This window comes from Bradyrhizobium sp. USDA 3364 (genome assembly GCF_054056355.1).
Genome location: NZ_JBSRYG010000002.1, coordinates 6,520,017 through 6,576,580, shown reverse-complemented (window position 1 = coordinate 6,576,580; position 56,564 = coordinate 6,520,017). Strand labels below are relative to the sequence as shown.

The window sequence follows — 56,564 nt, the reverse complement described above, 5'->3', positions numbered from 1 at the left end:
CGGCCGCACCTGGGTATCGGCGAGGAAATGGGCACCGGTGGAAGTGATCATCAGCGCAAGCGCGGCATAGTCGCTGACCCCCGGCAGGAAGCCGATGATCTCACGGACATGACGCAGATGGCTCATGTAGCGGCCCTCGACCCCGCACAGCATCGCGTCGGCCTCGCCGCGCGACACCGCTAGTGCCGCGATCACCGTGTTGTTGGTGCGGACCACGGTCCGCGCCGCCTCCGGCGTCACGCCGCGCCGGCCGGCGACGTCGATATAGGATTGCACATAGGAGCGGTAGCGCGGATCGTCCTCGGGATTGATCAGGTCGAAATCGCGGCCGGCCTTGATCGACAGGCCGAAGCGCTTGATCCGCGTCTCGACCACCGACGGACGGCCGACCAGGATCGGCCGCGCCAGCTTCTCCTCGAGCACCACCTGGGTCGCGCGCAGCACGCGCTCATCCTCGCCCTCGGCGTAGATCACACGCACCGGCTGGGTCTTCGCCTTGGCAAACACCGGCTTCATGGTGAGGCCGGAGCGGAATGCGAAGCGCTCGAGATTGGCGGTGTACTCGTCGAAATTGGTGATCGGCCGGGTCGCGACGCCGGACTCGATCGCGGCCCTGGCCACGGCCGGCGCGATGCGCAGGATCAGGCGCGGATCGAACGGGCTCGGGATCAGCGAGCCGGGGCCGAACCCCTGGGTCTCGCCGGTCTCGAAGCCATGGGCCACCGCATCCGACGGCGGATCGCGCGCGAGCTGCGCGATCGCATCCACCGCGGCATGCTTCATCGCCTCGTTGATTGCGGTGGCGCCGACGTCGAGCGCGCCGCGGAAGATGAACGGGAAGCAGAGCACGTTGTTGACCTGGTTCGGGAAGTCCGACCGTCCGGTGCAGATCATCGCATCGGGACGCGCCAGCCGCGCCTCGTCCGGCATGATCTCCGGCACCGGATTGGCGAGCGCCATCACCAACGGCTTGTCGGCCATCTGCTTGACCATCTCGGGCTTCAGCACGCCCGGCGCCGACAGCCCGATGAAGATGTCCGCGCCCGGAACGACGTCGGCCAGCACGCGGGCGTCGGTCGTCTGGGTATAGACCGCCTTCCAGCGATCCATCGTGGTGTTGCGGCCCTCGTAGACGACACCATCGATGTCGCAGACCCAGATGTTCTTGCGCTGCGCCCCCATCGAGACCAGCAAATTGAGGGTCGCGATCGCCGCGGCGCCCGCGCCGGAGCAGACGATCTTCACGTCGGACAGTTGCTTGCCGTTCAGGAGCAGCCCGTTGACGATCGCGGCGGCGACGATGATGGCGGTGCCGTGCTGGTCGTCGTGGAACACCGGGATCTTCATGCGCTCCTTGAGTTGCGCCTCGATCTCGAAGCACTCCGGCCCGCGGATGTCCTCCAGGTTGATGCCGCCGAAGGTCGGCTCCAGCGCGGCGACGGTCTCGACCACGCGCTCGATCGTGTCGGCCTTGATCTCGATGTCGAACACGTCGATGCCGGCGAATTTCTTGAACAGCACCGCCTTGCCTTCCATGACGGGCTTCGAGGCCAGCGGACCGATATTGCCGAGGCCGAGCACCGCGGTGCCGTTCGAGACCACGGCCACCAGATTGGCGCGGGCGGTGAGCGTCGCCGCCTCGGCCGGGTTCTTGGCGATCTCGGTGCAGGCGGCGGCCACGCCCGGCGAATAGGCCAGCGCCAGGTCGCGCTGGTTGGCGAGCGGCTTGATCGCCTGGATCTCGAGCTTGCCGGGCCGCGGCAGCCGGTGATAGGCGAGCGCCGCGTTATGGAGTTCTTCAGACGATGACGACATGCGTGCTCCCCGCGTTTCCGGCCCAAATTTCTTGTTTCTGTGCTATCCAGGCAAAAGACAGTTGTCCGGCAAATCGAGCTGGATGTGAAGCATGTCCAGCCGCTTGGATGCAACATCCGATAATGTCCCCGTCAACAGGCCCGGTCGGGCGCGTTCACGGATGCGGCACCGTGCGGCCGCAGATTGGCAATTTTTTTCCCTTGATGATCCGGAGTTGACCGAATGAAGAAAATTCTGCTCGGCCTGATCGCGGTCGCAATCATCGCCGCCGGCGGCTATTTCGGTTTCGACTTCTACGCCCAGCGCCGGGTTACGCGCGACGTCGAGGCCGCCTTCCAGCAGATCCGTGCCTCCGGTGCCAAGGTGAGCCACGGCAGGATCGCCTTCGACACCAAGAGCCGCACCCTGACGATTTCGGACATCGCCACCGAGTCGGGCGCGCAATCCCCGATCAGCGTCAAGATTGCCAGCCTGACGATGATGGGGCTCGGCCAGCCGGACGCGGCACGGGTCTCCGCCGATCGTATCGAGTTCAAGGATGTCGAGGTCGGCGTGGCCGGATCGGCACCCGCGATCGGCTCCCTCACCTACAAAGCGCCGCGGGTCACGGTGAAGGACTATTCCGGTCCCGCCGGCCTGCCTCAACTTCCGGCCTTTTCGTCTTCGATCTTCGATCTGTACCGGTTTGCATTCACCCAGCTTGCGCGCATCAGCGCGTCATCGGTGAGCGCGCCCACCTTGACCGGACCGATGACCTTCAGCGCTGTCGCACACGCCGGCGACGGCGCCAGCGGCGAGTTCGCTTATTCGGGCCTTGCCATCGAAAACTTGAAGGACGGGAAAATCGCGTCCGGCAAGACCGAGAAGGTGGCGTTCACGGTCAGCCAGCAGGTGGACGGCACGCCGATCAAGATGAACGGCGAGCTCGCCAATATCGTCGCGACCGACATCGACGTCGGCGCGATGGCGGCGATATTCGATCCCGCCAAGGCCAACGACGATCGGGAGTACCGGGTTCAGGGGCATGTTTCCGCCGGCCCTTATGTCATCACCGCCACGACCACGCCTCGCATTAACATGCGGATCGACGGCATTACCGTTGACGACGTCAGGATCAACCCGTCGCGGATGCAACTGCCGGCGCTGATGGCAATGATCCCGCCGCCAGGAGCACCGCCACCGTCTGCAGCCCAAACGCGCGACCTGCTGGAGAAACTCGCTGACATTTATTCAGCCGCTGGCATCGGAAATGCCGAGATGCATGGGCTCTTGCTTGAGACACCGGAAACGCCGCTAAGGCTCACTTCGATGCGCTTCAACTTCGAACACGGTAAGATCGGCGAGCTTGCGGTCGAAGGACTCGATTCAGGTGCTCCGAATGGCACCCTCAAGGTCGGACGGTTCGCGCTGAAGTCGTTCGATGTCGCCAAGTCCGTGCGGCTAACGGCACAACTCGCCGGACAGAAGCCGACACCCGAACAGGCGCTGGCGCTGTTTCCTCTGATCGAGAGCGTCGAGTTCAAAGGACTCCTTTGGCCGTACAAGAATACTGGCAAACTGGTCAAGATCGACGTCTTCAGCCTCGACTGGGGTCAGTTCATCGGATCGATCCCGAGCAGGCTGCACCTAACCGCGAAGGTGGCGACACCGCTTGATGCGACCATCCCCGGGCAGCAGGCGCTCGTCGCAGCCGGCATCGACAAGATGGCGGTCGACGCCGATCTCGGCGCCGCCTGGACCGAGGCGTCACGCGCGCTCGCGCTCGAGCCGGTCAGGCTCGACATGGCGGGCCTGTTGAACGCATCGGCGAAGCTCACGCTCGCCAACGTGCCGCGCGAGGCATTTTCGGTCAGCCCCACGGAATCCATGGGCGCGGCGGCGCAGATCGAGGCCGGCACGATCGAGCTCACCGTGCACGACCTCGGCGTCATCGATCTCGCGGTCGCCCAATACGCCCGCACCCAGAACGTCAGCCGCGACGAGGCGCGCAACGCCGTCCTCAACAGCATCAAGACCCAGGGCGATGCGATCGGCGGCGCAAATCCCGATGCCACCGCTCTCGTCACCGCGATCAGCCAGTTCATCGAGACGCCGGGGCAGACGCTGGTCATCAAGCTGACCCCGCGCGCGAAAGCGCCGGCGCTTCAGCTGATGCAGTTGCTCAAGACCGATCCGCAATCGGCGCTGGCGCAATTCAAGATCGAGGCCTCGACGGGGCTGTGATGCCCCGCTCGATCCCGTAGCCCGGATGAAGCGAAGCGCAATCCGGGACCGGTGTCGGCGTTGGAGGGCTTCCCGGATTCGCTACGCTCCATCCGGGCTACGCACCTCTCTCGTCTAGCCCTTCGCCGGCAGGTTGGTACGGATGTGCAGCTCCTTGAGCTGCTTCGGGGTCGCTTCCGACGGCGCGCCCATCAGCAGGTCCATCGCCTGCTGGTTCATCGGGAACAGCGAGATCTCGCGCAGGTTGTTGGTGCCGCAGAGCAGCATCACGATGCGGTCGAGGCCGGCCGCCATGCCGCCATGCGGCGGGGCGCCGTACTGGAACGCGCGGTACATGCCGCCGAAACGGTCGATGACCTCCTGCTCGCCATAGCCCGCGATCTCGAACGCCTTCACCATCGCTTCCGGCTTGTGGTTGCGGATGCCGCCGGAGGCGATCTCGTAGCCGTTGCAGGCGATGTCGTACTGGAACGCCTTGATGGTCAGCGGATCCTGCGACTTCAGGGCGTCGAGGCCGCCCTGCGGCATCGAGAACGGGTTGTGCGAGAAGTCGACCTTCTTGTTCTCCTCGTCATACTCGTACATCGGGAAGTCGACGATCCAGGCGAGCTCAAACCGGTCCTTGTCGATCAGGTTCAATTCCTCGCCGAGCTTGGTGCGCGCGAGACCAGCGAACTTCCAGAACTTCTCGGGATCGCCGGCGACGAAGAACGCCGCATCGCCCTCCTTGAGGCCGAGCTGGTCGCGGATCGCTGCCGTCCGTTCGGTGCCGATGTTGTTCGCAAGGGGACCTGCGCCCTCGCCGCCCTCGCGCCACATGATGTAGCCGAGGCCGGGCTGGCCTTCGCCCTGCGCCCACGAGTTCATGCGGTCGCAGAAGGCGCGCGAGCCGCCGCCGGTGCCGGGGATCGCCCAGACCTGGTTCTTCGGGTCTTCCAGCATTCGCGCGAACACCTTGAAGCCGGAGCCGCGGAAGTGCTCGGAGACCTCCTGCATCACGATCTTGTTGCGCAGGTCGGGCTTGTCGGAGCCGTATTTGCGCACGGCTTCGGCAAACGGAATCCGCGGCCAGTTTTTCGTCACCGGCTTGCCCTTGGCAAAATCCTCGAACACGCCTGTTATGACCGGCTCCATCGCCGCGAACACGTCGTCCTGGGTGACAAAGCTCATCTCGACGTCGAGCTGGTAGAATTCGCCCGGCAGGCGGTCGGCGCGCGGGTCCTCGTCGCGGAAGCACGGCGCGATCTGGAAGTAGCGGTCGAAGCCCGACATCATCAGCAGCTGCTTGTACTGCTGCGGCGCCTGCGGCAGCGCGTAGAACTTGCCGGGATGGATGCGTGACGGCACCAGGAAGTCGCGCGCGCCTTCCGGCGACGACGCCGTCAGGATCGGGGTCTGGAATTCGAAGAAGCCCTGCTCCTTCATCCGCTTGCGCATGGAATCGACCACCGCGCCGCGGGTCATGATGTTCTGATGCAGCTTCTCGCGACGCAGATCGAGGAAGCGGTACTTGAGCCTGATGTCCTCAGGATATTCCTGCTCGCCGAACACCGGCAGGGGCAGCTCGGCCGCCGGGCCCAGCACCTCGATCTCCTTGATGTAGATCTCGACCATGCCGGTCGGCAGTTCGGGATTGTCGGTGCCGGCGGGACGGCGGCGTACCCGGCCGTCGATCCGCACCACCCACTCCGAGCGGAACTTCTCGACCTCGGCGAACGCCGGCGAGTCCGGGTCGGCCACACATTGGGTGATGCCGTAATGGTCGCGCAGATCGACGAACAGCACGCCGCCATGATCGCGGACCCGGTGGACCCAACCGGAAAGCCGGACCGTCTGCTCGATATCGCCCTCTCGGAGCGCGCCGCATGTGTGTGACCGGTAGCGATGCATTTTAGTCCCAAAACTGATGTCGGAGGATCGAATCGCGACAGGGCCAAAATGCCCTATCCGAAGTTGCGGAGGGTTTAGCCGACGAGGCCCCCTGCGGCAACCAATGGAACGCCGCCTTTTCGGGCCAAACCGCAGATTTTACGGGCGGAGGCCGGCAATCGTTTGCCTATTCGGCCCGCGGGCCTATCTTCTGGTCATGACCATCCATTTCCCGTTCCAGAACACCTATTCGGCGCTGCCGGCGAACTTTTTCGCCCGCGTCGCGCCGACCCCGGTGGCCTCCCCCCGGCTGATCAAGCTGAACCGGCCGCTCGCGGTCCAGCTCGGGCTGGACCCGGACCTGCTGTCGACGCCTGAGGGCGCCGAAATCCTCGCCGGCAAGCGGCTGCCTGACGGCGCCGACCCGATCGCGATGGCCTATGCCGGCCACCAGTTCGGCCACTTTGTTCCCCAGCTCGGCGACGGCCGCGCCATCCTGCTCGGCGAGGTCATCGACAGCGACGGCGTCCGCCGCGACATCCAGCTCAAGGGCAGTGGCCCGACCCCGTTCTCCCGCCGCGGCGACGGCCGCGCCGCGCTCGGCCCGGTCTTGCGCGAATACGTCGTCAGCGAGGCGATGTTCGCGCTGGGCATCCCGACCACAAGGTCACTCGCCGCCGTCGTCACCGGCGAGGCGGTGATGCGCGAGACCGCGCTGCCGGGTGCGGTGCTGACCCGGGTCGCCTCGAGCCACATCCGCGTCGGCACCTTCCAGTTCTTCGCCGCCCGCGGCGACACCGACGGCGTGCGCGCGCTGGCCGATCATGTCATTGCCAGGCACTATCCCGAGCTGAAGGACGCCGCCCAGCCCTACCACGCCCTGCTCGCCGGCGTCGTGGCGCGGCAGGTCGCGCTGGTCGCGCGCTGGCTGCTGGTCGGCTTCATTCATGGCGTGATGAACACCGACAACACCTCGATTTCGGGCGAGACCATCGACTACGGCCCCTGCGCCTTCCTCGATGTCTACAATCCGGCGCAGGTGTTCTCCTCGATCGACGAGATGGGCCGCTACGCCTATGCCAACCAGCCGCGCATCGCATTGTGGAATCTGACCCGGCTCGCCGAATGCCTGCTGCCGCTGTTCGATGGCGAGCAGGAGAAGGCGATTGAGCAGGCGCAGACCATCCTCGGCGAATTCCCCGAGAAATTCACCGCGGCCTATAACGCTGGTCTGCGCGCCAAGGTCGGCCTGTTCACTGTACGCGACGGTGACGAAGCGCTGATCCAGGACCTGCTCGACGCGATGGCGAAGAACGCAGCCGACTTCACGCTGACCTTCCGCCATCTCGGCAACGCCGCAGCCGATGACGCCGGCGACGTCCGCGCGCAGTTCACCGATCCCGTAGCGTTCGACGAATGGGCCGACCGCTGGCGCACCCGCCTCGCGCTGGAGCCGCAGACGGCGGCCGAACGCAAGACCGCGATGCAGGCCGTCAACCCGGCCTTCATCCCGCGCAACCACCGCATCGAGGCGGTGATCCAGGCTGCCGTTAACAACGACGACTACGCGCCGTTCGAGGAGCTGCTGACGGTGCTGGCGAAGCCTTACGAGGACCAGCCGCAGTTCGCCGCCTACGCCGAGCCGCCGCTCCCCGAGCAGCTGGTGACGCAGACGTTCTGCGGGACGTAGCCACCTTCGTCATTGCGAGGAGCTCGCGACAATTTTGCGCTGAAGCGACGAAGCAATCCATCCATCCGCGCACGCGGGCCGGTGGATTGCTTCGCGGAGCCTGTCATCGGGCGCGCGTTCGCGCGACCCGCTGGCTCGCAATGACGTGTGGCACGTTCCACCCGCCTGATTTCCTTGCAACGATTTGGCGCGCCCGTCGTTGGCCGGACGTCCTGGAACGAGTGACCTCCCATCATCGAGGTTCAGTTCCCGTGATCATGGAGTGTCAACATGAACCAGCGCAATGACGACCTGAAAGCCGCGATCAAGCGCAGCAATCCGAACGGTGTCGAGCCGTCATTCTCCGAGGACGATCTGCAGCGGCAGCAACTCGGGCCGCGCGGCGTGCCCGGGCAACCGGATCCGGCGAAGATGACACCGCAACGCGCCAAGAAGACGCCAATCGATTCCGGTTCCGGCGGCCACACCGCCTGAGCTCCGAGACAGGAAAGGTTTCACGATGAAGATCACCAGCTTCAAGGACATGTATGTCGCCGAGCTTCAGGAACTCTCGAGCGTCGAGGACCAGCTCGCGGTGGCCCTGGCGCGGATGGCGGAGATCGCCTCGCATCCCTCGCTGAAGGACGCGTTCGGCCGCCACCACCGCGAGACCATCGTACAGGGCGAGCGGCTGAAATCGCTGCTGCGCATGCATGGCGCCGATCCGCTGGAGCATACCGACCAGGCGATGCAGGCGCTGATCCACGAGACCGCAAAAATGGTCTCGCTGCTGCCGGACGACAATCTTCGCGATGCCGGCCTCCTCGCCTCGGCGCAGAAGCTCGAGCACTACGAGATCGCCGCCTATGGCAGCGCGGCGGCGCTGGCCGGCCAGCTCAATCTGCGCGACGACCAGCGGCTGCTGCACGACAGTCTCGACGAAGAGCGGCACTGCGATACGTTGCTGACGGCGCTCGCCAAGGGCGAGATCAACCAGGACGCCCTCGCCGCGTAACCGTGCGAGGCGGCAGCACGATTTCGCCTGTGGCGCTTCGCGTTCGGAAAAATGCTGCTGCAAATGTCGCGTTTCGCGCGGCTGCTGTCGTCTTTATCTCGCGCCTATTGCCCTGCATGCGTCGTTCGATCAGCCTCTCGTCAACGATGCGATGGGGACGCCGAACAATGAGCTTCAGGTTCAAGCAGGTTTTCGCAGATACCCAACAGGCGCTCGGCGCCGACCCTGCACAGGCGCAGGCCGTATTCCAGGCGAGATCGCAACTCGGCGATGGCGTCAACAGCAGCGTCACGGTCCGGCAATTCAACGTCAACGTCGATGAACCACCGGCGCTGGGCGGCCAGGACACCGCGCCGAACCCGGTCGAGTACGTTCTCGCCGCGCTCGGCTCGTGCCAGGAGATCACCCATCGGCTCTATGCCGACGCGCTCGGCATTCCCGTCAACGGCGTATCCGTCAGGCTGTCCGGAGCGATCGATCTGCGCGGCTTCTTCAGCGTCGATCCAAACGTGCCGGCGGGCTTCCAACAGATCGAGGCCGAGGTCGTGATCGACAGTCCGGCCTCCGCCACCGAGATCGCGCGTTTGAAGGAAACCGTCGACCGTCACTGCCCGGTGCTCGATATCCTGCGCAACCCGACGCCGGTGGACCTCAAGCTGCGCAGCGGACCGCTGAGCGCGGCGGCCTAGCTTGCCTGCGGGCGCCTCGTGAGCGTTAACTCACCCTCCACCATGCCCTGAGCCCGCCCGCGGTAACCATAAGGCTTAACAGCGCGTCAACGCTCCCCCAACAAGTCTAAATGTTTCCGAATGGGGGAGATTGGCCCGTGGACGCATTTGCATTTGAGTTTGTGGGATTGGCAATGGTCGCGCTCTGTCTCGTCGTGCTGGCGATGCCCGCCGCGCGCCGGCCGTCGAAAAACATGCGCTACGAGTGAGCCGCCGGCTGCTTGCACCTGAAATGGTCCATACGTGACCTGAACAAATCACCGTATGCCCACCATCCGCGCGGATGGCGGTTGATGCCTTGTCTGTTTGATCGACACGCATGCGCGCACCCGCCCCTTATCGGCCCCTCGGCTGGATCGGCTGAGCAGCACGCGCCTCGGCAAGGAATGGCCGCAGCGCCGGGTTGAGATTGCCCGGCCGCCAGGCGATCACATGCTCGATCGCTGGTGCAGCCTGAAGATCCCGCTGCACCAGATTGTCGATGCCGAGCTTGCCCATCGATTCCGGCACCAGCGCGATGCCGAGATTTTCCGCGACCAGGCTGACGATGGTCTGCTGCAATTCGACTTCGAGCCGGATGGTCGGCTCAAATCCGCCGGAGCGGCAATACTGCACGATCGCCTCGCGCAGCATCGGCGCCGCCTCGATCGGCGTTGCGATCAACGGCTGGCCCTTGAGCTGCCTGGCGCTGATCACGGCGCGGCCGGCGAGCGGGTGGCTCGGATGCAGCGCGAGGCACATGCGCTCGCGATGGATGATGCGGGTCTCAAGGCCCTTGATCGGCCCGGGATTGAACATGATGGCGGCATCGAAGCGCCCGCTCAGCACGGCATCGGCCAGCGCGCCCGGCACCACCTCGCGCAGCTCGACATGCACCTCGGGATGACCGGCCATGTAGCGCCGCGCGAGACCCGGCAGGCTGGTATAGGCGGCGTGCATCATGAAGCCGATCGCAAGCTCGCCGACCTCGCCGCGTTCGGCGAGCCGCGCATTGCGGCAGGCCTGGTCGAAACTCATCAGCACGGCGCGCGCATCCTCCAGGAAGCGGCGGCCGGCCGGCGTCAGGCTCGCGCGCCGAGACTCCCGCTCGAACAGGTGAACGCCGAGCTCCTTCTCCAGCGCCGCGATCTGACGGCTGAGCGGCGGCTGGCTGATGTGCAGCCGCGCGGCGGCGCGGCCGAAATGCAGCGTCTCCGCCACGGCCACGAAATAGCGCATTTGCCTGATGTCGATCATGATACCGAAAAGGTATGAAGTGAGACGCCAATCAGTATTGGATGATATCAGAGCAGCGGCGTAGAGCAGAAGCGTTTTTCGTCACCCAGGCTTCCCCATGCTCGCGACCCTCGCCGCTGTTCTCCCGATCTTCTCCCTCATCTTCGCCGGATGGCTCGCGCGCCGGATCGGCGTGGCCGGCCCGGCCGCGTCGAGCGAGCTGAACCGCTTCGTCGTCTACCTCGCGCTTCCGGCGCTGCTGTTCGACGTCATCGCGCACGCGCAATGGAGCGATGTCTGGCAGCCCTCCTTCATCGCGGCATTCGGCATCGCCGCCGCGCTCGTGTTTGGCCTGACCATCGCGGTCGCCCTGATCCGCCGCAGACATCTGGTCGATGCCGCCATCGACGGCCTCAATGCCGGCTATGGCAATACCGGCTTCGTGGGCTTCCCGCTGGCGGTGGCCGCACTCGGCCGCGAGGCGCTGGCGCCGACGCTGGTCGCGACCATCATGACGGTGTGCATCCTGTTTGCGATCGCCATCGTGCTGATCGAGACCGGCCTGCAAACCGAGCGGCGCGGCAAGCATGTCATCGTCAAGGTCGGCCGTTCGCTGCTCTATAATCCCCTGCTGGTCGCGCCGGTGCTCGGCGCGATCATTCCGCTCGCCGGCCTGACCATTCCCGCGCCAGCCGAGAGCTTCCTGAAACTGCTGGGCGGCGCCGCCTCGCCCTGCGCGCTGGTCGCGCTGGGGCTGTTCCTCGCCGCCAAGCGCGAGGCGACCGAGCGGGACATCGGATCGGCGGCGCTGCTGGTCGGCTGCAAGCTCGTGCTGCAACCGGCGATCACCTGGGTGATGGCGACAGCCGTGTTCGGCCTCTCGCCCCTGCTGACGCACACGGCGGTGCTGCTCGCCGCGTTGCCGACCGGCACCGGCCCCTTCATGCTCGCCGAGTTCTACCGGCGCGAGGCCAACATGACGTCGAACGTCATCCTGGCGTCCACCGTGGTGTCGGTCATCACCCTCAGCGGCTATCTCGCGATGGCCAGATAATATCGCGCTCAGGCGTCATCGAATGGCGATATGCTTGCCCTGATGAGTCCTGCCAATGGGACGCAAGTCAGGGAACTGACCACGCTTGAACGACACCGACGTCCGGCAACCCAGCACATCACCCGTCACCGCGAGCGCAACGCATTCGCCGCTCGAGGTGCTGTTGATTTTCCTCAAGCTCGGCGTCAGCTGCTTCGGCGGCCCGATCGCGCATATTGGTTATTTCCGCGACGAGTTCGTCACCCGCAGGCGCTGGCTCGACGAGCAGGCCTATGCGGATCTGGTCGCGCTCTGCCAGTTCCTGCCCGGCCCCGCCAGCAGCCAGGTCGGCTTTTCGCTCGGCCTGATGCGCGCGGGATACCTGGGCGCGCTGGCGGCCTGGACCGGGTTCACGCTACCCTCGGCGATCGCGCTCGTGCTGTTCGCGTATGGCGCCAGCGGGTTGAGCGGCCCGGCCGGCACAGGGCTGGTGCACGGCCTGAAGCTGGTCGCGGTGGCGATCGTGGCCCAGGCCGTCTGGGGCATGGCGCGCTCGCTCTGTCCCGACCGTGCGCGCGCATCGATCGCGACGGTGGCGGCGCTCCTCATCCTCGCCAGTTCGTCGTCGATCGCACAGATCGGCGCCATCATTCTCGGCGCGGTCGCCGGGCTTTGGCTTTGCCGCGCGCAACAGACCAACGGCGTCACGCATATCGCGATGCCGGTGTCGCGCCGCGCAGGCGTCGCGGCGCTGATCCTGTTCGTTGCCCTGCTGGTCGGATTGCCGCTGCTGTCGCGGGCATGGCCCGGCCTCGGCGTGTTCGAGGCCTTCTACCGCTCCGGCGCGCTGGTGTTCGGCGGCGGCCATGTCGTGCTGCCGCTGCTGCGCGAAGCGGTGGTGACGCCGGGCTGGATCGGCGACGATGCGTTCCTGACCGGTTACGGCGCCGCGCAGGCCGTGCCGGGCCCGCTGTTCACCTTCGCGGCCTATCTCGGCGCCGTGATCGGCGGCGTGCCGGGCGCCGTCACAGGCCTCGTCGGCATCTTCCTGCCGGGAATCCTCATCCTGCTCGCGGCGTTGCCGTTCTGGGATCAATTCCGCAAGCGGCCAGCGGCGCAGGCGATGATGCGCGGCGTCAACGCCGCCGTGGTCGGCATCCTGGGTGCCGCGCTCTACGATCCGGTGTGGACCAGCAGCGTGCACCATCCGCTCGATTTCGGCATCGCGCTGGCCGGCTTCGTCCTGCTCACGGCATGGCGCGCGCCGCCGCTCGTGGTGGTCGTGCTCAGCGCGGCCGCCGGCATCGCCATGGCGCTCCTGCAATCGTGATCAGCGCGCCGTCGTTTCACCTGCCGGATTAAGAACGCCTTCACGGCTGGCCACCATGATACCGGGCGTATGCCGGGCGCTGCTCAACTATCGGATCCGACCCGGGTCCCCGTGCTGGACCTGCTGCGGCTCGCCGCGGTCGGGGCCGTGATCCTGTACCATTACGGCTTCTGGGGCACCGCATCGCACGGCGCGCAAGAGGTGGCGCTGCCGTACCTCGCCCCGGTCGCCCAGTACGGCTTCCTCGGCGTCCCCGTGTTTTTCGCGATCTCTGGCTTCGTCATCGCCTATTCGGCCGAGGGCCGCACGCCGGTCGGATTTGCCATCGCCCGCTTCAGCCGGATCTATCCGACCTTCGTCATCTGCATGACGCTGACCTTCCTCGCGACGCTGCTGCTCGGCCATGCCTGGTTCGATGTGACGTGGGGACAATGGCTGGCAAACCTGTTCATCGCGGCGCCGATGCTCGGTCAACCCTACATGGACGACGCCTACTGGTCGCTGGTGATCGAGGTCGTGTTCTACGTCTGGGTCACGCTATTCCTGGCCTGGGGCATCTTCCCGCGGCGGATCGACAGCATCATCCTGGCGTGGATCGCCATCACCTTCGCCAACGAACTGACGCTCGACGTTCCGCTGTTCGAAAAGCTCTTCATGGCCGACGACAGCGGCTTCTTCGCCGTTGGCCTGCTGATCTATGAACACTACCGCGGACGGCGCGACACGCGGCTCTACAGCCTGCTGACGCTGGCGATGGGTACGGCGACGTTCCAGGCCGTCCACAAGCTGGAGCGGCTCGGCGTCCACACCCATGGCAGCTTCGATCCGCGCGTCGTGACCGCGATCTGTATCGTCTCGCTCGGCATCGTGTTCGCCGCCACCCGCATCAAGTCGGTGCCGCTGCCGGTCGGCCTGGTCAGGGCCGTGGGTGGCATCACCTATCCGCTCTATCTGCTGCATCTGCAGCTCGGCTACGTGATCCTGCTGTTGATCACGCCAACCCCGGACGTGCTTTCGACCGCGCTGGTCGTGACAAGCATGGTCGCGCTGGCCTGGTTCGTCTGGCGCTTCCTCGAAGGCGCAGCGCATTACCGCGTCAAGGACTGGCTCACGATGCTGGCCTCACGGCATGGATGGCCGTCCCGCATTCGTGCGGGCGAAACGCGGATCGATCAGGGCAATATCGCCGCGCCAGTCGAAGCCGGCAGGATTGCCAATCACTGATGGCGCTGCGACCAGCGATTGTTCGCCCATCCGGCGCAGAACACCGCATCGGCGCTGTCGGGGATGGTCTGCGCGAACCACTGGTCGACCTCCGGCGAGGTTTGGGTCCGCGGCTCGTCGCGGTAGCGAAGCTGACCGTAGGCGCCTCGCATCGCCATCGTCGCCTTCTCAATGGCCTGGCGAGGGTACAGGGTCGCCGCCAGGCCGAGACAGAGGTCATCGAGATCGCCACGATGCGTCTCGTTCGGAATTGCCGGCACAACGCGTCGGCATTGCGCGCGACCCAGCACGTAGACGACGGGATTCCGCGTCCGCCAGCACAGGCAGAACTCCGCCGGCGCCGCCGGGTGATCGAACTCCGCCGTCATCGCGGCATCGAACATCCGCTTGAAAAAGCCGCTGCCGCGATACGTGTCCCTCACCGCTGTGCCCGAAAGATAGATCACGGTCGTGCCGGCAAAGGCCAGGCGTTGAATGATCAGGTAAGCCACGCATTCACCGCCGTGGTGGAGCAGGACGATGCCGTGGTCGGGTTTGAACGGAGAGTGCTGGCGGGACCAGAATCGCTCCTCAGCCAGCCAGTTCGTGTCGATGATGCTGTTGATGTCGTCGAGCACGGCATCGCGACGATGGTCCGGGACATCAGAGGCGGTTTGAAACAGTTCGCTTGTAACGGAATCGGGCTGCATCGCGGTCACTGTGACGGGTCTTCGTTGCTCGACTTAAGGTTGCCATGCAGCGTACGGCACGCGTGGCCAGCCTCGCAAGTCGGAGAGGCTCCCCCAACCATCGCTCCGGGTTTGCCCGACGGCGGAAGCCCCCCGCAGGCGGCCCTCTGCTCAGGAGAGGCGTGAAAACAGGCAAACCTCGGGTGCATTCCGCACCGCGAGACCGTCAGGGTACGCGCCGAGCCATGCAAGAATGCCTAGTTCTGCCCCATATGCAGGGCCAGAATCCCTGCAAGACCCTTGACATAGCTGCCCTTTCGGCAGAACGCGTGGGGTCAAGCCGTCATGGATACTTCATGGATCTGATTAGCACGACCTCCGACCTCGCCGCCGCCTGTGATCGGCTCGCCCAGCACAAGGTCATCACCGTCGACACCGAGTTCCTGCGGGAGACGACCTACTATCCCCTGCTCTGCGTCGTGCAGATGGCAAGCGCGGACGAAGCCGTCGTGGTCGACGCGCTGGCGCCGGGCATCGACCTCAAGCCGTTCTTCGATCTGATGTCGAACGAGGCCGTGCTCAAGGTCTTCCATGCCGCGCGGCAGGACATCGAAATCGTCTGGCACCTCTCCGGCACAATTCCGCATCCGATCTTCGACACCCAGGTCGCCGCCATGGTGCTCGGCTATGGCGACAGCATCGCCTATGACCAGCTCGTCGATCGCGTCACCGGCCACCGCCCCGACAAGACCCATCGCTTCACCGACTGGTCGCGCCGTCCGCTGACCGAGGAGCAACTGCACTACGCGGTCTCCGACGTCACCCATCTGCGCGAAGTGTTCGCAGCCCTCGACACCGACTTGAAGAAGCGCGATCGCAGCGACTGGGTCAGCGAGGAGATGGAGATCCTGACCTCGCCGAAGACCTACGACTTCCATCCCGAGCGTGCCTGGGAACGGCTCAAGACCCGCGTGCGCAAGCCGCGCGAGCTCGCGGTGCTGATCGAGGTGGCGGCCTGGCGCGAACAGGAAGCGCAGAGCCGCGACGTGCCGCGTTCGCGCGTGCTCAAGGACGATGCGGTCGGCGACATCGCAACCCATGCGCCGACCTCGCTGGAGAAGCTCGGCAATCTGCGCTCGCTGCCGAAGGGTTTTGAGCGCTCGAAATGGGGCGCCGACATCATCGCCGCCGTGCAGCGCGGGCTCGCCCGCGACCAGGCCTCGCTCCCCAAGCTGGAAAAGCCGAGAAACAATTCCAATGGTGCGGCGACCGTCGAGCTGTTGAAGGTGCTGTTGCGCATGACCTCGGAGCGCCACGGCGTCGCCAGCAAGGTGATCGCCACCGTCGACGACCTCGAACAGATCGCGGCCAGCGATCAGGCCGACGTCGGCGCCCTGCATGGCTGGCGGCGCGAATTGTTCGGCGAGGCCGCGCTCAAGCTCAAGCACGGCCAGCTCGCGCTCGCGATCGACAAGGGCCGCGTGGTACGGGTTGACCGCGGTTAGCACACGCTACGTTGCAACGCGAAGTTCCCGCGGTCGGCCACTGGCCGAACGCCTCGCGGCAGAGTTCGGCAGACACAGGCTGAGGTTGCGTCACGCGAAACCACCGCGCTTGCTAAGGCGCGATTTTCGTGTTGCAATCCCTTCACAATCGGATTGCGGCCGTTCGACTGCGCGTTTCACGACGTTGATGTCCAAAGCTTCGCTATCCGAGGCTTCGAGAGGCGAAACTTCGGACTTGAAGACTTTGGACCTGAAGACCCGGGAATTGAACAGACAGCGGAAAGCCCGCTTGTGGCGTGGCACGTGGAAAACGTGGCCGCGTCTTTTTTACGTCTAAACTGGGAGAGAGACGATGCCGAAGGGTACCGTCAAATGGTTCAACCCGACCAAAGGCTACGGGTTCATCAAGCCGGCTGCCGGCGACAAGGATGTGTTCGTCCACATCTCGGCGGTCGAACGCGCCGGCCTCAGCACATTGAACGAAAACCAGACCGTCGAGTACGAGCTGGTCGAGAACCGCGGCAAGGCGTCGGCAGAGAACCTCAAGGTTCACTGAACGTCGCCGTCATTCGTCCTGATGCCTCCCCCGGCCGCATCACCCCGGGGGATCCTTCTCGGACTTGCTTTGGCGCGAGCGCGCCCTAAGGCGCCGGCGCGATCAGCGTGCTGCCGGTTGCGGCACTGCCCTGCGTCTTGCAGAGATCGCCTTCCAGCTTGAGCCGGCCGCTCGCCAAAAGCCGCAACGCCTCCGGATAGATGCGATGCTCGATTCCGATCACGCGTGCGGCGAGCGTCTCGGCCGTGTCGTCATCAGCCACGGTGACAGCGCCCTGCATCACGATCGGTCCGGCATCGGTCTCCGGGATCACGAAATGCACCGTCGCACCGGACAGCTTGACCCCTGCTCGCAAGGCTTGGCCATGCGGATCGAGGCCGGGGAAGCAAGGCAGCAGCGAGGGGTGGATGTTGAGCATCCGGCCGTACCAGTGCCGGACGAAATCGGCGGTGAACAGCCGCATGAAGCCGCCGAGGCAGATCAGCTCGACCTTGTTGTCGTCGAGCGCTTTCTGCAGCACCGCCTCGAAACCGGCGCGATCCTTGCCGAACGGCTTGCTCTCGATCACGACGGTCGGAATGCCGCTCGCGGCGGCCTTCTCGAGCCCGGCAGCGTCGGCACGGTTCGAGATCACAGCCACGATCTCGGCGGGAAAATCGGGAGCCTTCGCAGCCTCGATCAGCGCGGCCATGTTGGAGCCGCGGCCGGAGATCAGGATGGCTGTGCGGCGCTTCATCGCGAGAGATCGAGATGACCGTGATAGACCACGCGATGCTCCCCCTCGGCTTCGATGACCTCGCCGAGCAGCGTCACGGTCTCGCCGCCGGCGGTGAAGGCCTCGGTCACCGCCTCGACCGCATCGGGTCTCACGATCGCGATCATGCCGATGCCGCAGTTGAAGGTGCGCAGCAGTTCGAGCTCGGCGATGCCGCCCTGCTCGGCCAGCCATTTGAACACCGGCAGCACCGGCAGCCGCGCCAGATCGATGCCGACGCCGAGATGCTTCGGCAGCACGCGCGGAATGTTGTCGGTGAAGCCGCCGCCGGTGATGTGGGCGAGGCCCTTCACCGCGCCGGTCTCGCGGATCGCGTGCAGGCAGGATTTCACATAGAGCCTGGTCGGGGTCAGCAGCGCGGCGCCGAGCGTCATGACCGGCGCGAACGGCGCCGGCGCGTCATAGGCAACGCCGGACTGCTCGACGATCTTGCGCACCAGCGAATAGCCGTTGGAGTGCACGCCCGAGGACGCGAGCCCGATCACGGCGTCGCCCGCCGCGATATCTGCCGTCGGCAGCAGGGTGCCGCGTTCGGCCGCGCCGACGGCAAAGCCGCCGAGGTCGTAATCGCCGTCCTTGTAGAGGCCGGGCATCTCGGCAGTCTCGCCGCCGATCAGCGCGCAGCCGGATTCGCGGCAGCCTTCGGCGATGCCGGCGACGATCTGCGCGGTGGCCTCCGGGTGCAGCTTGCCGCAGGCGAAATAGTCGAGGAAGAACAGCGGTTCCGCGCCCTGCACGACGAGGTCGTTGACCGACATCGCGACCAGGTCGATGCCGATGCCGCCATGGATGCCGGTCTCGATCGCGATCTTCAGCTTGGTGCCGACGCCATCGGTCGCCGCCACCAGGACAGGATCCTTGAAGCCCGCGGCCTTGAGGTCGAACAGCCCGCCGAATCCGCCGATCTCGGCGTCCGCGCCGGGACGTGCGGTGGCCCGCACCATCGGCTTGATCAGATCGACCAGACGATTGCCGGCGTCGATATCGACACCCGAATCCGCGTAAGTGAGCCCGTTTTTGCGCTCGGTCATGCCCAATTCCAGATGATCAGGGGCTGGTTACGAGGAATTCCGCCCCCGCGCAATGGCTCGCGGGCAGCTCGCCGCGATACTATGTAGATAACACAAGGCCGCAGCTGAAAAGAGCTGGATATCGAGTAAAATCAGGCTTCTAGCCGGGAAGCGATCCAAGTTGAGCATTCCGAATATCATTACCCTCGCCCGCATCATCCTGGTGCCGGTGATCGTCTGGGCCATCGTCTCGAGCCAGATGGAGATCGCCTTCGCGATCTTCGTGATCGCCGGCGTGTCGGATGCGGTCGACGGTTTCCTCGCCAAGCGCTTCAACATGGCAAGCGAGCTCGGCGCCCTGCTCGACCCGCTCGCCGACAAAGCGCTCCTGGTGTCGATCTATATCGCGCTCGGGATCTGGGGTGCGGTGCCGCGCTGGATCGTGATTCTCGTGGTGTCGCGCGACATCATGATCGTCTCCGCCGTGATTGTGTCATGGTTGTTCGACAAGCCGGTCGAGATGAAACCGTTGATGGTGTCGAAGCTGAACACGGTGGCGCAGGTCGCGTTCGCGGCGCTGGTGCTGGCCTCGCTCGGTTTCGGCTTTCAGCCGCACCCCTACGACCTGATCCTGATGGGGCTGGTCACGATCTTTACTTTGGGTTCGGTGTCCCTCTATCTCGTGGAGTGGGTGCGGCACATGAGCACGATCGAAGCTCGGTAGACCGGCTTTCCCGCGACAAGGCGAAGCGCTTGCGCGGAGATTCATGCTAAATCGAAGTGGTCTGGAGACTTGTGTGGCCAGTAGCGTTCAACCTCGTCAATTGGCCTTGGCCCTGCCGCACGAGGAGAAACTGACCCGCGACGATTTCCTCGAGGGGCCCGCCAACGAGGCGGCGCTGGCGCTGATCGACGGCTGGCCCGACTGGCCGAATCGAATCATGCTGCTGGTGGGCCCCGACGGCTCCGGCAAAAGCCACCTCGCCGCGATCTGGGCCGAGAGCGCCGGCGCGCGCTCGACCGCCGCGCATGCGCTGACCGCCGAGGCGGTGCCGACGGCGCTTGCCACCGGCGCGCTGGTGGTCGAGGACCTCAGGCCATCGGATTTCGACGAGCGCGCGATGTTTCACCTGCTGAATCTCGCACGCCAGGACGATGCCTTCGTCCTGATCACGGCGCGCGTGCCGCCGTCGGCGTTTGAGATCGAACTGCGCGACCTGAGGTCGCGGCTCCGCGCGGTGCCGACGGTGGCGCTGCTGCCGCCCGACGACCAGCTGTTCCGCGGCCTGATCGTCAAGTTCTGCGCCGACCGCCAGATGAGCGTGGACGAACCGCTGGTCAGCTTTCTCTGCAACCGGATCGAGCGTTCCTACGTTGCCGTCCGGCAGGTGGTCGAGCTGCTCGATACCGAGGCACTGCGGCTCGGCCGGCCGGTCACGAGGGCGCTGGCGGCGGAGCTGCTGCGCGACGCCTGAGCCGTGCCGCGGCTTGACGGCGCAGGCGGGCGGCACATCAATGTCATCGAAACGTCATCGCAATATCACATGGTCGGAACGGCCTTCGGCTAGACCGCCCCGGCCCCCTGCCCCGAATTGGACCAGCATTTGATGGACTCGGCACAAGCAACTGAAATCAAAGAGAAAGAGGCGGAACTCCCGCCCGTCCCCGCGATCGCGACAAGCCCCGAGCGCTTCATCAACCGGGAGCTCTCCTGGCTGCATTTCAATCGGCGGGTGCTCGAGGAATCGGTCAATCTCGGCCATCCCGTGCTGGAGCGGGTCCGCTTCCTGTCGATTTCGGCGAATAACCTCGACGAGTTCTTCATGGTCCGCGTCGCCGGTATCAAGGCGCAGGTCCGCGAGGGCATCGCCGAGCGCAGCCCGGACGGCCTGCTGCCGGCCGAGCAGCTCGTGATGATCAACAAGACCGTGTCGCAACTCGCCTCCGACCAGCAGGCGATCTGGAGCGACCTGCGCGACATCCTGTCCAAGGTCGGCATCCAGCTGGTCGACGGGCGCGACGTCACCAAGTCCGAGCGCGCCTGGATCGAGGATCACTTCCTCCACAGCATCTTCCCGCTGCTGACCCCGCTCGCGATCGACCCGGCGCATCCCTTCCCGTTCATCCCGAACCTCGGCTTCACGGTGGCGCTGCAATTGGCGCGGATCTCCGACGGCAAGGCGATGAACGCGCTGATTCGCATGCCCGGCAAGATCGACCGCTTCATCCGCATCCCGTCCAGCAAGGAAGGTGCGCCGGCGCGTCTGATCACGCTTGAGCAGGCCACCGGCCTGTTCATCGGCCGCCTGTTCCCCGGCTACACCGTCAAGGGCCAGGGCGCGTTCCGCATCATCCGGGACTCCGAACTGGAAATCGAGGAAGAGGCCGAAGACCTCGTTCGCCTGTTCGAGACCGCGCTCAAGCGCCGCCGTCGCGGGTCGGTGATCCGGCTCGAGATCGAGGCCACGATGCCCGAAGAGCTGCGCATCTTCGTGCAGCACGCATTGTCGGCCGCCGACGATGAAGTGATCCTGGTCGACGGCGTGCTCGCGATGAACGAGCTGTCGCAGCTCACCCGCCTCAATCGCCCCGACCTCGAATTCCCGCCCTATGTGCCGCGCCACCCCGAGCGCGTGCGCGACCATGGAGGCGATATCTTCGCCGCGATCCGGCAGAAGGACCTCGTGGTCCATCACCCCTATGAATCCTTCGACGTCGTCGTCCAGTTCCTGCAGCAGGCGGCGCGCGATCCCGACGTGGTCGCGATCAAGCAGACGCTCTATCGCACCTCGAACAATTCGCCGATCGTGCGCGCGCTGGCGGAAGCCGCCGAAGCCGGCAAGTCGGTCACCGCGCTGATCGAACTGAAGGCGCGCTTCGACGAGGAAGCCAACATCCGCTGGGCCCGCGACCTCGAACGCGCCGGCGTGCAGGTGGTCTACGGCTTCATCGAACTGAAGACGCACGCCAAGCTGTCCATGGTGGTGCGCCGCGAGGGCGGCAATCTCACCACCTATGTGCACACCGGCACCGGCAACTACCATCCGGTCACCGCGCGCATCTACACCGACCTCTCCTACTTCACCTCGGACCCGATCATCGGCCGCGACGTCGCGCGTGTGTTCAACTACATCACCGGCTATGCCGAGCCGAGCGACATCGAGAAGATGGCGGTGTCGCCGCTGACGCTGCGCAAGCGGATCATCGAGCACATCCATGACGAGATCGCCCACGTCAAGCATGGCCGCACCGGCGCGGTCTGGATGAAGATGAATGCGCTGGTCGACCCCGACATCATCGACGCGCTGTATGAAGCCTCGCAGGCCGGCGTCGCGGTCGAGCTCGTGGTGCGCGGCATCTGCTGCCTGCGGCCGGGCCTGCCGGGATTGTCGGAGAACATCCGCGTCAAATCGGTGATCGGCCGGTTCCTGGAACACGGCCGAATCTATTGCTTCGGCATGGGCCAGGGCCTGCCGAGCACAAAAGCTGCTGTGTATATCTCGTCTGCCGACATGATGCCGCGCAACCTCGACCGCCGCGTCGAGGTTCTCTGTCCGCTGCAAAATCCCACGGTGCATCAGCAGGTTCTCGAACAGATCATGGTCGCGAACCTGAAGGACACCGAGCAGAGCTGGCAATTGTTGCCGGATGGATCGTCAACGCGTATGAAGGCCGCGAAAGGCGAAGAGCCCTTCAATCTGCATGACTATTTCATGACAAATCCGAGTCTGTCCGGCCGTGGTAAGTCTCTCAAGGAATCTTCACCGCGCCGTCTCACGCGTCGCAACGAACGCCAGCAACCGTCGTCGTAAGAGGGCTTTGTCGTGAAGCGGCCGCGGAAGCGCGCTTCCAGCGTCGCTGTCATCGATATCGGCTCGAACTCGGTTCGTCTCGTGGTCTACGAGGCGATGGCGCGCAGCCTCGTCACCATCTTCAACGAGAAGGCGCTGTGCGGATTGGGACGCGAAGTGCAGAGCACCGGCCTGCTCGCAACCGATGCCGTCAACAAGGCGCTCACTGCGCTCCGGCGCTTTCGCGCATTGTGCAAGATCCAGCAGGTCGGCCGCGTCTACGCGATCGCGACCGCGGCCTGCCGCGACGCCAAGAACGGTCCGGACTTCATCGCCCAGGCCGAGCGCATCTGCGGCGCCAAGATCGAGATTCTCACCGGACCGCGTGAAGCGAAGCTTTCCGCGCTCGGCGTCGTCTCGGGCGTGCACAATCCGAACGGCATCGTCGGCGATCTCGGCGGCGGCTCGCTCGAACTGATCGACGTCAAGGGCAACCGCGTGCGCAGCGGCGTGACGCTGCCGCTCGGCAGCCTCGCATTGCAGGACCTCTCGAACAAATCGCTCAAGCGCGCCGAACGCATCGTCAAGAACGAGCTGCTCGGCGTCGCCCAGCTCAAGACCGGGCGCGGCCGCACCTTCTACGCGGTGGGCGGCACCTGGCGCGCGCTCGCGCGCATCCACATCATCCAGAGCGGCTATCCGCTCAAGGTGATGCATGGCTATTCGATTCCGGCGGCCGACGCGCTCGATTTCGCGCAGCGGCTGCGGCGGCTGGCGGCCACCAACATGCTGGCCAATATCGAAGCGATCGCCGATGCGCGGCGGCCGCTATTGGCCTACGCCGCGCTCGTGCTCGAATACATCATCCGCGTCGCCCAGCCGAAGACCATCGTGTTCTCGACCTTCGGCGTGCGCGAGGGCCTGCTCTACGAGATGCTGCCGCAGGCCGAGCGCGCCAAGGACGGCTTGCTCTGCGCCGCGCAGAACCTCAACGAATTGCTGTCGCGCTCGGCCCGCCACGCCCAGGAGCTGACCTCCTGGACCGACCGGCTGGTGCGCGTCGTCAGGCTGCGCGAGACCGAGGAAGACCGCAGGCTGCGTCACGTCGCCTGCCTGCTCTCCGACATCGGCTGGCGGGTGCATCCCGATCATCGCGGCGAGGAAACCCTCAGCCTGATCATGAACGGCAATTTCGGCTCGATCACGCATCAGGGCCGCGCCTTCGTCGCGCTGTCGGTGTTCTATCGCTACGCCGGTCTCAGCGAGGAGAACGAACCGCCGCCGCAGATTCGCGCCCTGGTGACGCCGGCGATGGACGAGCGCGCCCGCGTGCTCGGCGCCGCGTTCCGTGTCGCGCATCTGATCACCGCGGCGCGCACCGGCGTGCTGCCGGCGACGCACTTCCGCACCCAGGGCCGCAAGTTGATGCTGGTGTTCGAGCACCGGATGGTGGACCTGGTCGCCGATCGCGTCGGCAGCCGCTTCAGGCAATTGGCGCGGCTGGTCGGGCGCGCCGGCTCGATCGTGCGGCGCTAAAGCATGATCCGGAAAAGTGCGAAGCGGTTTTCCGAAAAGATCATGCTTAAACAAGGCGCTAGATCGTAATGCGTTTCCACGGAAACGCATCACGGTCTCATCTCTTTGTTTGAGCATGATCTTTTCGGAAAACCGGTTTCCACTTTTCCGGATCATGCTCTAAAGCGCGATGACGATTCAACCGAGCCTCGTCGCGCGTTAAGCCTCACGCCGCCTTGGCGGCGTGCTTGGCCTTGCGGAGCGCGTGGCGGCGCCAGATCGATCCCGCGACCAGCACCACGATGATGCCGAGCACCGCGAGCGCGATCTCGCCGCCGCTGCCGCCATGCGCGAATTGCGGCGACATCCCGATCGACGCCAGCCAGGAATCGAGCTTGGCACCGAGCGGTCCGGCGAACAGCGCATCGAGCCTCGGATGCACCGCTGGGTCGGTCGCGATGACGTCGCCCGCGATCCAGCCGAGCAGCGCGGCACCGGCCCAGACCAGGATCGGCAACTTGGTGAGCAGCGCCATGATCAGCGCCGCGCCGGCAACGATCAAGGGAACGCTGATCGCAAGCCCGAGCACCAGCAGCGGCACGCTGCCATTGGCGGCGGCGGCGACCGCAATCACGTTGTCGAGGCTCATCACGATGTCGGCGACGACGACGATCTGAACCGCGGCCCACAGATGCGAGGCCGCGTGCACGCTGTCCTCGTCCTCCTGCTCCGGCACCAGGAGCTTGGCGGCGATCACGATCAGCGCCAGTCCGCCGACCAGCTTCAGATAGGGAAGCTCCATCAGGCTGGCGACGATGCCGGTGAAGATCACCCGCAGCAGCACCGCCGCGGCGGCGCCGAGAATCATGCCCCACAGGCGCTGGCGCGGCGCGAGCCCGCGGCAGGCGAGCGCGATCACGAGCGCGTTGTCGCCCGACAGCAGGACGTTGATCCAGATGATCTTGCCGACGGCGACCCAGAAGGTCGGCGTCGCCATCTCGTTCTTGAATTCGGTGAAGAACGCGCCGATGTACGCCGGATCAAAGATCTGCCACAGCCAGTCCACAGCGAGTCCTATTAGCCTTGCGGCCGCCCCTGGCGGCGGTCGTCCGCCGCTCCCCAGTTATTTCGACACGGCCTCCTTAAGGAGACCGTGCCACTTACATTTGTACGGCGTTAGCCGACGATCTCGTTGCCGGCGAAGAACTGCGCGATCTCGATCACCGCGGTCTCCGGCGCATCCGAACCGTGCACCGAGTTCTCGCCGATCGACTTCGCATAGAGCTTGCGGATGGTGCCTTCGGCCGCCTTCGACGGATCGGTCGCACCCATCACGTCGCGGTACTTCAGGATAGCGCCCTCGCCTTCCAGCACCTGGACCACGACCGGGCCCGAGGTCATGAAGTCGACCAGTTCGCCGAAGAACGGGCGCGCCTTGTGGACCGCGTAGAAAGTCTCGGCCTGGCCGCGGGTCATCTGAATGCGCTTCTGCGCCACGACCCGCAGGCCCGCCTTCTCGATCACTGCATTGACCGCGCCGGTCAGGTTGCGCTCGGTGGCGTCGGGCTTGATGATCGAAAAGGTGCGTTCAATCGCCATGATTTCGTCCTTGTAAACGGTGGCTGGGAGTTGCCGGGGCTTATATCGGCGCGTTGGGGTAACGGCAAGCGACCCTGTGACGCGTTAGCCTTTAGTTTTGACGCATTTTCGCGACGAAAACCCTCGTCCGGCGCATCCCGGACAAAGGCCGGCGCGGTCGGCTTACCGCGATTTCACCTAGGTGAACCCATTCTGTCAGCGCCGTGCCGCTATCGTTCAGCTGCCACCGCATAGGCTCTGCATCGATCGGACGCCTTGCTGGCTCCCCATCCGCAAGCCTCACCAGGACGTCTCGGGAAACGATGTCACCGCGGGCGCGCCGCGCGCGCCCATACCTCGAGGAGACGATCATGTTACGCAAAATTTCGCTTGCTGCCGTTGCCGCAGTTTCGCTCGGTGCCGCCGCGCTCGCCCCGACCTCCGCCTCCGCCTGGGGTGGCTGGCATGGCGGCTGGCACGGTGGATGGCACCACGGCTGGTGGGGCGGCCCGCGCGTCGTCGTCGGAGGTCCCGCCTACTACGGCGGCGGCTGCTATGTGCGCCGCGTGGTGCCGACCCCGTGGGGCCCCCGCTGGCGCCTCGTCAACCGCTGCTACTGATCCATCTGTTCTGTCGACTGCTCCCCCAGACTCAGCCCCGGCCTTGCGCCGGGGCTTTTTTCACGCCGACCGGGGAACCGGGCCGCGTGATGCGCCCCACCACCTCAAGGCGAGGGTGAGGCGGACCGGAAACCAATTTCGGGGGTCGCGACTTGTCATGGCGAGAATTTACTCGAACACGCGAGGTGGAACTCGCCAAGAGACATGCCATGACGATGACAATGACGATGAACCAGATCGACAACGATCCCGATCAGATTGATCGCAAGACCTGCCGTTACATCTGCGATGCCGTGGGTGAACGGCTACAGCAAAGCATGCGGCCAGAGCCCGCGCTTTCGTCCCGCCTGCAGCAGCTCCTCGAGGAGATGCAACGACGGGAAACCGATCACCATTAGATGTTGTGGGCTCGCCAGCAGCCCAATTGCGCTTTTGCAACAGCCGTCGGGAGAGATTTTATAAACTGATGGGTTGCGTTTGGCAGCGGGTCCGGTGACAACGCTGCATGCTCTCCATCACTGACATCTCGGTCCGGATCGCCGGGCCGCTGTTGATTGATCACAGTTCTGTGCAAATCGTGCCCGGCGCACGGGTCGGATTTGTCGGCCGCAACGGCGTCGGCAAGTCGACGCTGTTTCATGCCATCCGGGGCGATCTGCCGACCGAGAGCGGCAGTATAGCGCTCCCGCCGCGGTGGCGGATCGGCAGCCTCGCGCAGGAGGCGCCCGACGGGCCCGAGAGCCTGATCAACGTCGTCCTGAAGGCCGATCTCGAGCGCGACGCGCTGCTGCACGAGGCCGAGACCGCGCACGATCCGCATCGGATCGCCGAGATCCAGACGCGGCTGGTCGACATCGACGCCCACTCGGCTCCCGCCCGCGCTGCGGCGATCCTCTCCGGCCTGGGCTTCTCGACATCAGACCAGGCGCGGCCGTGCGCGGAATTTTCCGGCGGCTGGCGCATGCGCGTGGCGCTGGCGGCGACGCTGTTCTCCGCCCCCGATCTCCTGCTGCTGGACGAGCCGACCAACTATCTCGATCTCGAAGGCACGTTGTGGCTCGAGAACTACCTCGCCAATTATCCGCGCACGGTGATCGTGATCAGTCACGACCGCGATCTGCTCGACACCTCGGTCGATCAGATCCTGCACCTCGATCGCGGCAAGCTGACGCTCTACAAGGGCACCTATTCCTCGTTCGAGGAACAGCGCGCGGCGCGCGAATTGCTCGACGCCAAGCACGCCAAGCGGCAGGCCGATGAGCGCAAGCGCCTGCAAGACTTCGTCGACCGCTTCAAGGCGAAGGCCTCCAAGGCGCGGCAGGCGCAGTCGCGCGTGAAGATGCTGGAGCGGATGAAGCCGATCACCGCACTGGTGACCCAGGACGTTCACGAGATCTCGTTCCCGGCGCCGGAGAAGCTGCTGTCGCCGCCGATCATCGCGGTCGATGACGTCTCGGTCGGCTACGAGCCGGGCAAGCCCGTGCTCAACCGCGTGACGCTGCGGGTCGATACCGACGACCGCATCGCCCTGCTCGGCTCCAACGGCAACGGCAAGTCGACGCTGGTCAAGCTCCTGGCGGGCAAGCTCGCGCCGTTCTCGGGGAAGGTCACAAAGGCGGACAAGCTGTCGGTCGGCTATTTCGCCCAGCACCAGGTCGACGAGCTCAATCTCGACGCCTCGCCCTATGATCACATCCGCAAGCTGATGCCCGAGGCGCCGGAGAGCAAGGTGCGCGGCCGCGTCGGCGCGATCGGCTTCTCCGGCAAGGCCGGCGACACGCTGGTGAGAAGCCTGTCGGGCGGCGAGAAGGCGCGGCTGCTGCTCGGGCTTGCGACGTTCTACGCGCCGAACATGATCATCCTCGACGAGCCGACCAACCATCTCGATATCGACAGCCGAGCGGCGCTGGCGGAGGCGATCAACGAATTCCCCGGCGCCGTGATGATGGTCTCGCACGATCGCTATCTGATCGAGGCCTGCGCCGACCGCTTGTGGGTGGTGGCGAACCAGACCGTCACGGCCTATGACGGCGACCTCGACGAATATCGCCGCATGATCCTGTCGGCCAATGACGGACGGCCGGCGTCGCGCGAGCGCGTCAAGGAGCCGGCAAAGCCCGAACGCATCCGCAACGAGAAGCGCGCCTCACCGAGGCAGCGGATCGCGCAGGCCGAGGCCGAGATCGAGCGCATCAACGGCATCATTGCCAAGATCGATACCGCGCTCGCGCTGCCCGATATTTTCACGCGCGATCCGAAGCAGGCAGCGCAGCTGACCAAGGCCCGCGCCGGCGCCGAGAGCGCGCTGCAACGCGCCGAGGAGGAATGGCTGGAAGCCAGCGCCGAGCTCGACGAAGCCGCGAACTAGATTTGACCGACCGGGCGGCCCGCGCATGCAGGCATCGCCCCGCCGCCGCGGCAAAAATGCCCTAACCGTGCGCAGCCTTTTTCTTCTTCGGCTTCGCCGCCTTCGGCTCCGGCACAGGATCCGGGCCGCGTTCGACGGACGACAGGCGTCCCGAGGTGAAGGTGTAGATGCCGGCGCGCGGGCCGCGCGACCAGGTCACCACCGCAACGCGCCCGCCGCCCGGAGCACTGGACAAGTTCACGCTGTCGGGGGCGCCGATACCGCGCACGACGTCGCATTCGGTGTGGCCGAGCGCGACGCTGCCGCCGGTCGGTTGCGGCGGTGGAGCACCGGGAGCCTGCGCGTTCGCGTCAGCGGCGCCCGCCGGCGGCGCCATGCCCGGACAGCTGCCTTCGGCACTGACCAGATCGTCGTTCGTCACGGGTTTATCCGGCGTCAGCGGCGGCGATTCGATCGAGATGTTGCGGATGAACACCCGCCCGGGACGCGAGAACCATTCCGCATCGCGCGAAAACAAGTCGGATCCGGCGCCTGAACAGCCGGCAAGGCCAGGCGCAAGCACCAGCAATGCCAGCAGCGACTTCCGACTGAATGTTCCGTCTCGCACGATCGACAAGGCTCCTACCCCCCATACCTAAGGGCTTGTCCGAACATCACTTTGCGGCATGACCGTGACCCGCCCCAGGAATCCCAGAGAAACGTCGAATTATCATTAATTAGTCGACATCGCTATTGGCGCCGCTGCCAGCGTCCCCGCTCGTCGGTCTGCCAATAGGTGACCTCGAAGCCGCGCGCCTTGCAGGCGGTCCAGCTTTCCCGCGCTGACGCGACCGCGTCGGGGTCGTCGCCGTTGAACACCAGGACCACCCGCTCGTAGCTGTCGCAGTCGGCCGGCAGCACCGCATTGTCGACCAGGAAGCGGACATTGGCCCGGTTCGGATTGCCCTCCTCGATCGACAGGATGATCGGCTGGTCCTGCGCATCGGCGACACGCGAGGTCGCGTGCGGCAGGAATGAATCGTCGCTGTAGGTCCACAGATGCGCGTCGAGCGTCTCGGCGCGCTCCTGCGACGTCGATTGCACGACCACGCGCCAGCCGCGCTCGAGCGATTTCTCGAGCAGCGGCGGCAGCACGCTCTCCAGCGTCATGTTCTGCAGATGGTAGAACAGAACCTCGGTCATGCGCCGGCTGACAGTCTGTTATTTCTTGGCTTCATAATAGTCGGACACCAGTCGCTCGAGCAGCCGGACGCCGTAGCCCGAACCCCAGCTCTGATTGATCTCGGTCTTCGGCGCCCCCATCGCGGTGCCGGCGATGTCGAGATGGGCCCAGGGCGTGCCGTCGACGAAGCGCTGCAGGAACTGCGCTGCCGTGATCGAGCCGCCATTGCGCCCGCCGGTGTTCTTCATGTCGGCGAATTGCGAGTCGATCTGCTTGTCGTATTCGGGACCGAGCGGCATGCGCCACACCTTCTCGCCGGTCTCGAGGCCGACCTTGGCGAGGCGCTCGGCGAGCTCGTCGTTGTTGGAGAACATGCCGGCGTGATCGGTACCGAGCGCGACCATGATCGCGCCGGTCAGCGTCGCGAGATCGACCATGAATTTCGGCTTGATCTTCTTGGCGACGTACCAGAGCACGTCGGCGAGCACGAGGCGCCCCTCGGCGTCGGTGTTGATGATTTCGATGGTCTGGCCGGACATCGAGGTGACGATGTCGCCCGGACGCTGCGCGTTGCCGTCGGGCATGTTCTCGACGAGCCCGATGGCGCCGACGGCGTTGACGCGCGCCTTGCGCGCCGCGAGCGCGTGCATCAATCCGACGACGCAGGCCGCACCGCCCATGTCACCCTTCATATCCTCCATGCCGCCGGCCGACTTGATGGAGATGCCGCCCGTGTCGAAGCAGACGCCCTTGCCGACGAACGCGACCGGCGCCTCGCTCTTCTTGCCGCCGTTCCAGCGCATGATCACGGTGCGGCCGGGCCGCACCGAGCCCTGCGCGACGCCGAGCAGCGCGCCCATGCCGAGCTTGGTCATCGCCTTGACGTCGAGCACCTCGACGGTGACGCCGAGCTTGCGAAGCTGGCTTGCGCGGCGTGCGAACTCTTCGGGGTACAGCACGTTCGGCGGCTCGTTGACGAGCTCGCGCGCCAGGTTCACGCCGTCGACGATGGACGCTTCGGGCGCGAACGCCTTCCTGGCGGCAGCGACGTCATCGACGGCGATCGAGACCTCGGCGCGCACGGTGCTGTCCTCGCCGTCCTTCTTCCTGGTCTTGTAGCGGTCGAACTTGTAGGCGCGCAGCCGGACGCCGGTGGCGATCGCAGCGGCCTGGCTTGCTGCCATCGCGGCATCGGGCAGTTCCGCGATGACGGTCATCGCCGCGCTGCCGGCGTTCAGCTTGCCGGTCATCACGCCGCCGAACTTGAGAAAATCCTTCTCCTTGAGGTCGGCCACCTTGCCGGTGCCGATCACGATCAGCCGGTCGGCCTTGATTCCCTCGGGCGCCAGGATGTCGAGGGATGCCCCGCTCTTGCCCTTGAACTGGTTGGCGGCGGCCGCCCGCTTGACCGTCTCGGCGGCGGTTCCCAGCGCCTTCCTTGTGGCGGCTCCCAGCTTCAATTGCTCGTCGCAAAAGGTGACCAGAATGCCGCGAGCGGACGCGGAGAATGGGACAAAGCCGACCTTGACGGCGTCGGACATAGGAAAATCCTCCAGAACTCAGGGTGTTGCTCGGACCTGAGGCGGTCCTTCGGGCACTCGGGGTGAGCATTGCGATGGCGGTCCGGAACACCCCGGACCGGGTTTGCCACCCACTATGACCTGTCGGCCGCGCCGCTGCCAAGCGCCGGAGTGGCCGGAAGGTCACAAAAGCGAATAATTAACCATAAATTAAGCGTGCCTTGGCTCGGCCATTTTGTTGACGGATCAAAGGGATGCTAGTGAGAGAGCGGATAGAGAGTGAGCCGGACGGGTCCGCGGCTCGACCATAGGGGAACCCGGGTTGACGGGGTTGGTCGAAAGCCGTGCGTCTGGTTGCGTGCTGGGGGTTTTGGGGGCCGTGCGGTAGCGATGGGGTCGATCGACAAGTACATCTTCAAAACGACGCTGGCGTCGTTTGCGCTTGTCCTGGTCAGCCTCACCGGCGTGATCTGGATTACGCAGGCGTTGCGCGGCATCGACCTGATGACGAGCCAGGGTCAGACCATCCTCACCTTCCTCGGCATCACCGGCCTCGTGATTCCGGCCCTGATCCTGATCATCGCGCCGATCGCGCTGATGATCGCGATCTCCCACACGCTGAACAAGCTCGCGACCGATTCCGAGATCATCGTGATGAACGCGGCCGGGTTCTCGCCGTTCCGGCTGTTCTACCCGTTCTTCTACGCCACCTGCGTGGTGGCGGCGCTGGTCGCCTTCATCGGCGCCTATCTTGCCCCCGACGGCATGCGCCGAATCAAGCAGTGGGATGCCGAGATCACGGCCGACGTGCTGACCAACATCCTGCAGCCCGGCCGCTTCGCCCAGCTCGACCAGAACCTGACGATTCGCATCCGCGAGCGCCAGCCGGGCGGCGTGCTCGGCGGCGTTTTCGTCGACGATCGGCGCGATCCGCAGCAGCGCGTCACCATCATCGCCGACCACGGCACCGTGCTGAAGAACGAGAGCGGCTCGTATCTGGTGCTGGAGGACGGCAATCTCGAGCGATTCGAAGCCGGCAAGCGCGATCCGACGCTGGTGGTGTTTCAGCGCTACGCCTTCGACATGTCGAAATTCTCGCAGGGCCGCGACGTCACCCTCGGAATTCGCGAGCGTTACCTCTGGGAGCTGATATGGCCGGACGAGAACGATCCGACCTATCAGCAGCTGTCCGGCCAGTTCTTCGCGGAGCTGCATGATCGCTTCATGGCGCCGATCTATCCGTTTGCGTTCGCGGCCCTCACCTTTGCCTTCCTCGGCGCGCCGCGCACCACGCGCCAAAGCCGCAATTTCTCGATCGGCGGCTCGGTGTTCGCGGTGTTCGGCCTGCGCATGGTCGGATTCGCCTGCTCGGTGATGGCGGTGAAGACGCCGATCGCAGCACTGGTGCAATATCTGATGCTGTTCGCCGGCATCGGCATCGGACTCTGGATGATCATCGGCGGCGTGGTCGTCGAACCGCCGCCGCGGCTGATGGAAGCCATCAACAGGAACAACGAGCGCTTTGCGCGCCTCTTCCGGAGGCCGGCAACCGCATGAGCATGGTCACAAACACGCTCGGGCGTTACTTCGCCGGCCGCTTCGTGATCGCGGCGGTGGGCGTGTTCGCGGGCATCTTCGTGCTGCTCGTGCTGGTCGACTACATCGAGATGGTGCGCAAGACGTCCGGCCTGGTCGGCGCCTCCGCCATCACCGTCGCCGAGACCTCGCTGTTCCGCGTGCCGCAACTGCTCGAGAAGCTGATGCCGTTCTGCGTGCTGATCGGCGCGATGACCTGCTATCTCGCGCTGTCGCGGCGGCTCGAACTCGTGGTGGCGCGCGCCGCCGGCGTCTCGGCCTGGCAATTCATCTCGCCGGCGCTGGCCAGCGCGATCGTGCTCGGCATCTTTGCGACCACGGCCTACAATCCGGTGTCGGCCAATCTGCGCGAGCTCTCCAAGCGGATGGAGGCCGAGCTGTTCGGCTCCGCGCCGGGCGGCGGCATCCAGGACGCCTCGGGCTTCTGGCTCAACCAGATCAACGATGAAGGTCAGGCCATCATCAATGCGGCCCGCAGCGAACAGCAGGGCGTCCGGCTGACCGGCCTCACGGTGTTCCGATTCGATACGGCGCTGCAGTTCAAGGAACGAATCGAAGCCCGCGAAGCGGTGCTCGAAGAAGGCCGCTGGGTGTTCTCCGGAGTACGCCGATACACCCTCGACAAGGCTCCGGTGGACCAAGACACCTTCTATCTGACCACCACCCTTACCCCGGCACAGGTGCGCAACAGTTTCTCCACTCCCGAAACTGTGTCCTTTTGGCAACTGCCGAACTACATCCGCTCGTCGGAGAGCTCAGGGTTCGCGACGGCCGGCTATCGGTTGCAGTATCACAAGCTCATCGCACAGCCGTTTTTGCTGGCTGCGATGGTGATGTTGGCGGCTTCTGTGAGCCTGCGCTTCTTTCGGATGGGCGGCGTGCAGAAGATGGTTTTGAGTGGCGTGGGCGCAGGCTTTCTGCTCTACGTGCTTTCGAAAGTAACTGAAGATTTGAGCAAGGCTGAGTTGATGCATCCCATCGCTGCGGCGTGGTTGCCTGTCGTTGTGGGTAGCCTCACCGGTTTCTTAGCCTTGCTGTACCAGGAGGACGGGTAGTGGCTAGTGTCGCCGCCCGCCAGTTGAGGTCGCCTGCTCTCAGGCGGCGCAGTGCCCTGCGCCGTCAACGGAGCCGCATGGCCGCGTTTGGCGTCTCGATTTCTGCTCTCCTCACCGCGTTCATTGTGGTCAGCGCACTCGACGTCGTCGCGTCGACGCCGGCCGCCGCGCAGGCGTTCACCTACAATCCGCGTCCGCCGAAGCCGGTCCGCCCGCCGGCCAAGAATGACGGGCAGATGCTCGTTCAGGCGACCGAGGTCGACTACGACTACAACAACTCGCGCATCTCGGCCGTCGGCAACGTCCAGATGTTCTACAACGGCACCAGCGTCGAGGCCGACAGGGTCATCTACGACCAGAAGACCAAGCGTCTTCATGCCGAAGGCAACATCCGCATGACCGATGCGGAAGGCAAGATCACCTACGCCAACATCATGGATCTCAGCGACGACTACCGCGACGGTTTCGTCGATTCGCTGCGCGTCGATACCGAAGACCAGACCCGCATGGCGGCGACTCGCGCCGATCGGTCGAGCGGCAATTACACGGTGTTCGACAACGGCGTTTATACCGCCTGCGCGCCCTGTAAGGATGATCCGAAGAAGCCGCCGCTCTGGCAGGTCAAGGGCGCGCGCATCATCCATAACCAGACCGAGAAGATGCTCTATTTCGAGAACGCCCAACTCGAATTCTTCGGCGTTCCGATGGCGTATCTGCCCTACTTCTCGACGCCCGATCCGACCGTGAAGCGGAAGAGCGGCTTCCTGATGCCGGGCTTCACCTCGTACACGGCGTTCGGCTACGGCGTCGAAATTCCCTATTACTGGGCGATCGCGCCTGACATGGACGCGACCTTCAATCCGCGCATCACGTCCAAGCAGGGCGTGCTGCTGCAGACCGAGTTCCGCCAGCGTCTGGCGGACGGCTCCTATCAGATCCGGTTGTACGGCATCGACCAGCTCGATCAGGACGCCTTCAAGGGCCAGCCGGGCGACCGTCAATTCCGCTGGGGCATCGACACCAAGGGTCAGTTCGCGCTGAACGACAAATGGGTCTGGGGCTGGGACGGCGTCCTGCTGTCCGACTACTTCTTCATGTCCGACTATCGGCTCGCCCAGTACAAGGATCCGTTCGGATCGTTCCTGTCGCTGCCGACCGAGGCGATCTCGCAGCTCTATCTGACCGGTGTCGGCAACCGCAGCTTCTTCGACGCGCGCGCGATCTACTATCTGAGCTACTCGGGTAACCAGAACCAGGTGCCCGTGGTCGCGCCCGTGATCGACTACAACAACGTGATCAACAGCAACATCCTGGGTGGCGAGCTCAGCTACAAGCTGAACTTCGTCAACCTGAACCGCGAGACCGCGGTGTTCGACCCGATCACGACGACCGCCAACACCAACGGCCTGTGCTTGACCACATCGGCCGATCCGTTGGCGCGCACGCCCTCGCAGTGCCTGCTGCGCGGCATGCCGGGCACCTACACGAGGCTGACGGCCGAGGCGCAGTGGCGCAAATCCTATACCGACCCGCTCGGCCAGATCTGGACGCCGTTCGCCAGCGTCCGCGCCGATGCCATCAACGCCGACATCTCGAACCAGCCGGGCGTTTCCAACTTCCTGCCGGTCGGCGACACCCAGACGGTTCGACTAATGCCGACCGTCGGCTTCGAATACCGCTACCCCTTCATCAACGTGCAGCCGTGGGGCACGACGACCGTCGAGCCGATCGCGCAGGTCATCATCCGGCCCAACGAGCCCGACGCCGGCAGGCTGCCGAACGAGGACGCGCAGAGCCTGGTGTTCGACACCTCGAACCTGTTCGCGGTCGACAAATTCTCCGGCTACGACCGCGTCGAAGGCGGCGGCCGCGCCAATGTCGGCGTGCAGGCCACCACGCAGTTCGATCGCGGCGGCAGCATCAAGGCGATGTTCGGACAGTCCTACCAGATGTTCGGCCTGAACTCGTTCGCGGTCGCCGACGTCACCAACACCGGCGTCGACTCAGGCCTGCAGAATCCGCGCTCGGATTATGTCGCGAGCCTCGCCTATTCGCCCAACCGCACCTATACGTTCAGCGTCCGCTCGCGGATGGACGAGGCGACCTGGAACATCAACCGGTTCGAGGCCACGGCAAGCGCGAATTTCGACCGCTGGTCGGTGGCCGTGACGTATGGCGACTATGCCGCGCAGCCGGAACTCGGCTACCTGACGCGCCGCGAGGGCATCCTCACCAGCGGCTCGGTCAAGGTGGCGTCGAACTGGGTGGTCCAGGGCGCAGCGCGCTGGGATCTTGAAGCGAACAAGATCAACCAGTATGCCTTCGGCGCGGGCTATGTGGACGACTGCTTCGTGCTGGCCGCCAACTATGTCACGTCCTATACCTATCAGGCCGGTTCGCAGCCGCCCGTCCTCAGCCACGCGATCATGTTCCAGATCGGGCTGCGGACGATCGCTCAGACCTCCACGACCAGCAGTTCGGCTGGCATGCAGTAGCGAACGGAGTTCTGCCAGGGGGGCTTGTATTGCCCGTGGGCCTGTGGGCCCCGGCTTGGATTGGTTTAAACGACTGACATGACCATCATGACGACCGCTAGCCTGCCAACACGCCGCCATTCGCTAGTGTTGAGTTCCCTGCTGGCTCTTTTCCTCCTGCTCGGGAGCGGTGCGCGACTGCACGCCCAGACCATCGCCGTGATGGTCAATGGCGAACCCATCACCAATTACGACATCGAGCAGCGCTCGAAGCTGAACGCCCTGACTGGCGGCAAGACCCCCGATCGGAAGACCGTTCTCGACGAGTTGATCGACGAGAAGCTGAAGATCAAGGAAGCCAAGAAGTTCGGCGTTGATCCCTCCGCCGGCGATATCGATCAGTCTTTCGGCGGCATGGCGCAGCGGATGCGGCTTTCGGGCGACCAGCTCACCAAGGTGCTGGAGGGCAAAGGCATCCGCCCGGACACGCTGAAGCAGCGCATCAGGGCCGACATGGTCTGGACCAGCCTGGTCCGCGGCCGCTTCAAGGAGAGCCTGCAGGTCGGCGAAAAGGACGTCGCCACCGCGGTCAAGGAGACCGGTGACGCCCCCGACGCCGAGGCGTTCGAATACCGTATGCAGCCGTTCGTCCTGATCGTGCCCCGCGGCGCGCCGCAGTCGGAATTCGAGGGACGCCGCAAGGAAGCCGACCAGCTGCGCGAGCGCGTGACCAGCTGCGACGAGGCCAACACCTTCTTCAAGGCGATGCGCAACGCCGCGATCCGCGAAATCGTCGTCAAGACATCGGCCGACCTGCCGCAGTCGCTGCGCGACATCCTGGACAAGACCCCGGTCGGCCACCTCACCCCTCCCGAGGTCACCAAGCAGGGCATCGAAATGGTCGCCCTCTGCGGCCGGAAGGCAACCACCGTCGACACGCCGAAGAAGCGTGAGATGCGGGAGAAGATGTACGTGCAGAAGTACGAGGCGAAGTCGAAGGCCTACCTGCAGGACGTCCGAAAAGCCGCGATGATCGAATACCCAGGCGGGCGATGATCGACTATCGTTGACGCATGGCTCAACCCCTCGCACTGACATCCGGCGAGCCCGCAGGCATCGGCCCCGACATCACGCTCGCCGCATGGCTGCGGCGCCGCGAACTCGATCTCCCGCCGTTCTATCTGCTCGGTGACCGCGCCGCCCTTGCCGAACGCGCGAAGACCCTGGGCCTCGCCGTCGAGTTCGCCGAAGTCAGCGCCGAGGAAGCATCCGCAGCATTTGCACGCGCCCTCCCCGTCATTGCGACCGGCAAGGCGGCGACGGCGCGTCCGGGCAAGCCTGACGGAACCAGTGCCGATGCGGCGCTGGCGTCGATCCGCCAGGCCGTCGCCGACGTCGCCTCCGGCAAGGCCGCCGCCGTCGTCACCAATCCGATCGCCAAGAACGTGCTGTACCGCGCCGGCTTCCGTCATCCCGGCCACACCGAGTTCCTCGCCGAGCTTGCCGCCCGCGGCGGGCACGCGCCGCAGCCGGTGATGATGCTGTGGTCGCCGGCGCTCGCCGTCGTTCCGGTCACGATCCACGTGTCGGTGCGCGAGGCGCTGGCGCAATTGACGACCGACCTGATCGTGTCGACCGCGCGGATCGTGGTCGCGGACATGAAGGCGCGGTTCGGTCTCGCGGCGCCGCGGCTCGCCATTGCCGGCCTCAACCCGCATGCCGGCGAAGACGGCACGCTCGGCATGGAAGACGTCGAGACCGTCGCGCCCGCGGTCGATATCCTGCGCCGCGAAGGCATCGCCGCCCGCGGCCCGCTGCCGGCCGACACCATGTTCCACGCCGCTGCGCGCGAGACCTATGACTGCGCGATCTGCATGTATCACGACCAGGCGCTGATCCCGATCAAGACCGTCGCGTTTGAGGACGCGGTCAACGTCACGCTCGGCCTGCCCTTCATCCGCACGTCGCCCGATCACGGCACCGCGTTCGATATTGCCGGCACCGGCAAGGCCAATCCCTCGAGCCTGGTCGCCGCGCTGCGGCTCGCCGCGCGCATGGCCGCGGCATCGAGCTAGGTGAGTACGATCGACGATCTGCCGCCGCTGCGCGACATCATTCGCGAGCATTCGCTGTCGGCGCGCAAATCGCTCGGCCAGAACTTTCTGCTCGATCTCAATCTCACGGCGCGCATTGCGCGCGCCGCGGGTCCGCTGGAAGACTGCACCGTGATCGAGGTCGGGCCCGGCCCCGGCGGACTGACGCGCGCACTGCTTGCGATGGGCGCCAAGCGCGTGATCGCGATCGAACGTGACGAGCGCGCGCTTGCCGCGCTCGACTACATCGTCAAGCGCTATCCCGGCCGCATCGAGATCGTGCATGGCGATGCGCAGCGCTTCGACCCGCGTCCCCTGCTTGATGGCGGCAAGGCCAAGATCGTCGCCAACCTGCCCTACAACATCGCAACCCAGCTCTTGGTCGACTGGCTGTCGATCGAGCCGTGGCCGCCCTGGTACGACACCATGGTGCTGATGTTCCAGCGCGAGGTCGCCGAGCGCATCGTCGCCCATGAGGACGAGGAGGCGTATGGCCGGCTCGCGGTGCTCGCCAACTGGCGCGCCGAGACCAAGATCCTGTTCGACATTTCGCCCGCAGCCTTCGTGCCGCAACCGAAGGTCACGTCCTCGGTGGTACGATTGATACCGCGTGCCGCGCCCAAGCCGTGCGACCGCCGCATGCTCGAGCAGGTCGCGGCCGCCGCCTTCGGCCAGCGCCGCAAGATGCTGCGCCAGAGCCTGAAATCGCTCTCAGTCGATCCGGCGCGGCTTGCCGCCGCAGCCGATATCGACGCGACGCGGCGCGCCGAAACCATTCCGGTTTCGGGCTTTGTTGCCATGGCGCGTGAATTGGCCGATATACGGTCCACAAAATAGAACAACAGGAGAAAACGTAATGGCGCGTATGGTTCGCCAATCCCTCGTCAAATTCGATGCACCGCTGTGCGAAACCATCGTCGACACGCCGAAGCCCCAGGGACGCGAAGTGCTGGTGCGCATCGAGCGCTGCGGCCTGTGCCATTCCGATCTCCACATCCAGGACGGTTACGCCGATCTCGGCGGCGGCAAGAAGCTCGACACCACCCGCGGCATGACCCTGCCCTTCACGCTCGGCCACGAGATCGCGGGCGTGGTCGACGAGGTCGGCCCCGATGCGCCGAAGGATCTGGTCGGAACCAAGAAGGCGGTCTTCCCCTGGATCGGCTGCGGCCAGTGCCGCGACTGTCTCGCCGGCGACGAAAACCTCTGCGTCAAGCAGCGCTTCCTCGGCGTCTCGATCGACGGCGGCTTCGCCACCCATGTGCTGGTGCCCGACGCAAAATACCTGCTCGATTACGATCCGCTGCCGGTCAACCAGGCGGCCACGTTGATGTGCTCCGGCGTGACGGCCTACGGCGCGCTGAAGCGCCTGGTCGACCGTCCGCGCCAGCGCAATCTGCTGCTGATCGGGCTCGGCGGCGTCGGCATGATGGGCCTGTCGTTCGCGCAGGCGATGTTCAAGCAGCCGATCACGGTTGCCGATCTCAGCCCCGCGGCGCGCGAGACCGCGCTGAAGAACGGCGCGGCCGCCGCCTACGATCCCGCGGAGCCTGACGTCGTCAAGCGCATGCTGAAGGAAAGCGACGGCGGTTTCGACGGCGTGGTCGATTTCGCCGGCAACGAGAAGTCGATGGCGTTTGCGGTGCCGACCGTCGCACGCGGCGGCAAGATCGTGGTGTCCGGCCTGATGGGCGGCCAGTTCACGCTGCCGATGGTGCAATGGGTCTACAAGCGCATGACCATCGAAGGCTTCATGGTGGGCACGCTGGCCGAAGGCCAGGAGCTGATGGCGCTCGCCCGCGCCGGCAAGATCAAGCCGACGCCGATGAAGGAAGAGCCAATGGCCGACGTCCAGAAATGGATCGACGAGTTGCGCGCCGGCAAGGTGGTGGGACGTATCGTTCTGAAGAACTAGCAAGCACGTCCCGCCGGCCTCGCCCGACCAAATGGGAGAGGACGCGAATGAGGATACGTTCGACGATCCAGGCATGGGCGGCGCTCGCGCTCGCCCTCGCCGCGACGCCGGCCTTTGCGCAAAAGCATTACGGGCCCGGCGTCACCGACAGTGACATCAAGATCGGCACCACGACGCCCTATAGCGGTCCGGCGTCGGCCTATTCGGCCGGCGCGATCTCGATCACCGCCTATTTCGCGATGATCAACGATCAGGGCGGCGTCAATGGCCGCAAGATCAACTTCATCAGCCTCGATGATGCCTACAGCCCGCCCAAGACGGTCGAGCAGATCCGCCGCCTGATCGAGAGCGACGAGGTGCTGTTCCTCGTCAACCCGGTCGGCACCGCACCCAACATGGCGGTGGTCAAATACGTCAACCAGAAGCAGGTGCCGCATCTGTTCGTCGGATCAGGCGCTACGATCTTCAACGATCCCGAGCATTATCCGTGGACGATGAGCTGGACGCCGCATTACGCGTCCGAGGGCGAGATCTACGCCAGGTACATCCTGTCGACGCTGCCGGACGCCAGGATCGGCATCCTCGCGCAGAACGACGATCTCGGCCGCGACTACGTGCTGGGCTTCAAGCGCGGGCTCGGCGACAAGGCTGCATCGATGATCGTGTCACAACAGGCCTACAACACCAGCGATCCCACCGTGGATTCGCAGATCGTGTCGCTGAAGGCCGCGGGCGCCAACGCGCTGTTCATCGCCGCGGTGCCGAAATTCGCGGCGCAAGCCATCCGCAAGGCCTACGACATCGACTGGCACCCGCAGGAGTTCCTCTCCAGCGTCGGCTCCTCGATCGCGGGCGCGATCCGTCCTGCGGGCTTCGAGGCTGCCAAGGGCGTGATCTCCGCGGCCTATCAGAAAGACCCTGCCGATCCGCAGTGGAAGGATGATCCGGCGATGCAGGCGTGGAACGTCTGGATGGACAAGTACAACCAGCACGTCGACAAGAGCGACTATTACGCACCCTACGGCTACAACATCGGCTACGCAGTCGTGCAGATCCTCAAGCAGTGCGGCAACGACCTGACGCGCGAGAACGTCATGAAGCAGGCCTCGCATCTCGACATGGAACTGCCGCTGCTGCTGCCCGGCATCCGCCTGCGGACCTCGCCGACCGACCTGCGGCCGATCAAGCAAATGCGCCTGGTCCGCTTCAACGGCCAGCGCTACGTGCTGTTCAGCGACGTGCTCGAAAGCAACTGAACGTTCGCGCGTTGCCGGAACTTTGCGTCGCCGCGCGCTTTGCAATCCGGGGCGCTACGCGCGGCCAGGCCATCGGCTCCTCGGTCTCCGGCCCGCCGCAATTGCGACACGCGGCGAGCCCCAATTAAGCCCTATCCGTTCCGGATTTGCGGCGCATTGCGACCCAACTCTTTGCCGAGATTGGTTTCACCAGCGTTTGCGTAAAAAAAGAAATACCGGGGACGTGTATGTCAAATCGTTCAGCGAAATTCGCTGCGGCGCTCGCCGCCGCCAGCATCATGGCCGGCGCCAACTTCGGCGCCATGGCCCAGAACGCCGCCAATACGGCGAGCACCGGTACGGCGGCGGGCACCAAGACGGCCGACACCTGTCAGTCCGCGCCGAAGGGAACCGCGCCTGCGGGAAGCCACTGGTTCTATCATCTCGACCGCAGCACCCAGAAGAAGTGCTGGTACCTCGGTGACGCCAAGAACAAGGTTGTCGCCAAGACCGCCACTGCGCAGCAACAGCCTGCGGCCGCGCCGGATACCGCGACAGCCGACGCAACGCCGCCGCAGAGCCAGTCGGCTCCGACGACAACGCCGCCGCCGGCGATGCGCAAATCGGTCGCCGATGCCCATGCCGAGTGGCCCTCGCCGCAGGCCGCGGCCGCGCCAATCGCAAGCCCCGATGCCGGTCAGCCCAACGCCACGGCAGCGACAAGCGATCCGGCGGCGTCAGCCGCGCCCGCCGGCGCGAACGCCCAATCATCCGAGGTGAACGCCAGGTGGCTGGATTCATCGAGCATGGCCGGAACCAACGGAACCCGGCACGCGACAGACCAGCCGACCATGGTCGCGCAGGCCGATGCGACACAGCAACAGGCGGCCGCGCCGGCACCTGCCGCGTCCGCCACAGCCGAGACGCCCGCGGAGAAGTCACCGTCCTCGACACAGATGCTGCTGATCGTGATGGTCGGCGCTTTGGCGCTGGCCGGCCTCGTCAGCGCGCTGGTGTTCGGGCTGACGCGCACGCGGACGCCACCCTACCAGATCAACGACGAGTGGCGCGCGCCCTGGGCTTCTCTGCACACCGAACCGGCGCCGCCGATGTCCGTCGTCAGCCGCGACCGTCCGCTGCGTCTGTCGGAGGTAACCCCGCGCCGTGCAGAGACGCCGGTTCCGCGCCGCACCGCCGAGACATCTGTTCCGCGGCGCGCCGAACCGCCGGCGCCCCGCCGCCAGACTGCGCGCACGCCGGAACAAACCAATCAGGACAACCAGCAGATCGCCGCGATGCTGCAGCGGCTGGCGCGCAGCGCGGCGAACTAGACCGGGAATGAGATGTGATGCGATCCCGGCGATCGCATCACATCGCGGGGCGCTACTTCTCGAGCTGACGCTGCAGGCCGCGCACGAATTCGGTGAGGCCGGTGCGGCGCTCACGCTTTAAGCGCTCGGCTTTCAGGATCGACTGCACTTCCGCAAACGCGTGGTCGACGTTCTGGTTGACGACGATGTAGTCGTATTCCGCCCAATGGCTCAGCTCGTGGGTGGCGCGGTTCATCCGCCCGCGGATGACCTCCTCCGAATCCTGCGCACGGGTGTGCAGCCGCTTCTCGAGATCGGCGGCTGACGGCGGCAGGATGAAGACGCTGACCACGTCGGCGCGGGCCTTCTCGCGCAACTGCTGGGTGCCCTGCCAGTCGATGTCGAACAGCACGTCCTCGCCGGCCGCGAGCGCAGCCTCGACCGGCGCGCGCGGCGTGCCGTAGCGGTTGTCGAACACGGTGGCCCATTCCAGGAGCTCACCCTGCTTGGCCATCGCCTCGAACTTCGTCTTGTCGACGAAGAAATAGTCGCGGCCTTCGACCTCGCCCGGCCGCTTCGAGCGCGTGGTCGCCGACACCGACATTTTCAGCCCCGGCATGCGGTCGATCAGCATGCGCGACAGCGTCGTCTTGCCGGCGCCCGAGGGCGACGACAGGACGAACATCAGTCCGCGCCGCTCAACGCCGTCAAAACCCTGCGCCGTCATCATTCACTCCAGATTCTGGACCTGTTCGCGGAATTGCTCGACCACGTTCTTCATTTCAAGCCCGGTATTGGTCAGCTCGACGTCGTTCGACTTCGAGCAGCAGGTGTTGACCTCGCGGTTGAACTCCTGGGCGAGGAAGTCGAGCCGCCGGCCGACCGGGCCGCCCTTGCCGATCATCTCGCGTACCTGGGCGACGTGCGAGGCGATGCGGTCGAGCTCCTCGCGGATATCGGCCTTGGTGGCGATCAGGATCGCCTCCTGGCTCAGCCGGTCGGCGTCGAAGCGATCGGAGGTTTCCAGCAGCGCTGCGATCTGCTCGGCAAGCCGAGCCTTGATCGCCTCGGGCTTGCGGCCGGGCGCCGCCTCGGCGCGCTTGGCGAGCCGCTCGATCTCGTCCATCCGCTGCATCAGGATCTGGCCCAGCGCATCGCCCTCGCGGCGGCGCATCTCGACGAGGCTGCCGAGCGCCTGCTCGAAGGCCACCGCCGCAGCCTGGCGCGCCGCCTTGTCCTCGTCCTCGTTGCTCTCGGGCTCGACCACCTCGATGACGCCCTTGATGCCGAGCAGTCCGTCGATGCTCGGCGCCACCGCGTCGATCCGCTGCGCCAGCGTGCCGGCAACCTTCACGACGGCGGCGAGCACGTCCTCATTGATGCGGATGGTCTGCGCCGCGTCGGTGCGCTTGACGCTGAGATTGGCGTAGACGGTGCCGCGCGACAGCAGCTCGCCGGCGCGCTTCTTGGCCAGGGCTTCCAGTTCGTCCCAGCCCGGCGGCAACCGCAGCCGCAGGTCAAAGCCCTTGGCGTTGACCGACTTCAGCTCCCACTCGAACGTATAGGGACCACTTGCGCCATGGCTTCGGGCAAAGCCAGTCATGCTCGACAGCGCCATCGCGTGAAACTCTCCAACAGAAGGATATGGGACTCACCCGGAGCCTGCGAGACTCGTGGGGAGCCGGGGCGACCTTAAAACGGATTCCGTGAAAGTGGAATTACGTCCACCTTCGGAAAACGCAGAGCTAAAGCAATGATCCGGAAAAGCGGTGAACGATTTTCCGAAAGATCATGCTCAAACAGGAAGCTAGAGCGCGATGATCGCATCGCGCTTTAGCGCTGCACGACCGGCGGCGAATTGGTCTGCTGGGCGGCGCCCTGGCGACCGCCGCGCGGCGGCTTCTTTTGGTTGGTTGGCTTCGGCGGCGTGGCCGCCGTGGGATTGCTGTCGGTGCCGCCCGGGGCTGCGGCGGCAGGCGCCGGATCATCCGCGGGCTCGACGGTGTCGTTCTGGATCTGCTTTTCCGAGGCGCGCAGCTTGGCGACGTTCCTGGCGTGCTGGTCGTAGGTTTCGGTGAAGGCGTGGCCGCCGGTTCCGTCGGCCACGAAGAACAGGTCGCGCGTGCGCGCCGGGTTGGCGGTCGCCTCCAGCGAGGCGCGGCCGGGATTGGCGATCGGTCCGGGCGGCAGGCCGTCGATCACATAGGTGTTGTAGGGTGACGGCTGCGTGATCTCGCTGCGCTTGATCGGGCGCCCCAGCGTTCCCTTGCCGCCGACCAGTCCGTAGATGATGGTCGGATCGGACTGCAGCTTCATCTTCTGGCGCAGGCGGTTGACGAACACCGCGGCGACACGGCTGCGCTCATCGGCGCGGCCGGTTTCCTTCTCGACGATCGAGGCCAGGGTCACCAGCTGGTCCGGCGACTTCAGCGGCGTGTCGGTGTTGCGGCGTTCCCAGATCTCGGCGAGCACGCGCTTCTGCGCCTGCTGCAAACGCTGGATCACCTGGTCGCGCGTGGTGCCGCGCGGGAATTTGTAGGTCTCCGGCAGCAGCGTGCCCTCGCGCGGGATTTCGCGCACCGAGCCGGTGAAGATGTCGTTGTCGGAGAGCCGCGACACGATCTGCTCGGAGGTCAGGCCTTCCGGGATGGTGATGGCGTGCTGCACCACCTTGCCGTCGACGATGGTGGCGATGACGTCGCGCAGGCTCGCATTCTTCTGGAACGAGTATTCGCCGGGCTTCAGATCGGAGCTCGCCTTCAGCGCAAACACGCCGCCGATGAAGACCCACGGATTGACGTTGATCACACCCTCGCGCAACAGCACATCGGCGATGTCGCGCTTGCCCGCGCGCGCGGGGATGTTGACGATCTTGTCTTCCTGCAGCGGCCCCGGCGATTCCAGCGCCTGCTTGCCGTAGTAGTAGGTCGCTCCGGCGCCGATCATCAGGATGATCAGGATCGTGAAGATCGCATTGCCGACGATCACGAAGGGATTACGGGCGCGATCCGAGCGCTTGGGCGGCGGCGGAACCTGTTCCGGCTCCAGCGCGGCACGTGGACTCCTCGGTGAAATGGGCGGCCTCTCACTCATCGATGCAAACCAATATCCTGCCGGTTGAATCGTGGCCGGACAAACCCCTGCCCTGCCAATAGCATACGCCCGCTATTAGGAGTCACCGCGGAATACGGCAAAACGGTGGACTAGTTCTAAAGACCTACTAATTGGTCACGCGCTGCACGATCACGGAAGCGTTTGTGCCGCCGAAACCGAAGGAATTGGACAGCGCCACATTGACGTCACGCTTGCGCGACGTATGCGGCACGAGATCGATCGCCGTTTGCACCGACGGATTGTCGAGATTGATGGTCGGCGGTACCACATTGTCGCGAATCGCCAGAACCGCGAAAATCGCCTCGATCGCACCGGCGGCGCCGAGCAGATGTCCGGTCGCGGATTTGGTCGACGACATCGAAACCTTCGAGGCCGCGTTGCCGAGCAGACGCTCGACCGCGCCGAGCTCGATCTCGTCGCCGACCTGCGTCGAGGTGCCGTGCGCGTTGATGTAGTCGAGGTCGGATGCGGCGAGGCCGGCGCGCTTCAGCGCCATGGTCATGCTGCGGAAGCCGCCATTGCCGTCCGGCGGCGGCGAGGTGATGTGAAACGCATCGCCCGACAGGCCGTAACCGGTGACCTCGGCGTAGATCTTCGCGCCGCGGCGCTTCGCATGCTCGTATTCCTCGAGCACGAGGATGCCGGCGCCCTCGCCCATCACGAAGCCGTCGCGATCCTTGTCGTAAGGCCGCGATGCCTTTTCCGGGGTGTCGTTGAAGGCAGTGGACAGCGCACGCGCCGCGCAGAAGCCGGCGATGCCGATGCGGGAGATCGGCGATTCGGCGCCGCCCGCGACCATCACCTCGGCGTCGCCGAGCGCGATCAGCCGCGCCGCGTCGCCGACCGCATGCGCGCCGGTCGAGCACGCGGTGACCACCGCATGATTGGGCCCCTTCAGGCCGTGCTCGATCGAGACGTAGCCGGATGCCAGATTGATCAGGCGGCCCGGAATGAAGAAGGGCGAGACCCTGCGCGGTCCGCGCTCCTTCAGCAGCACCGCGGTTTCGGCAATGCCGGTGAGGCCGCCGATGCCGGAGCCGATCATCGTGCCGGTGGCGAACTGGTCCTCATCGGAGGTCGGATGCCAGTTGGCATCGTCGAGCGCCTGCCTGGCCGCGCACATCGCGTAGAGGATGAAGTCGTCGACCTTGCGCTGGTCCTTCGGCTCCATCCACTGGTCGGGATTGAAGGTGCCGCTGGAGCCGTCGCCGCGCGGGATGTAGCAGGCGACCTGGCTCGGCAGGTCGGACACGTCGAACGTGTCGATCTTCTTGCCGCCGCTGTCACCGGCGAGGATGCGCGCCCAAGTTGCGTCAACGCCGCAGCCGAGCGGTGTAAGCATGCCCAGCCCCGTGACGACAACTCGTCTCATCTCTACGTCTCCGGCCAGCAATGCGCGGCTAATAGTAAGAAGCCGGGGGACCGCTCGATCGCGGTCCGTCCGGCCCCATCAACTTCGCGATCGGCGTCAGCTCTTCGCGTTCTTCTCGAGAAACTTGGTCGCGTCGCCGACGGTGAGAATCGTCTCCGCCGCGTCGTCGGGAATCTCGCAACCGAACTCTTCTTCGAATGCCATCACGAGTTCGACCGTGTCGAGGCTGTCGGCGCCGAGGTCATCGATGAAGCTAGCGCTATCGACCACCTTCTCGGGTTCGACACCAAGGTGCTCGACCACAATCTTCTTAACCCGCTCGCCAATCTCACTCATCGTTCAACCTCGTTGTTCCATTGGACCCGACCCCAAGACGATACGAGCCATCGTGGTCGTCTCGATTACTCAATCGCGCATAGTCTTGATTCGGCCCGGTCGTAGCCGACTAAAGCCCCGGCGAACGGCAGGCGTCGCCACGCCAATATACAGGGTTTCAAAATCCTGCAATGGCGTTCTTCGCCCATCCACGGGGGGTTCAGCTACCATACTTCCAAAGCCTTGACTACACGCCTGAACCGGCTCCCGAAAACGGCTTTTCGCCGCATTGCGAGAACCGGCAAACAGCTCAAATCATAGCCATCCCGCCGTTGACGTGAATCGTCTGTCCGGTGACGTAGGCGGCCTCGTTCGAGGCCAGATAGACGGCCGCGGCAGCGATATCCTCGGGCGTTCCGAGCCGCGCCGCAGGAACCTTCGCCAGGATGGTTTCGCGCTGCTTGTCGTTCAGCGCATCCGTCATCGGCGTCTTGATGAAGCCCGGCGCGATGCAGTTGGCGGTCACGCCGCGCTTGGCGTATTCGGCGCCCAGTGTCTTGATCAGGCCGATGATGCCGGCCTTCGACGCGGTGTAGTTGCCCTGCCCCGGATTGCCGGTGACGCCGACGATCGAGGTGATCGCGATGATGCGGCCGAAGCGCTTGCGCATCATCAATTTGGTCGCGGCGCGTGCGAGGCGGAAGGTCGCGGTCAGGTTGACCGCAATGACGTCGTCCCAATCCTCGTCGCGCAGCTGCACGAACAGATTGTCGCGGGTGATGCCGGCGTTCGCGATCAGGATGTCGACCTGCCCCATCGCCGCTTCCGCTGCCGGCACCAGCGCCTCGACATCATCCTTGCTGGAGAGATTGCACGGCAGCACGTGCACCCGCTCGCCGAGCTTGGCCGCGAAGCCGTCCAGCACCTCGCGCCGCGTGCCCGAGATCGCCACCGTCGCGCCCTGCGCATGCAGCGCCTGCGCGATCGCGCCGCCGATGCCGCCGGTTGCGCCCGTGACGAGCGCCGTCTTGCCAGTCAGATCAAACATCGAATTCTCCTTCCGGCTGCTTCAAGCCGAGGCTGCCAGCGCATCCTTGGCTGCAGCAATATCGTTCGGGCCGCCGACGGACACGCCGACCGCGCCGTCCGCAATGCGCTTGACGAGGCCGCTCAGCACCTTGCCGGCGCCGATCTCGAAGAACCGCGTCACGCCCTGCCCTGCCATATAGGCAACCGACTCGCGCCAGCGAACCGTCCCCGTGACCTGTTCGATCAGGCGGCGGCGGATCTCGTCGGGATCCGAGATGGCGGAGGCCAGCACGTTGCAGACCAGCGGCGCCGCGGGCGCCTTGATGGCGACGCCGGACAGCGCCGCCGCCATCGCATCGGCCGCCGGCTGCATCAGCTTGCAATGGAACGGGGCCGACACCGGCAGCAGCATGGCGCGCTTGGCGCCCTTGGTCTTGGCGATCTCGACCGCGCGATCGACCGCGGCCTTGTCGCCGGAGACCACCACCTGTCCGCCGCCATTGTCGTTGGCGGCCTGGCAGACCTGGCCCTGCGCCGCCTCGTTGGCGACCGCCACCGCCGCCTCGTAATCGAGGCCGAGCAGCGCGGCCATGGCGCCGGCACCGACCGGCACCGCCTTCTGCATGGCGAGCCCGCGGGTGCGCAGCAGCCGCGCGGTGTCGCTGACGGACAGGCTGCCGGCGGCGGCCAGCGCCGAATACTCGCCGAGCGAGTGCCCGGCCACGAACGCCGCGTTGCGGCCGACCGAGAAGCCGGCCTCGCTCTCGAGCACGCGCAAGGTGGCGATCGAGACCGCCATCAGGGCCGGCTGGGCGTTTTCGGTGAGTTGCAGCGTCTCCCCCGGACCATCCCAGATGATCGCGGTCAGCTTCTCGCCCAGCGCGGCATCGACCTCGTCGAACACCGCCTTCGCAACCGGAAAGGCGTCGGCCAGGGCCTTGCCCATGCCAACCGCCTGCGAGCCCTGCCCGGGAAACGTAAATGCTGCCGTCATCGGCGATCCCTACCTTGTTGAGCGTGATCTCCGCGCAGGCGCCGCGCGCCTGCCGCAGGGGAAAACGGTTATCCGCACCGGGCGAAACGTGCCACGGCGGGTCCGGACCCTGCCATGCAACCGGCCTCGGACCGGGCCGTAAGACACTGATGGGGGGCGCGCTGTCAAGCCGCGCCGGCGGAACCCCTGGGGATGCCGGGCCGGCTCCGGCCTAGAATCCGCCGGCGTTCTGGTCGGCGTTGACCTCGACCCCGGCCCTCGCCCGGCGCGCGCTGTTGACCAGCTTCCCGGGACGATCCTCGTGGGCGGGCCTGGCCGTCGCCAGCCGCAGCACGGCGGCATAGCCCGGCTGCACCTCCATCCGGTCGGCATAGCGGCTTCCGCTCAGGATGCGGTGGACGCGCGGCAGGTTGTAGCAAGGCACGTAGAACAGCAAGTGATGCTCGAGGTGATAGTTCACGTAATAGGGCGCAATGAACAGCCGCTCGAGGACGTTGGCCCGCGTGGTGCGGGTGTTGCGCAGGGGATCGGAGCTGTCGGGCACCACGGCATGCTCGGCGATGTTGCGGATGCGCGTGATCACCATCATCCAGGTCAAAAGCGGCACCAGCCACAACAGCGGATAGGCCCACCACACGCCGGCGGCGGCAAGGCCCGCGAACAGCAGCGCATTGGTGACGCATTGCGGCCCGAGCTTGCGCCAGAAGTTGGCGGCGCGCCGCGACAACGGCCACTCCTTCGGTCCGATCGCATTGAGCAGCTGCGCCTTGCGCTGCTGGTAGCCGGTCTGTCCGGTGATGTCGCGGAAGAATTTGCGGCGGTAGCTCAGCTTGGTGATCGGAAACGGCGCTGACAGCACGAGATCGGGATCGTCCTCCTGCTGGGTCCGCGCATGATGCTGCAGATGATAGCGGCGATAGCCGCGGGTTTCCGCAAAGATCGGATAGGCGCAGAACCACTGGCTCAGCGTCAGATTGGTCTTCTCGTCCGCCGAGAGACAGCCATGCGCGCCGTCATGCATCAGGATCGCGAGCCCGAGCTGGCGCGAGCCGATGATCGCGACCGCGAGCAGATAGGTCAGCGGATTGGGCCACCACGCAACCAGCGCGATCGCGCCCAGGATCAGTGCCCAGGCGTGCACGATCAGGGCTACGCCCTTCCACGTCGTGCGCTTCCGTACAGCCACCAGTTCGTCCTCGGTGAGGAAATCGCGGGCGCGCATCCGAAGTGCGGTCATGAGCTTGTCTCCCCGTCGGTTGAGGGTGCAGTGCTGCGATCGCCGACCAGGCGCAGCCGCGATCCATCATTTGCCGATGTCGCGGTTGCCTGCTCGCCGAGTGCGCGCAGCAATTCGCGGCACATTTCGTCGGAGCCGCGGCCCATCGCGAAACCTTCGACGATCACACCGATCGCAATCGCCCAGAAGCGCCGCGAGCTCTCCTCGGGGGCACGCAGCGAGCGCCAGCCATGCCGTTCGACCTGGCCCGCATAGGCGCGCGCGCCTTCGCTGTGCAGACGTTCGATGGTGCGCTCGACCAGGGGCGCAAGATCCTGCCGGCGCCGCGTCAGCGTCAGGGCCTCCGCGAAGAAGGCGACGGTGTCGGTCGCGGTCACGGTCTCGGCCAGCGCATGGGTGTACTCCCGCGGCGTATGCGCCGTCAGGGCCGCCTGCTCGGTCGCGCGCGCGAGATACAGCATGTCGCGGCTGGCGGCTTCCACGAACAGCGCCTCCTTGGTGCGGAAGTAATAGGTGATCTGGCTCGGAAAGGCGTCGGCCGCCGCGGCGATGTCGGAAATCGAGGTGCCCGACAGCCCACGCTCCTTGAACAGGCGGCTGGCGGCATCGAGCAGCAGCGAGCGCATCTTGCGCCCCGCCGACCGCGTCGCGCGAACCGCGTGCTTCGGATCGGACGCAGACATGCCGCTGGCGGTCTCCGAACCCATCGATCATCCTCCCGGCAATGTTTGTATGATATACAAACAAAGAAATCAACCGATAATGCCCAAAAGTTGCGCCTGATGGCTTGGCGGGCTACGACCTTCCCGCAGATACGGAGGCCGAGAACCCTTGCTTTCGCGGCCAAAATCCGTATAAGCGCGCCATTCGTGGGCTCCGGCCGGGAGCTGAACGGACGGTCTCAGCAAATTCACCCGTTGATTTTGATGTGGCAGGGCCAGTCGGCCCGTCGTCCCGTGCTCCCGCCTTCTGAGCAGCTCGAGTCCTTTCCGAAGGTCTCGAAGGGCTTGTCGCCGGAAACCGCGCCAACACAGGAAAGGACAACCATGCCTCTTTACGAGCATGTTTTTCTCGCGCGTCAGGATGCGAGCACCCAGCAGGTGGATGAACTGACGGCCCAGATGACGGGCATCGTCGAACAGGGCGGCGGCAAGGTCACCAAGACCGAGAGCTGGGGCGTGCGCTCCCTCACCTACCGCATGAACAAGAACCGCAAGGCGCATTTCGTGCTGATGAACATCGACGCTCCGTCGGCTGTCGTCACCGAGATCGAGCGCCAGGAGCGGATCAACGAAGACGTCATCCGCTATCTCACCGTGCGCGTCGAAGAGCATGAGGAAGGCCCGTCCGCGATGATGCGCAAGGCCGACCGTGATCGCGAGCGCGACGATCGTGGCGGCGGCTTCCGCGGCGACCGCGAAGGCGGTGGTTTCCGTGGTGACCGTGAAGGTGGTGGTTTCCGTGGCGACCGCGGTCCGCGCCGTCCGCGCGAAGAAGAAGCTGCGACCGAGGAGTAATGAATCATGGCTGATGCTGGTGCCCGCCGTCCGTTTTTCCGTCGTCGCAAGTCCTGCCCGTTCACGGGCGCGAACGCGCCGAAGATCGACTACAAGGATTCCAAGCTGCTGATGCGTTACGTCTCCGAGCGCGGCAAGATCGTGCCGAGCCGCATCACGGCCGTGTCCGCCAAGAAGCAGCGTGAGCTCGCCCGCGCCATCAAGCGCGCGCGCTTCCTCGGCCTGCTGCCCTACGTTATCAGGTAATCGACTTCGGCCGGCGGCACGCGCCGCCGGCCGCTCATTCTCATAAGGCTTCCGGGTCGTCCGGTCGCCGATGGTTGGGGTTCTCCAGGCAGGACCCCTAACCGCTCAAAGGGGGCGGGACAGCTGATGATCGCGATATTCACCGTTGCACTTGCAGCCGGCGCCGCGTCGGCGCTGATGTTCGCCTCGATCACTTCGGGCGCGCTGATCTCGCTGCTGCTGTTCTATCTTGCGTCGCTGCCGCTGATGGTGACGGCGCTCGCGTGGGGACCGCTTCCGGCGGCCATCGGCGGCGTCGCTGCCGCCTCCGTTCTCGGCGCGATCTTCGGACTTCCCTACAGCATCGCGTTTGCCATGATGGTCGCCCTGCCCGGCTGGTGGCTCGGCCACCTCGCCCTGCTCGGACGGCCGATCGAGGTCGCAGCGGACGATGGCGCCACCCAACAGCCGACCGTGTTCGAATGGTATCCCGTCGGGCGGATCCTGCTCTGGATCGCGGCCTTTGCGGTGATCACCACAGCCGCCGCGTTGTTCACGCTCGGCTCGGATATCGACACCATCACCGGCGCGTTGCGGCGCGGCCTGTTCAAGGTGCTCAGCGCCGGCCAGGCGCAAGGCGGCGGCGAGATCGAACGGCTGGTCGACATGCTGGTGATCCTCGCGCCGCTGGCCGCAACGATCATCTCGATCGTCACGCTGACGCTGAACCTGTGGCTGGCCGGCAAGATCGCGCAGACCTCGGGGCGGCTGAACCGGCCGTGGCCGGAACTCCGCAGCACCGCGCTTCCGTCGATGGCGCTTGTCGCGCTGATGGCAGCCGCGGCGCTCAGCTTCGTCGGCGGCATGCTTGCCCTGCTGGCGCAGATCGTCACCACGGCGCTCGTGCTCGCCTATGCGCTCGTCGGCTTCGCGGTGCTGCACACCCTGACGCTGTCGCTCGCCAGTCGCGGTTTCTGGCTCGGCGGCATCTACGTCGTCGTCGTCATGTTCGGCTGGCCGATCGCAGCCGTGGCTGCGCTTGGCATCGCCGACGCCGTGTTCGGACTGCGGCAGCGCTACCTGCAAACAAGACCGCCGCCTTTGCCCGCGGCCTGAGATTCGATCCAACCACTTAACCCGATACTTAAGCATCTAAAGGAGAACGAAAATGGAAGTCATTCTGCTGGAACGCGTCGCCAAGCTCGGCCAGATGGGCGAAGTCGTGCGCGTCAAGGACGGGTTCGCCCGCAACTTCCTGCTGAAGCGCGGCAAGGCGCTGCGCGCCACCGAGGCGAACCGCGCCAGGTATGATGGCATGAAGGCCGAGCTCGAGGCCAACAACATCAAGGCCAAGGGCGAAGCCGCCAAGGTCGCCGAGAAGATCGACGGCCGCGACATCGTCATCATCCGCCAGGCCTCCGAGTCCGGCCAGCTGTTCGGTTCGGTCACGGTGCGCGACATCGTCGCCGCGCTGGCTGCCGACGGCGTCACGGTGTCCCGCCCGCAGGTCTGGCTCGACTCGCCGATCAAGGTGATCGGTGCGCAGAAGGTGACGATCGCCGTTCACCCCGAAGTCGAGACCGGCGTCACCGTGACGGTCGCCCGCTCCGCCGAAGAGGCCGAGCGCATCAAGCGCGGCGAGGACATCTCGACCCGCCGGGAAGACCAGGACGCCGCCGCCGAGGCGCTCGCCGCCGCCGGCGAGTTCTTCGATCCGGAAGCCCAGCACGACGACGAAGCCGCACCGGCGCCGGCTGCCGAAGAAGAGAAGTAAGCTTCTCGGTATCGTCCAACCGACTGCACGCGACGAAGCCCGGCCCTTATCAGGCCGGGCTTCGGATTCGTGCCGCCGCCTGCTCGTCGAGCATGGCGATCGACGCCAGCGCGGTCGCGGTATGCTTCTCCTTGCCGTCGATGATGCAGAACACGTCGGCTGCAACGACCGCGACCTGACGTCCCGGCTTGATCACGCGCGCCCGGCAGATCAGCCGATCGCCCGACGCCGGCGACAGCAGGTTCAGTTTGTACTCCGCCGTCAGCGCCGGCTGGCCGCGCGATGTCGCTGCTGCAATCGTGGTGGCGTTATCGACCAGGAACGCCGTCACCCCGCCGTGAAACAGGCCGTGCTGCTGCAACAGCTCGGGCCGCCGGTCGACCGCCAGCGTGCACGCACCGCGCGACAGCTCGGCCACTTCGGCACCGACAAGGCCCATAAAACCCTGACGGCCGACATTGTCGCGAATCCGCGTCGCGATCGGCGCGAAGTCCGGATCGGTCTCGCTCATGACGTTCCTCCTGCTCGCTCTGATGCACCCGGCGCCACCACCGCGCGGATCGCGCAGGCGATCAGCGTCTCGACCTGTTCGCGCGGATCGTTGTGATGGCGGCCCGACAGATAGGCGCGGCAGAAGATCTGCGCCGGCCCGATGATCTGGCTGAAGAACAGCACGGCGCTCATCGGCAGCAATTCGCCGCGCGCGAGCAGCGGCGCGCGCCAGCGCTCGATGCCCTCGGTGAGCCTGGAATTCTCGGTGCGCTGCGCGCCGCGCACCTCCTCACCCCACTCGCTGCGCGAAATCTCGAACAGGAAGCGCGCCTCGCGCCTGGAGGTCACGACCCAGTCGAGATGGGCGTGGATCAGCCGCGCAACGCCCTCGCCGGCGCCGCAGCTGTCGTCGACCGCGGTGATGATCGCGGCGTGATAGGCCTGCAGGATTTCCAGGAACAGGGTTCCGGCGAGCTCCTTCTTCGAGGTGAAGAAGTGAAAGAAGCTGCCATTGGATGCGCGGGCGCGGGAGCGGATCTCGGCCACCGTCGCGCCCTCGAAACCGTCACGGTCGAACACCGCCAGTCCCGCCGCCAGCAGATCTTCGCGCACCGTGCTCATTTCACCTCCTGCCTAGATATTTACTCTAGAGTTACGCTCTAGAGGCAGTCAAATGAATACGCCGGACCTCACGGCCCGGCGTTGGCGATTACTTCGAGGTCGGAGCCTCCGGAGGACCGGAGCCTGCCGTCGTCGGGGGCGGAGGTGGCGGCGGAGGCGGTGCGGCCGCGGTCACCGGCGGCGCAGCAGGCGCCGGTGCGGGAGCTGCGGCAGCAGCCGGCTCGGGCGAGGCCGGCGCCGGCGTGACCTGCGGAACCGGATCGGGCCGCGACGACGCAGCCGGTTCGCTGCCTGCGTTGCCGCCGACATCGTTTTTGGGCGCATCGACCTTGGCGGTGTCGGGCTGGCTGGCGGGCTTCGCCGGCTTTTCGGCCTCGCCCTTGTCCTCGTGCTTGATGGCGGTCTGGGCCTTGGGCTCCTGGGCCTTGGGTTCCTGGGCCTTGGGTTCCTCGCTCGTGGCCTCGCCCTTCGACGTGCCCTCGGACTTCGGCTCCTCGACGGGCTTGCCGCGCCGGCCATGCTTCTGACGGGACGGCTTCGCTTCACCCGCGGCCTGCGGCGCCTGGCCGTCCTCCGGCTTGGCGCCCTCGGGCGCCTCGCTCGGTCGAGCCATGCGCCTGCCGCGGTGAGCAGGACGTCCTTCGGGATTCGAACGGTCGGCGTCGGAATTGGCCCCCTCTTGCGGCGCCGCACTCTGATGCTGCCGGCGAGACGGACGCTCGGACGGCTGCTCCGGAGACTGGTTCGCTTCCTGGCGGCTTTCCCGATTGCCCTTGGCCCCCTTGGGCTGATCCTTGGCCTGGTAGCGCGGGTCGCTGGCGCCGTTCGACATCAGGTAGGATGCAAGCACCCCGGCCATGTCGCTCGACGTCGTGTAGTGCTGGCGCAGGAAGCCCGGCAGCGAGCCGGCCGGCACGGTCTTCAGGAGGCCGCGCGGGCTCTTGTGGCAGGTCGCGCATGTATTGGCGAAAATCTGCGACGGGCTTTTGCCGGCCTCGAGGTTTTGC

At 65.6% G+C, this 56,564-nt stretch carries 53 protein-coding genes (2 of these 53 cut by a window edge); 30 read left to right on the top strand and 23 right to left on the bottom strand.

Features of this window, described 5'->3' with window-relative positions:
* Nucleotides 1-1,815, bottom strand: the 5' portion of a protein-coding gene (locus ACVILL_RS30665; RefSeq protein WP_456732470.1) for an NADP-dependent malic enzyme. It extends 495 nt beyond the left edge of the window; 1,815 of the gene's 2,310 nt are visible here — the first part of the coding sequence; its start codon is at nt 1,813-1,815; its stop codon lies beyond the left edge, outside the window.
* A 222-nt stretch (nt 1,816-2,037) separates the two neighbouring features.
* Here ACVILL_RS30665 and ACVILL_RS30660 point away from each other — a divergent pair, with 222 nt between their 5' ends.
* The gene (locus ACVILL_RS30660; protein WP_456732469.1) at nt 2,038-4,038 is read left to right on the top strand and encodes a hypothetical protein; all 2,001 of its coding nucleotides are present in this window, start codon (nt 2,038-2,040) and stop codon (nt 4,036-4,038) included.
* A gap of 114 nt (nt 4,039-4,152) precedes the next feature.
* On the opposite strand, the gene aspS is transcribed toward ACVILL_RS30660, so the two are convergent.
* The gene (gene aspS, locus ACVILL_RS30655; protein WP_456732468.1) at nt 4,153-5,928 is read right to left on the bottom strand and encodes an aspartate--tRNA ligase; all 1,776 of its coding nucleotides are present in this window, start codon (nt 5,926-5,928) and stop codon (nt 4,153-4,155) included.
* Between the two features lie 196 nt (nt 5,929-6,124).
* On the opposite strand from aspS, the gene ACVILL_RS30650 reads away from it, so the two are divergent.
* The 4 genes from ACVILL_RS30650 to ACVILL_RS30635 all read left to right on the top strand — a co-directional run bounded on the left by ACVILL_RS30650 (nt 6,125) and on the right by ACVILL_RS30635 (nt 9,280).
* Nucleotides 6,125-7,597, top strand: coding sequence for a protein adenylyltransferase SelO (locus ACVILL_RS30650; protein WP_456732467.1), 1,473 nt, complete (start codon nt 6,125-6,127; stop codon nt 7,595-7,597).
* A gap of 270 nt (nt 7,598-7,867) precedes the next feature.
* Entirely contained in the window at nt 7,868-8,071 is a 204-nt protein-coding gene (locus tag ACVILL_RS30645; protein WP_456732466.1) for a hypothetical protein, read from the top strand.
* A 25-nt stretch (nt 8,072-8,096) separates the two neighbouring features.
* Complete coding sequence (locus tag ACVILL_RS30640; protein WP_456732465.1) at nt 8,097-8,591, top strand: YciE/YciF ferroxidase family protein; 495 nt, start codon at nt 8,097-8,099, stop codon at nt 8,589-8,591.
* A 167-nt stretch (nt 8,592-8,758) separates the two neighbouring features.
* The gene (locus tag ACVILL_RS30635) at nt 8,759-9,280 is read left to right on the top strand and encodes an OsmC family protein (protein ID WP_456732464.1); all 522 of its coding nucleotides are present in this window, start codon (nt 8,759-8,761) and stop codon (nt 9,278-9,280) included.
* Between the two features lie 375 nt (nt 9,281-9,655).
* Here the strand turns inward: ACVILL_RS30635 and ACVILL_RS30630 are convergent, their stop codons facing one another.
* Nucleotides 9,656-10,537 carry a LysR family transcriptional regulator gene (locus ACVILL_RS30630; RefSeq protein ID WP_456732463.1) on the bottom strand — a complete coding sequence of 294 codons (882 nt, stop codon included), beginning with the start codon at nt 10,535-10,537 and terminating at the stop codon, nt 9,656-9,658.
* A 115-nt stretch (nt 10,538-10,652) separates the two neighbouring features.
* Between ACVILL_RS30630 and ACVILL_RS30625 the strand changes: the two genes are divergently transcribed.
* The 3 genes from ACVILL_RS30625 to ACVILL_RS30615 all read left to right on the top strand — a co-directional run bounded on the left by ACVILL_RS30625 (nt 10,653) and on the right by ACVILL_RS30615 (nt 14,121).
* A complete protein-coding gene (locus tag ACVILL_RS30625; RefSeq protein ID WP_456732462.1) occupies nt 10,653-11,588 on the top strand; it encodes an AEC family transporter in 936 nt (311 codons plus the stop codon).
* An 85-nt stretch (nt 11,589-11,673) separates the two neighbouring features.
* Nucleotides 11,674-12,897 (top strand): chromate efflux transporter, encoded by a 1,224-nt coding sequence (gene chrA, locus ACVILL_RS30620; RefSeq protein WP_456732461.1) that lies wholly within the window; start codon nt 11,674-11,676, stop codon nt 12,895-12,897.
* A gap of 69 nt (nt 12,898-12,966) precedes the next feature.
* A complete protein-coding gene (locus tag ACVILL_RS30615) occupies nt 12,967-14,121 on the top strand; it encodes an acyltransferase family protein (protein WP_456732460.1) in 1,155 nt (384 codons plus the stop codon).
* Here the strand turns inward: ACVILL_RS30615 and ACVILL_RS30610 are convergent.
* Nucleotides 14,115-14,819, bottom strand: a complete 705-nt coding sequence (locus tag ACVILL_RS30610) for a hypothetical protein (protein WP_456732459.1) — start codon at nt 14,817-14,819, stop codon at nt 14,115-14,117. The genes ACVILL_RS30615 and ACVILL_RS30610 overlap by 7 nt on opposite strands.
* A gap of 326 nt (nt 14,820-15,145) precedes the next feature.
* On the opposite strand from ACVILL_RS30610, the gene rnd reads away from it, so the two are divergent.
* Together rnd and ACVILL_RS30600 are read left to right on the top strand one after the other, a co-directional pair.
* The gene (gene rnd, locus ACVILL_RS30605; RefSeq protein ID WP_456732458.1) at nt 15,146-16,294 is read left to right on the top strand and encodes a ribonuclease D; all 1,149 of its coding nucleotides are present in this window, start codon (nt 15,146-15,148) and stop codon (nt 16,292-16,294) included.
* 352 nt (nt 16,295-16,646) lie between these two features.
* Nucleotides 16,647-16,850, top strand: a complete 204-nt coding sequence (locus tag ACVILL_RS30600; RefSeq protein WP_244063476.1) for a cold-shock protein — start codon at nt 16,647-16,649, stop codon at nt 16,848-16,850.
* Nucleotides 16,851-16,935: 85 nt separating this feature from the next.
* Here ACVILL_RS30600 and purN read toward each other — a convergent pair whose 3' ends face one another.
* Together purN and purM are read right to left on the bottom strand one after the other, a co-directional pair.
* A complete protein-coding gene (purN, locus tag ACVILL_RS30595) occupies nt 16,936-17,586 on the bottom strand; it encodes a phosphoribosylglycinamide formyltransferase (RefSeq protein WP_456732457.1) in 651 nt (216 codons plus the stop codon).
* The gene (purM, locus tag ACVILL_RS30590; protein ID WP_456732456.1) at nt 17,583-18,656 is read right to left on the bottom strand and encodes a phosphoribosylformylglycinamidine cyclo-ligase; all 1,074 of its coding nucleotides are present in this window, start codon (nt 18,654-18,656) and stop codon (nt 17,583-17,585) included. The genes purN and purM overlap by 4 nt, the downstream gene beginning before the upstream one ends.
* 160 nt (nt 18,657-18,816) lie before the next feature.
* Here purM and ACVILL_RS30585 point away from each other — a divergent pair, with 160 nt between their 5' ends.
* The 4 genes from ACVILL_RS30585 to ppx all read left to right on the top strand — a co-directional run bounded on the left by ACVILL_RS30585 (nt 18,817) and on the right by ppx (nt 23,962).
* Entirely contained in the window at nt 18,817-19,359 is a 543-nt protein-coding gene (locus tag ACVILL_RS30585) for a CDP-alcohol phosphatidyltransferase family protein (protein ID WP_456732455.1), read from the top strand.
* A 73-nt stretch (nt 19,360-19,432) separates the two neighbouring features.
* A complete protein-coding gene (locus ACVILL_RS30580) occupies nt 19,433-20,110 on the top strand; it encodes a chromosomal replication initiator DnaA (RefSeq protein ID WP_456732454.1) in 678 nt (225 codons plus the stop codon).
* Nucleotides 20,111-20,242: 132 nt separating this feature from the next.
* Complete coding sequence (locus tag ACVILL_RS30575) at nt 20,243-22,447, top strand: RNA degradosome polyphosphate kinase (RefSeq protein WP_456732453.1); 2,205 nt, start codon at nt 20,243-20,245, stop codon at nt 22,445-22,447.
* 12 nt (nt 22,448-22,459) lie between these two features.
* Nucleotides 22,460-23,962 carry an exopolyphosphatase gene (gene ppx, locus ACVILL_RS30570; RefSeq protein WP_456732452.1) on the top strand — a complete coding sequence of 501 codons (1,503 nt, stop codon included), beginning with the start codon at nt 22,460-22,462 and terminating at the stop codon, nt 23,960-23,962.
* A gap of 205 nt (nt 23,963-24,167) precedes the next feature.
* Here ppx and ACVILL_RS30565 read toward each other — a convergent pair whose 3' ends face one another.
* Both ACVILL_RS30565 and ndk read right to left on the bottom strand, forming a co-directional pair.
* Nucleotides 24,168-25,007, bottom strand: a complete 840-nt coding sequence (locus ACVILL_RS30565; RefSeq protein WP_456732451.1) for a TerC family protein — start codon at nt 25,005-25,007, stop codon at nt 24,168-24,170.
* 110 nt (nt 25,008-25,117) lie between these two features.
* The gene (gene ndk / locus ACVILL_RS30560) at nt 25,118-25,540 is read right to left on the bottom strand and encodes a nucleoside-diphosphate kinase (protein ID WP_050425938.1); all 423 of its coding nucleotides are present in this window, start codon (nt 25,538-25,540) and stop codon (nt 25,118-25,120) included.
* Nucleotides 25,541-25,890: 350 nt separating this feature from the next.
* Here ndk and ACVILL_RS30555 point away from each other — a divergent pair, with 350 nt between their 5' ends.
* The 3 genes from ACVILL_RS30555 to ACVILL_RS30545 all read left to right on the top strand — a co-directional run bounded on the left by ACVILL_RS30555 (nt 25,891) and on the right by ACVILL_RS30545 (nt 28,507).
* Nucleotides 25,891-26,139: a sulfur globule protein precursor gene (locus tag ACVILL_RS30555; RefSeq protein ID WP_456732450.1), complete on the top strand. Its 249-nt coding sequence runs from the start codon at nt 25,891-25,893 to the stop codon at nt 26,137-26,139.
* Nucleotides 26,140-26,354: 215 nt separating this feature from the next.
* Nucleotides 26,355-26,537: a hypothetical protein gene (locus ACVILL_RS30550; protein ID WP_456734405.1), complete on the top strand. Its 183-nt coding sequence runs from the start codon at nt 26,355-26,357 to the stop codon at nt 26,535-26,537.
* Nucleotides 26,538-26,644: 107 nt separating this feature from the next.
* The gene (locus ACVILL_RS30545) at nt 26,645-28,507 is read left to right on the top strand and encodes an ABC-F family ATP-binding cassette domain-containing protein (protein ID WP_456732449.1); all 1,863 of its coding nucleotides are present in this window, start codon (nt 26,645-26,647) and stop codon (nt 28,505-28,507) included.
* Nucleotides 28,508-28,568: 61 nt separating this feature from the next.
* Here ACVILL_RS30545 and ACVILL_RS30540 read toward each other — a convergent pair whose 3' ends face one another.
* The 3 genes from ACVILL_RS30540 to ACVILL_RS30530 form a co-directional block, all read right to left on the bottom strand.
* Nucleotides 28,569-29,069: a hypothetical protein gene (locus tag ACVILL_RS30540; protein WP_456734404.1), complete on the bottom strand. Its 501-nt coding sequence runs from the start codon at nt 29,067-29,069 to the stop codon at nt 28,569-28,571.
* A gap of 167 nt (nt 29,070-29,236) precedes the next feature.
* Complete coding sequence (locus tag ACVILL_RS30535; RefSeq protein WP_456732448.1) at nt 29,237-29,689, bottom strand: DNA polymerase III subunit chi; 453 nt, start codon at nt 29,687-29,689, stop codon at nt 29,237-29,239.
* Between the two features lie 18 nt (nt 29,690-29,707).
* Nucleotides 29,708-31,210, bottom strand: coding sequence for a leucyl aminopeptidase (locus tag ACVILL_RS30530; RefSeq protein WP_456732447.1), 1,503 nt, complete (start codon nt 31,208-31,210; stop codon nt 29,708-29,710).
* A 369-nt stretch (nt 31,211-31,579) separates the two neighbouring features.
* Between ACVILL_RS30530 and lptF the strand changes: the two genes are divergently transcribed.
* From lptF to ACVILL_RS30485, 9 genes are all read left to right on the top strand, one after another.
* Entirely contained in the window at nt 31,580-32,746 is a 1,167-nt protein-coding gene (gene lptF / locus ACVILL_RS30525; protein ID WP_456732446.1) for an LPS export ABC transporter permease LptF, read from the top strand.
* Nucleotides 32,743-33,840 carry an LPS export ABC transporter permease LptG gene (gene lptG / locus ACVILL_RS30520; RefSeq protein ID WP_456732445.1) on the top strand — a complete coding sequence of 366 codons (1,098 nt, stop codon included), beginning with the start codon at nt 32,743-32,745 and terminating at the stop codon, nt 33,838-33,840. The genes lptF and lptG overlap by 4 nt, the downstream gene beginning before the upstream one ends.
* Nucleotides 33,841-33,917: 77 nt before the next feature.
* Nucleotides 33,918-36,335, top strand: coding sequence for an LPS-assembly protein LptD (locus ACVILL_RS30515; RefSeq protein ID WP_456732444.1), 2,418 nt, complete (start codon nt 33,918-33,920; stop codon nt 36,333-36,335).
* 87 nt (nt 36,336-36,422) lie between these two features.
* The gene (locus tag ACVILL_RS30510) at nt 36,423-37,370 is read left to right on the top strand and encodes a SurA N-terminal domain-containing protein (protein WP_456732443.1); all 948 of its coding nucleotides are present in this window, start codon (nt 36,423-36,425) and stop codon (nt 37,368-37,370) included.
* 17 nt (nt 37,371-37,387) lie between these two features.
* Nucleotides 37,388-38,389, top strand: coding sequence for a 4-hydroxythreonine-4-phosphate dehydrogenase PdxA (pdxA, locus tag ACVILL_RS30505; protein WP_456732442.1), 1,002 nt, complete (start codon nt 37,388-37,390; stop codon nt 38,387-38,389).
* Nucleotides 38,390-39,244, top strand: a complete 855-nt coding sequence (gene rsmA, locus ACVILL_RS30500) for a 16S rRNA (adenine(1518)-N(6)/adenine(1519)-N(6))-dimethyltransferase RsmA (RefSeq protein WP_456732441.1) — start codon at nt 38,390-38,392, stop codon at nt 39,242-39,244.
* 19 nt (nt 39,245-39,263) lie between these two features.
* A complete protein-coding gene (locus tag ACVILL_RS30495) occupies nt 39,264-40,322 on the top strand; it encodes an alcohol dehydrogenase (protein WP_456732440.1) in 1,059 nt (352 codons plus the stop codon).
* Between the two features lie 47 nt (nt 40,323-40,369).
* Nucleotides 40,370-41,578 carry an ABC transporter substrate-binding protein gene (locus ACVILL_RS30490; protein WP_456732439.1) on the top strand — a complete coding sequence of 403 codons (1,209 nt, stop codon included), beginning with the start codon at nt 40,370-40,372 and terminating at the stop codon, nt 41,576-41,578.
* Nucleotides 41,579-41,805: 227 nt separating this feature from the next.
* On the top strand, nt 41,806-42,888 hold the full coding sequence (locus ACVILL_RS30485; RefSeq protein WP_456732438.1) for a hypothetical protein: 1,083 nt from the start codon (nt 41,806-41,808) through the stop codon (nt 42,886-42,888).
* A gap of 52 nt (nt 42,889-42,940) precedes the next feature.
* On the opposite strand, the gene gmk is transcribed toward ACVILL_RS30485, so the two are convergent.
* The 9 genes from gmk to ACVILL_RS30440 all read right to left on the bottom strand — a co-directional run bounded on the left by gmk (nt 42,941) and on the right by ACVILL_RS30440 (nt 51,635).
* Nucleotides 42,941-43,594, bottom strand: coding sequence for a guanylate kinase (gene gmk / locus ACVILL_RS30480; RefSeq protein ID WP_456732437.1), 654 nt, complete (start codon nt 43,592-43,594; stop codon nt 42,941-42,943).
* A gap of 3 nt (nt 43,595-43,597) precedes the next feature.
* Nucleotides 43,598-44,485: a YicC/YloC family endoribonuclease gene (locus ACVILL_RS30475; protein ID WP_456732436.1), complete on the bottom strand. Its 888-nt coding sequence runs from the start codon at nt 44,483-44,485 to the stop codon at nt 43,598-43,600.
* Between the two features lie 215 nt (nt 44,486-44,700).
* Complete coding sequence (gene mltG, locus ACVILL_RS30470; protein WP_456732435.1) at nt 44,701-45,960, bottom strand: endolytic transglycosylase MltG; 1,260 nt, start codon at nt 45,958-45,960, stop codon at nt 44,701-44,703.
* A 127-nt stretch (nt 45,961-46,087) separates the two neighbouring features.
* The gene (gene fabF, locus ACVILL_RS30465; protein WP_456732434.1) at nt 46,088-47,353 is read right to left on the bottom strand and encodes a beta-ketoacyl-ACP synthase II; all 1,266 of its coding nucleotides are present in this window, start codon (nt 47,351-47,353) and stop codon (nt 46,088-46,090) included.
* Between the two features lie 96 nt (nt 47,354-47,449).
* Complete coding sequence (locus ACVILL_RS30460) at nt 47,450-47,689, bottom strand: acyl carrier protein (protein WP_002716125.1); 240 nt, start codon at nt 47,687-47,689, stop codon at nt 47,450-47,452.
* A 289-nt stretch (nt 47,690-47,978) separates the two neighbouring features.
* On the bottom strand, nt 47,979-48,716 hold the full coding sequence (fabG, locus tag ACVILL_RS30455) for a 3-oxoacyl-[acyl-carrier-protein] reductase (protein ID WP_024581467.1): 738 nt from the start codon (nt 48,714-48,716) through the stop codon (nt 47,979-47,981).
* Between the two features lie 21 nt (nt 48,717-48,737).
* Nucleotides 48,738-49,691 (bottom strand): ACP S-malonyltransferase, encoded by a 954-nt coding sequence (fabD, locus tag ACVILL_RS30450; protein ID WP_456732433.1) that lies wholly within the window; start codon nt 49,689-49,691, stop codon nt 48,738-48,740.
* A 211-nt stretch (nt 49,692-49,902) separates the two neighbouring features.
* Nucleotides 49,903-50,928: a fatty acid desaturase family protein gene (locus ACVILL_RS30445; RefSeq protein ID WP_456732432.1), complete on the bottom strand. Its 1,026-nt coding sequence runs from the start codon at nt 50,926-50,928 to the stop codon at nt 49,903-49,905.
* On the bottom strand, nt 50,925-51,635 hold the full coding sequence (locus ACVILL_RS30440) for a TetR/AcrR family transcriptional regulator C-terminal domain-containing protein (RefSeq protein ID WP_456732431.1): 711 nt from the start codon (nt 51,633-51,635) through the stop codon (nt 50,925-50,927). Before ACVILL_RS30440 ends, ACVILL_RS30445 begins: the two co-directional genes overlap by 4 nt.
* A 339-nt stretch (nt 51,636-51,974) precedes the next feature.
* Here ACVILL_RS30440 and rpsF point away from each other — a divergent pair, with 339 nt between their 5' ends.
* The 4 genes from rpsF (at nt 51,975) to rplI (ending at nt 54,444) form a co-directional block, all read left to right on the top strand.
* Nucleotides 51,975-52,445 carry a 30S ribosomal protein S6 gene (gene rpsF, locus ACVILL_RS30435; protein ID WP_456734403.1) on the top strand — a complete coding sequence of 157 codons (471 nt, stop codon included), beginning with the start codon at nt 51,975-51,977 and terminating at the stop codon, nt 52,443-52,445.
* 6 nt (nt 52,446-52,451) lie between these two features.
* Nucleotides 52,452-52,691 carry a 30S ribosomal protein S18 gene (rpsR, locus tag ACVILL_RS30430; RefSeq protein WP_016844287.1) on the top strand — a complete coding sequence of 80 codons (240 nt, stop codon included), beginning with the start codon at nt 52,452-52,454 and terminating at the stop codon, nt 52,689-52,691.
* A gap of 126 nt (nt 52,692-52,817) precedes the next feature.
* Nucleotides 52,818-53,786, top strand: coding sequence for a DUF2232 domain-containing protein (locus tag ACVILL_RS30425; protein ID WP_456732430.1), 969 nt, complete (start codon nt 52,818-52,820; stop codon nt 53,784-53,786).
* 52 nt (nt 53,787-53,838) lie between these two features.
* Complete coding sequence (rplI, locus tag ACVILL_RS30420; protein ID WP_456732429.1) at nt 53,839-54,444, top strand: 50S ribosomal protein L9; 606 nt, start codon at nt 53,839-53,841, stop codon at nt 54,442-54,444.
* Between the two features lie 49 nt (nt 54,445-54,493).
* Here the strand turns inward: rplI and ACVILL_RS30415 are convergent, their stop codons facing one another.
* The 3 genes from ACVILL_RS30415 to ACVILL_RS30405 form a co-directional block, all read right to left on the bottom strand.
* Nucleotides 54,494-54,955, bottom strand: coding sequence for a PaaI family thioesterase (locus tag ACVILL_RS30415; RefSeq protein ID WP_456732428.1), 462 nt, complete (start codon nt 54,953-54,955; stop codon nt 54,494-54,496).
* The gene (locus tag ACVILL_RS30410; RefSeq protein WP_456732427.1) at nt 54,952-55,557 is read right to left on the bottom strand and encodes a TetR/AcrR family transcriptional regulator; all 606 of its coding nucleotides are present in this window, start codon (nt 55,555-55,557) and stop codon (nt 54,952-54,954) included. Before ACVILL_RS30410 ends, ACVILL_RS30415 begins: the two co-directional genes overlap by 4 nt.
* Nucleotides 55,558-55,645: 88 nt before the next feature.
* On the bottom strand, nt 55,646-56,564 hold the 3' portion of the coding sequence (locus tag ACVILL_RS30405; RefSeq protein ID WP_456732426.1) for a hypothetical protein. It continues 74 nt past the right edge of the window; 919 of the gene's 993 nt are visible here — the last part of the coding sequence; the start codon falls outside the window, past its right edge — the gene reads right to left on this strand; it ends in the stop codon at nt 55,646-55,648.

Excerpts from the sequence above, each read along its gene's own strand:
- rnd (WP_456732458.1), top strand. The coding sequence starts at position 15,146 with ATGGATCTGATTAGCACGACCTCCGACCTCGCCGCCGCCTGTGATCGG.
- ACVILL_RS30425 (WP_456732430.1), top strand. The coding sequence starts at position 52,818 with ATGATCGCGATATTCACCGTTGCACTTGCAGCCGGCGCCGCGTCGGCG.
- fabF (WP_456732434.1), bottom strand. The coding sequence starts at position 47,353 with ATGAGACGAGTTGTCGTCACGGGGCTGGGCATGCTTACACCGCTCGGC.
- ACVILL_RS30575 (WP_456732453.1), top strand. The coding sequence starts at position 20,243 with ATGGACTCGGCACAAGCAACTGAAATCAAAGAGAAAGAGGCGGAACTC.
- ACVILL_RS30490 (WP_456732439.1), top strand. The coding sequence starts at position 40,370 with ATGAGGATACGTTCGACGATCCAGGCATGGGCGGCGCTCGCGCTCGCC.
- ACVILL_RS30645 (WP_456732466.1), top strand. The coding sequence starts at position 7,868 with ATGAACCAGCGCAATGACGACCTGAAAGCCGCGATCAAGCGCAGCAAT.
- ACVILL_RS30445 (WP_456732432.1), bottom strand. The coding sequence starts at position 50,928 with ATGACCGCACTTCGGATGCGCGCCCGCGATTTCCTCACCGAGGACGAA.
- ACVILL_RS30440 (WP_456732431.1), bottom strand. The coding sequence starts at position 51,635 with ATGGGTTCGGAGACCGCCAGCGGCATGTCTGCGTCCGATCCGAAGCAC.
- ACVILL_RS30485 (WP_456732438.1), top strand. The coding sequence starts at position 41,806 with ATGTCAAATCGTTCAGCGAAATTCGCTGCGGCGCTCGCCGCCGCCAGC.
- ACVILL_RS30475 (WP_456732436.1), bottom strand. The coding sequence starts at position 44,485 with ATGGCGCTGTCGAGCATGACTGGCTTTGCCCGAAGCCATGGCGCAAGT.
- fabD (WP_456732433.1), bottom strand. The coding sequence starts at position 49,691 with ATGACGGCAGCATTTACGTTTCCCGGGCAGGGCTCGCAGGCGGTTGGC.
- ACVILL_RS30460 (WP_002716125.1), bottom strand. The coding sequence starts at position 47,689 with ATGAGTGAGATTGGCGAGCGGGTTAAGAAGATTGTGGTCGAGCACCTT.
- fabG (WP_024581467.1), bottom strand. The coding sequence starts at position 48,716 with ATGTTTGATCTGACTGGCAAGACGGCGCTCGTCACGGGCGCAACCGGC.
- ACVILL_RS30650 (WP_456732467.1), top strand. The coding sequence starts at position 6,125 with ATGACCATCCATTTCCCGTTCCAGAACACCTATTCGGCGCTGCCGGCG.
- aspS (WP_456732468.1), bottom strand. The coding sequence starts at position 5,928 with ATGCATCGCTACCGGTCACACACATGCGGCGCGCTCCGAGAGGGCGAT.
- ACVILL_RS30625 (WP_456732462.1), top strand. The coding sequence starts at position 10,653 with ATGCTCGCGACCCTCGCCGCTGTTCTCCCGATCTTCTCCCTCATCTTC.
- ACVILL_RS30640 (WP_456732465.1), top strand. The coding sequence starts at position 8,097 with ATGAAGATCACCAGCTTCAAGGACATGTATGTCGCCGAGCTTCAGGAA.
- rpsR (WP_016844287.1), top strand. The coding sequence starts at position 52,452 with ATGGCTGATGCTGGTGCCCGCCGTCCGTTTTTCCGTCGTCGCAAGTCC.
- ACVILL_RS30555 (WP_456732450.1), top strand. The coding sequence starts at position 25,891 with ATGTTACGCAAAATTTCGCTTGCTGCCGTTGCCGCAGTTTCGCTCGGT.
- ACVILL_RS30630 (WP_456732463.1), bottom strand. The coding sequence starts at position 10,537 with ATGCGCTATTTCGTGGCCGTGGCGGAGACGCTGCATTTCGGCCGCGCC.
- gmk (WP_456732437.1), bottom strand. The coding sequence starts at position 43,594 with ATGACGGCGCAGGGTTTTGACGGCGTTGAGCGGCGCGGACTGATGTTC.
- lptF (WP_456732446.1), top strand. The coding sequence starts at position 31,580 with ATGGGGTCGATCGACAAGTACATCTTCAAAACGACGCTGGCGTCGTTT.
- lptG (WP_456732445.1), top strand. The coding sequence starts at position 32,743 with ATGAGCATGGTCACAAACACGCTCGGGCGTTACTTCGCCGGCCGCTTC.
- ACVILL_RS30635 (WP_456732464.1), top strand. The coding sequence starts at position 8,759 with ATGAGCTTCAGGTTCAAGCAGGTTTTCGCAGATACCCAACAGGCGCTC.
- ACVILL_RS30510 (WP_456732443.1), top strand. The coding sequence starts at position 36,423 with ATGACGACCGCTAGCCTGCCAACACGCCGCCATTCGCTAGTGTTGAGT.
- ACVILL_RS30515 (WP_456732444.1), top strand. The coding sequence starts at position 33,918 with ATGGCCGCGTTTGGCGTCTCGATTTCTGCTCTCCTCACCGCGTTCATT.
- purN (WP_456732457.1), bottom strand. The coding sequence starts at position 17,586 with ATGAAGCGCCGCACAGCCATCCTGATCTCCGGCCGCGGCTCCAACATG.
- ACVILL_RS30600 (WP_244063476.1), top strand. The coding sequence starts at position 16,647 with ATGCCGAAGGGTACCGTCAAATGGTTCAACCCGACCAAAGGCTACGGG.
- ACVILL_RS30495 (WP_456732440.1), top strand. The coding sequence starts at position 39,264 with ATGGCGCGTATGGTTCGCCAATCCCTCGTCAAATTCGATGCACCGCTG.
- ACVILL_RS30550 (WP_456734405.1), top strand. The coding sequence starts at position 26,355 with ATGACAATGACGATGAACCAGATCGACAACGATCCCGATCAGATTGAT.
- ACVILL_RS30530 (WP_456732447.1), bottom strand. The coding sequence starts at position 31,210 with ATGTCCGACGCCGTCAAGGTCGGCTTTGTCCCATTCTCCGCGTCCGCT.
- ACVILL_RS30660 (WP_456732469.1), top strand. The coding sequence starts at position 2,038 with ATGAAGAAAATTCTGCTCGGCCTGATCGCGGTCGCAATCATCGCCGCC.
- rplI (WP_456732429.1), top strand. The coding sequence starts at position 53,839 with ATGGAAGTCATTCTGCTGGAACGCGTCGCCAAGCTCGGCCAGATGGGC.
- ndk (WP_050425938.1), bottom strand. The coding sequence starts at position 25,540 with ATGGCGATTGAACGCACCTTTTCGATCATCAAGCCCGACGCCACCGAG.
- mltG (WP_456732435.1), bottom strand. The coding sequence starts at position 45,960 with ATGAGTGAGAGGCCGCCCATTTCACCGAGGAGTCCACGTGCCGCGCTG.
- ACVILL_RS30415 (WP_456732428.1), bottom strand. The coding sequence starts at position 54,955 with ATGAGCGAGACCGATCCGGACTTCGCGCCGATCGCGACGCGGATTCGC.
- ACVILL_RS30545 (WP_456732449.1), top strand. The coding sequence starts at position 26,645 with ATGCTCTCCATCACTGACATCTCGGTCCGGATCGCCGGGCCGCTGTTG.
- rpsF (WP_456734403.1), top strand. The coding sequence starts at position 51,975 with ATGCCTCTTTACGAGCATGTTTTTCTCGCGCGTCAGGATGCGAGCACC.
- ACVILL_RS30615 (WP_456732460.1), top strand. The coding sequence starts at position 12,967 with ATGCCGGGCGCTGCTCAACTATCGGATCCGACCCGGGTCCCCGTGCTG.
- purM (WP_456732456.1), bottom strand. The coding sequence starts at position 18,656 with ATGACCGAGCGCAAAAACGGGCTCACTTACGCGGATTCGGGTGTCGAT.
- pdxA (WP_456732442.1), top strand. The coding sequence starts at position 37,388 with ATGGCTCAACCCCTCGCACTGACATCCGGCGAGCCCGCAGGCATCGGC.
- ACVILL_RS30535 (WP_456732448.1), bottom strand. The coding sequence starts at position 29,689 with ATGACCGAGGTTCTGTTCTACCATCTGCAGAACATGACGCTGGAGAGC.
- ACVILL_RS30410 (WP_456732427.1), bottom strand. The coding sequence starts at position 55,557 with ATGAGCACGGTGCGCGAAGATCTGCTGGCGGCGGGACTGGCGGTGTTC.